Origin of the sequence: Martelella mediterranea DSM 17316 (assembly GCF_002043005.1) — a bacterium.
Classification (GTDB): Bacteria; Pseudomonadota; Alphaproteobacteria; order Rhizobiales; family Rhizobiaceae; genus Martelella; species Martelella mediterranea.
Map to the genome: position 1 here is coordinate 927,754 of NZ_CP020330.1, position 55,345 is coordinate 983,098.

56 protein-coding genes, 1 tRNA gene and 1 pseudogene (2 of these 58 running past the window's edge) are annotated in these 55,345 nt (G+C 63.0%); 32 read left to right on the plus strand and 26 right to left on the minus strand.

Going from position 1 to position 55,345, the window contains the following annotated elements; all coding sequences use genetic code 11:
• The 4 genes in view from Mame_RS04225 to Mame_RS04240 are tightly spaced (at most 2 nt apart) and all read right to left on the minus strand, a layout consistent with a single transcriptional unit that may run on beyond the window.
• Positions 1–215: the 5' end (the start) of a glycosyltransferase family 2 protein gene (locus tag Mame_RS04225; RefSeq protein ID WP_018065279.1), read on the minus strand. It extends 526 nt beyond the left edge of the window; the window shows 215 of its 741 coding nt (coding positions 1–215); its start codon is at positions 213–215; its stop codon lies beyond the left edge, outside the window.
• Positions 212–862, minus strand: coding sequence for an HAD family hydrolase (locus Mame_RS04230; RefSeq protein ID WP_018065278.1), 651 nt, complete (start codon positions 860–862; stop codon positions 212–214). Before Mame_RS04230 ends, Mame_RS04225 begins: the two co-directional genes overlap by 4 nt.
• Positions 863–864: 2 nt before the next feature.
• Positions 865–1,491 carry a PI-PLC domain-containing protein gene (locus Mame_RS04235; protein WP_018065277.1) on the minus strand — a complete coding sequence of 209 codons (627 nt, stop codon included), beginning with the start codon at positions 1,489–1,491 and terminating at the stop codon, positions 865–867.
• Positions 1,491–2,234, minus strand: a complete 744-nt coding sequence (locus tag Mame_RS04240; protein ID WP_026173556.1) for a glycosyltransferase family 2 protein — start codon at positions 2,232–2,234, stop codon at positions 1,491–1,493. Before Mame_RS04240 ends, Mame_RS04235 begins: the two co-directional genes overlap by 1 nt.
• Positions 2,235–2,568: 334 nt before the next feature.
• On the opposite strand from Mame_RS04240, the gene Mame_RS04245 reads away from it, so the two are divergent.
• The 10 genes from Mame_RS04245 to Mame_RS04290 all read left to right on the plus strand — a co-directional run bounded on the left by Mame_RS04245 (position 2,569) and on the right by Mame_RS04290 (position 14,546).
• Positions 2,569–3,570: a Gfo/Idh/MocA family protein gene (locus Mame_RS04245; protein WP_018065275.1), complete on the plus strand. Its 1,002-nt coding sequence runs from the start codon at positions 2,569–2,571 to the stop codon at positions 3,568–3,570.
• Positions 3,571–3,572: 2 nt separating this feature from the next.
• On the plus strand, positions 3,573–5,147 hold the full coding sequence (locus tag Mame_RS04250) for an acyl CoA:acetate/3-ketoacid CoA transferase (protein WP_018065274.1): 1,575 nt from the start codon (positions 3,573–3,575) through the stop codon (positions 5,145–5,147).
• 241 nt (positions 5,148–5,388) lie between these two features.
• Positions 5,389–6,156, plus strand: a complete 768-nt coding sequence (locus Mame_RS04255; protein ID WP_018065273.1) for an enoyl-CoA hydratase/isomerase family protein — start codon at positions 5,389–5,391, stop codon at positions 6,154–6,156.
• A 2-nt stretch (positions 6,157–6,158) separates the two neighbouring features.
• Positions 6,159–7,676 carry an aldehyde dehydrogenase family protein gene (locus tag Mame_RS04260; protein ID WP_018065272.1) on the plus strand — a complete coding sequence of 506 codons (1,518 nt, stop codon included), beginning with the start codon at positions 6,159–6,161 and terminating at the stop codon, positions 7,674–7,676.
• Between the two features lie 99 nt (positions 7,677–7,775).
• Positions 7,776–9,032 (plus strand): ABC transporter substrate-binding protein, encoded by a 1,257-nt coding sequence (locus Mame_RS04265; protein WP_018065271.1) that lies wholly within the window; start codon positions 7,776–7,778, stop codon positions 9,030–9,032.
• 382 nt (positions 9,033–9,414) lie between these two features.
• The gene (locus tag Mame_RS04270) at positions 9,415–10,317 is read left to right on the plus strand and encodes a carbohydrate ABC transporter permease (protein ID WP_026173555.1); all 903 of its coding nucleotides are present in this window, start codon (positions 9,415–9,417) and stop codon (positions 10,315–10,317) included.
• Complete coding sequence (locus tag Mame_RS04275; RefSeq protein WP_018065269.1) at positions 10,314–11,195, plus strand: carbohydrate ABC transporter permease; 882 nt, start codon at positions 10,314–10,316, stop codon at positions 11,193–11,195. The genes Mame_RS04270 and Mame_RS04275 overlap by 4 nt, the downstream gene beginning before the upstream one ends.
• A 5-nt stretch (positions 11,196–11,200) precedes the next feature.
• Positions 11,201–12,310, plus strand: a complete 1,110-nt coding sequence (locus Mame_RS04280) for an ABC transporter ATP-binding protein (RefSeq protein ID WP_018065268.1) — start codon at positions 11,201–11,203, stop codon at positions 12,308–12,310.
• A 2-nt stretch (positions 12,311–12,312) separates the two neighbouring features.
• Positions 12,313–13,797, plus strand: a complete 1,485-nt coding sequence (locus Mame_RS04285; protein WP_018065267.1) for a GMC oxidoreductase — start codon at positions 12,313–12,315, stop codon at positions 13,795–13,797.
• Positions 13,794–14,546, plus strand: a complete 753-nt coding sequence (locus Mame_RS04290) for a 3-ketoacyl-ACP reductase (protein ID WP_018065266.1) — start codon at positions 13,794–13,796, stop codon at positions 14,544–14,546. Before Mame_RS04285 ends, Mame_RS04290 begins: the two co-directional genes overlap by 4 nt.
• 77 nt (positions 14,547–14,623) lie before the next feature.
• On the opposite strand, the gene Mame_RS04295 is transcribed toward Mame_RS04290, so the two are convergent.
• Positions 14,624–14,710 (minus strand) — tRNA-Leu (locus Mame_RS04295).
• A gap of 102 nt (positions 14,711–14,812) precedes the next feature.
• The gene (locus Mame_RS04300; protein WP_018065265.1) at positions 14,813–15,115 is read right to left on the minus strand and encodes an Rdx family protein; all 303 of its coding nucleotides are present in this window, start codon (positions 15,113–15,115) and stop codon (positions 14,813–14,815) included.
• A gap of 262 nt (positions 15,116–15,377) precedes the next feature.
• Between Mame_RS04300 and omp10 the strand changes: the two genes are divergently transcribed.
• The 5 genes and pseudogenes from omp10 to Mame_RS04325 all read left to right on the plus strand — a co-directional run bounded on the left by omp10 (position 15,378) and on the right by Mame_RS04325 (position 20,626).
• Positions 15,378–15,914: an outer membrane lipoprotein Omp10 gene (gene omp10 / locus Mame_RS04305; protein ID WP_018065264.1), complete on the plus strand. Its 537-nt coding sequence runs from the start codon at positions 15,378–15,380 to the stop codon at positions 15,912–15,914.
• Positions 15,915–16,088: 174 nt separating this feature from the next.
• Positions 16,089–17,699, plus strand: a pseudogene (locus Mame_RS04310) (bifunctional metallophosphatase/5'-nucleotidase); the annotation flags it as partial.
• Positions 17,700–18,076: 377 nt separating this feature from the next.
• On the plus strand, positions 18,077–19,114 hold the full coding sequence (gene hemH / locus Mame_RS04315; protein WP_018065262.1) for a ferrochelatase: 1,038 nt from the start codon (positions 18,077–18,079) through the stop codon (positions 19,112–19,114).
• A gap of 37 nt (positions 19,115–19,151) precedes the next feature.
• On the plus strand, positions 19,152–20,159 hold the full coding sequence (locus Mame_RS04320; protein ID WP_018065261.1) for an SPFH domain-containing protein: 1,008 nt from the start codon (positions 19,152–19,154) through the stop codon (positions 20,157–20,159).
• 5 nt (positions 20,160–20,164) lie between these two features.
• Positions 20,165–20,626, plus strand: a complete 462-nt coding sequence (locus Mame_RS04325; protein ID WP_018065260.1) for an NfeD family protein — start codon at positions 20,165–20,167, stop codon at positions 20,624–20,626.
• A gap of 131 nt (positions 20,627–20,757) precedes the next feature.
• Here the strand turns inward: Mame_RS04325 and Mame_RS27230 are convergent, their stop codons facing one another.
• The 4 genes from Mame_RS27230 to Mame_RS04340 form a co-directional block, all read right to left on the minus strand.
• A complete protein-coding gene (locus tag Mame_RS27230) occupies positions 20,758–20,961 on the minus strand; it encodes a hypothetical protein (RefSeq protein ID WP_033410695.1) in 204 nt (67 codons plus the stop codon).
• Between the two features lie 15 nt (positions 20,962–20,976).
• Positions 20,977–21,693: an IS110 family transposase gene (locus Mame_RS04330; RefSeq protein WP_236953506.1), complete on the minus strand. Its 717-nt coding sequence runs from the start codon at positions 21,691–21,693 to the stop codon at positions 20,977–20,979.
• Positions 21,694–22,074: 381 nt separating this feature from the next.
• A complete protein-coding gene (locus Mame_RS04335) occupies positions 22,075–22,521 on the minus strand; it encodes a Crp/Fnr family transcriptional regulator (RefSeq protein WP_018067448.1) in 447 nt (148 codons plus the stop codon).
• Positions 22,522–22,554: 33 nt separating this feature from the next.
• Positions 22,555–23,238: a response regulator transcription factor gene (locus Mame_RS04340; protein ID WP_018067449.1), complete on the minus strand. Its 684-nt coding sequence runs from the start codon at positions 23,236–23,238 to the stop codon at positions 22,555–22,557.
• A 76-nt stretch (positions 23,239–23,314) separates the two neighbouring features.
• Here Mame_RS04340 and Mame_RS04345 point away from each other — a divergent pair, with 76 nt between their 5' ends.
• Positions 23,315–23,896, plus strand: coding sequence for a L,D-transpeptidase family protein (locus tag Mame_RS04345; RefSeq protein WP_018067450.1), 582 nt, complete (start codon positions 23,315–23,317; stop codon positions 23,894–23,896).
• Positions 23,897–23,902: 6 nt separating this feature from the next.
• Here Mame_RS04345 and Mame_RS04350 read toward each other — a convergent pair whose 3' ends face one another.
• On the minus strand, positions 23,903–24,910 hold the full coding sequence (locus tag Mame_RS04350; RefSeq protein WP_018067451.1) for a 2-hydroxyacid dehydrogenase: 1,008 nt from the start codon (positions 24,908–24,910) through the stop codon (positions 23,903–23,905).
• A gap of 190 nt (positions 24,911–25,100) precedes the next feature.
• Between Mame_RS04350 and Mame_RS04355 the strand changes: the two genes are divergently transcribed.
• Positions 25,101–25,634 (plus strand): SH3 domain-containing protein, encoded by a 534-nt coding sequence (locus Mame_RS04355; RefSeq protein WP_018067452.1) that lies wholly within the window; start codon positions 25,101–25,103, stop codon positions 25,632–25,634.
• 25 nt (positions 25,635–25,659) lie between these two features.
• Here the strand turns inward: Mame_RS04355 and ubiG are convergent, their stop codons facing one another.
• From ubiG to infC, 7 genes are all read right to left on the minus strand, one after another.
• Positions 25,660–26,412 (minus strand): bifunctional 2-polyprenyl-6-hydroxyphenol methylase/3-demethylubiquinol 3-O-methyltransferase UbiG, encoded by a 753-nt coding sequence (ubiG, locus tag Mame_RS04360; protein WP_018067453.1) that lies wholly within the window; start codon positions 26,410–26,412, stop codon positions 25,660–25,662.
• A gap of 114 nt (positions 26,413–26,526) precedes the next feature.
• Complete coding sequence (gene pheT / locus Mame_RS04365) at positions 26,527–28,968, minus strand: phenylalanine--tRNA ligase subunit beta (protein WP_018067454.1); 2,442 nt, start codon at positions 28,966–28,968, stop codon at positions 26,527–26,529.
• Between the two features lie 72 nt (positions 28,969–29,040).
• Complete coding sequence (locus tag Mame_RS04370; RefSeq protein ID WP_018067455.1) at positions 29,041–29,463, minus strand: ASCH domain-containing protein; 423 nt, start codon at positions 29,461–29,463, stop codon at positions 29,041–29,043.
• Positions 29,460–30,542: a phenylalanine--tRNA ligase subunit alpha gene (gene pheS / locus Mame_RS04375; protein ID WP_026173940.1), complete on the minus strand. Its 1,083-nt coding sequence runs from the start codon at positions 30,540–30,542 to the stop codon at positions 29,460–29,462. The genes Mame_RS04370 and pheS overlap by 4 nt, the downstream gene beginning before the upstream one ends.
• A gap of 128 nt (positions 30,543–30,670) precedes the next feature.
• On the minus strand, positions 30,671–31,075 hold the full coding sequence (rplT, locus tag Mame_RS04380) for a 50S ribosomal protein L20 (protein WP_018067457.1): 405 nt from the start codon (positions 31,073–31,075) through the stop codon (positions 30,671–30,673).
• Positions 31,076–31,119: 44 nt separating this feature from the next.
• The gene (gene rpmI / locus Mame_RS04385) at positions 31,120–31,320 is read right to left on the minus strand and encodes a 50S ribosomal protein L35 (protein ID WP_018067458.1); all 201 of its coding nucleotides are present in this window, start codon (positions 31,318–31,320) and stop codon (positions 31,120–31,122) included.
• A 209-nt stretch (positions 31,321–31,529) separates the two neighbouring features.
• Positions 31,530–32,066: a translation initiation factor IF-3 gene (gene infC, locus Mame_RS04390; RefSeq protein ID WP_079920986.1), complete on the minus strand. Its 537-nt coding sequence runs from the start codon at positions 32,064–32,066 to the stop codon at positions 31,530–31,532.
• Between the two features lie 178 nt (positions 32,067–32,244).
• Here infC and Mame_RS04395 point away from each other — a divergent pair, with 178 nt between their 5' ends.
• The 4 genes from Mame_RS04395 (at position 32,245) to mbfA (ending at position 35,596) form a co-directional block, all read left to right on the plus strand.
• Positions 32,245–33,081, plus strand: coding sequence for an alpha/beta hydrolase (locus tag Mame_RS04395; RefSeq protein ID WP_018067460.1), 837 nt, complete (start codon positions 32,245–32,247; stop codon positions 33,079–33,081).
• A 148-nt stretch (positions 33,082–33,229) separates the two neighbouring features.
• Positions 33,230–33,790, plus strand: a complete 561-nt coding sequence (locus tag Mame_RS04400) for a transglutaminase-like cysteine peptidase (protein WP_018067461.1) — start codon at positions 33,230–33,232, stop codon at positions 33,788–33,790.
• A 45-nt stretch (positions 33,791–33,835) separates the two neighbouring features.
• On the plus strand, positions 33,836–34,546 hold the full coding sequence (locus tag Mame_RS04405; RefSeq protein ID WP_018067462.1) for an NAD-dependent deacylase: 711 nt from the start codon (positions 33,836–33,838) through the stop codon (positions 34,544–34,546).
• Positions 34,547–34,612: 66 nt separating this feature from the next.
• Entirely contained in the window at positions 34,613–35,596 is a 984-nt protein-coding gene (gene mbfA / locus Mame_RS04410; RefSeq protein WP_018067463.1) for an iron exporter MbfA, read from the plus strand.
• A 39-nt stretch (positions 35,597–35,635) separates the two neighbouring features.
• On the opposite strand, the gene rocF is transcribed toward mbfA, so the two are convergent.
• Positions 35,636–36,559 (minus strand): arginase, encoded by a 924-nt coding sequence (gene rocF, locus Mame_RS04415; protein WP_018067464.1) that lies wholly within the window; start codon positions 36,557–36,559, stop codon positions 35,636–35,638.
• A gap of 186 nt (positions 36,560–36,745) precedes the next feature.
• On the opposite strand from rocF, the gene Mame_RS04420 reads away from it, so the two are divergent.
• Complete coding sequence (locus Mame_RS04420) at positions 36,746–39,706, plus strand: diguanylate cyclase (RefSeq protein ID WP_018067465.1); 2,961 nt, start codon at positions 36,746–36,748, stop codon at positions 39,704–39,706.
• 29 nt (positions 39,707–39,735) lie between these two features.
• Here Mame_RS04420 and Mame_RS04425 read toward each other — a convergent pair whose 3' ends face one another.
• Positions 39,736–40,644, minus strand: a complete 909-nt coding sequence (locus tag Mame_RS04425) for a polyprenyl synthetase family protein (RefSeq protein ID WP_018067466.1) — start codon at positions 40,642–40,644, stop codon at positions 39,736–39,738.
• A gap of 136 nt (positions 40,645–40,780) precedes the next feature.
• Here Mame_RS04425 and Mame_RS04430 point away from each other — a divergent pair, with 136 nt between their 5' ends.
• The 3 genes from Mame_RS04430 (at position 40,781) to rpmF (ending at position 42,576) form a co-directional block, all read left to right on the plus strand.
• Positions 40,781–41,506 carry a biosynthetic peptidoglycan transglycosylase gene (locus tag Mame_RS04430; protein WP_018067467.1) on the plus strand — a complete coding sequence of 242 codons (726 nt, stop codon included), beginning with the start codon at positions 40,781–40,783 and terminating at the stop codon, positions 41,504–41,506.
• Positions 41,507–41,575: 69 nt separating this feature from the next.
• Complete coding sequence (locus Mame_RS04435) at positions 41,576–42,223, plus strand: glutathione S-transferase family protein (protein ID WP_018067468.1); 648 nt, start codon at positions 41,576–41,578, stop codon at positions 42,221–42,223.
• Between the two features lie 167 nt (positions 42,224–42,390).
• Positions 42,391–42,576, plus strand: coding sequence for a 50S ribosomal protein L32 (gene rpmF / locus Mame_RS04440; RefSeq protein WP_026173944.1), 186 nt, complete (start codon positions 42,391–42,393; stop codon positions 42,574–42,576).
• A 102-nt stretch (positions 42,577–42,678) separates the two neighbouring features.
• On the opposite strand, the gene phaR is transcribed toward rpmF, so the two are convergent.
• Positions 42,679–43,230, minus strand: coding sequence for a polyhydroxyalkanoate synthesis repressor PhaR (gene phaR, locus Mame_RS04445; protein WP_018067470.1), 552 nt, complete (start codon positions 43,228–43,230; stop codon positions 42,679–42,681).
• A gap of 199 nt (positions 43,231–43,429) precedes the next feature.
• On the opposite strand from phaR, the gene Mame_RS04450 reads away from it, so the two are divergent.
• Positions 43,430–44,611, plus strand: coding sequence for an acetyl-CoA C-acetyltransferase (locus Mame_RS04450; protein WP_026173945.1), 1,182 nt, complete (start codon positions 43,430–43,432; stop codon positions 44,609–44,611).
• A 143-nt stretch (positions 44,612–44,754) separates the two neighbouring features.
• Here Mame_RS04450 and Mame_RS04455 read toward each other — a convergent pair whose 3' ends face one another.
• The 3 genes from Mame_RS04455 to Mame_RS04465 all read right to left on the minus strand — a co-directional run bounded on the left by Mame_RS04455 (position 44,755) and on the right by Mame_RS04465 (position 45,879).
• Entirely contained in the window at positions 44,755–44,940 is a 186-nt protein-coding gene (locus Mame_RS04455) for a hypothetical protein (RefSeq protein ID WP_018067472.1), read from the minus strand.
• 32 nt (positions 44,941–44,972) lie between these two features.
• Positions 44,973–45,128, minus strand: coding sequence for a DUF3309 family protein (locus Mame_RS04460; protein ID WP_018067473.1), 156 nt, complete (start codon positions 45,126–45,128; stop codon positions 44,973–44,975).
• Between the two features lie 238 nt (positions 45,129–45,366).
• Complete coding sequence (locus Mame_RS04465; protein WP_018067474.1) at positions 45,367–45,879, minus strand: DUF6622 family protein; 513 nt, start codon at positions 45,877–45,879, stop codon at positions 45,367–45,369.
• A gap of 79 nt (positions 45,880–45,958) precedes the next feature.
• On the opposite strand from Mame_RS04465, the gene Mame_RS04470 reads away from it, so the two are divergent.
• From Mame_RS04470 to Mame_RS04495, 6 genes are all read left to right on the plus strand, one after another.
• Complete coding sequence (locus Mame_RS04470; RefSeq protein ID WP_018067475.1) at positions 45,959–46,768, plus strand: LytTR family DNA-binding domain-containing protein; 810 nt, start codon at positions 45,959–45,961, stop codon at positions 46,766–46,768.
• A 361-nt stretch (positions 46,769–47,129) separates the two neighbouring features.
• On the plus strand, positions 47,130–50,285 hold the full coding sequence (locus Mame_RS04475) for a helicase-related protein (protein ID WP_018067476.1): 3,156 nt from the start codon (positions 47,130–47,132) through the stop codon (positions 50,283–50,285).
• Between the two features lie 4 nt (positions 50,286–50,289).
• Positions 50,290–50,673 carry an RNA-binding S4 domain-containing protein gene (locus tag Mame_RS04480; protein WP_018067477.1) on the plus strand — a complete coding sequence of 128 codons (384 nt, stop codon included), beginning with the start codon at positions 50,290–50,292 and terminating at the stop codon, positions 50,671–50,673.
• Between the two features lie 178 nt (positions 50,674–50,851).
• The gene (fdxA, locus tag Mame_RS04485) at positions 50,852–51,190 is read left to right on the plus strand and encodes a ferredoxin FdxA (RefSeq protein ID WP_018067478.1); all 339 of its coding nucleotides are present in this window, start codon (positions 50,852–50,854) and stop codon (positions 51,188–51,190) included.
• Positions 51,191–51,635: 445 nt separating this feature from the next.
• On the plus strand, positions 51,636–52,208 hold the full coding sequence (locus tag Mame_RS04490; protein WP_018067479.1) for a CarD family transcriptional regulator: 573 nt from the start codon (positions 51,636–51,638) through the stop codon (positions 52,206–52,208).
• Positions 52,209–52,419: 211 nt separating this feature from the next.
• On the plus strand, positions 52,420–53,283 hold the full coding sequence (locus tag Mame_RS04495) for an RNA polymerase factor sigma-32 (protein ID WP_018067480.1): 864 nt from the start codon (positions 52,420–52,422) through the stop codon (positions 53,281–53,283).
• A 25-nt stretch (positions 53,284–53,308) separates the two neighbouring features.
• Here the strand turns inward: Mame_RS04495 and Mame_RS04500 are convergent, their stop codons facing one another.
• Both Mame_RS04500 and Mame_RS04505 read right to left on the minus strand, forming a co-directional pair.
• Positions 53,309–54,817, minus strand: coding sequence for a M48 family metalloprotease (locus tag Mame_RS04500; RefSeq protein WP_018067481.1), 1,509 nt, complete (start codon positions 54,815–54,817; stop codon positions 53,309–53,311).
• A 103-nt stretch (positions 54,818–54,920) separates the two neighbouring features.
• Positions 54,921–55,345, minus strand: partial view of a thiamine ABC transporter ATP-binding protein gene (locus Mame_RS04505; protein WP_018067482.1) — the 3' portion only. It continues 223 nt past the right edge of the window; 425 of the gene's 648 nt are visible here — the last part of the coding sequence; its start codon lies off the right edge, out of view — the gene reads right to left on this strand; it ends in the stop codon at positions 54,921–54,923.

Consider the following 55,345-nt stretch of genomic DNA (forward strand, 5'->3'; position numbering starts at 1 on the left):
CCATTATCGGTTGTCTGGCGGATGACGTCATCAACATTGAAATTGCGGATATCGGCGGATCTGACGCAGAAGATGATCTCGCGCGGCGCAAGCTTCTGGAGGCCGGCGATCTGGCGCTCCAGAACCAGTTCCTCGTTGAATTCCGTCATGTAAAGCGGATAGCGCTCGCTCTTGATGTCGAGGTTCTCGCCGCCCATCAGTACCACGATCTTCATGCCGCCGACCCCACTGACTTGGCTGCCTGGTCGATCTCGGCGATCCGCGCCTTGATCCGGGCGTAGTTGACCTCGTCCACTTCCTTCACCACCATCACATGCGCGCCGGAGGCGGTCGCGGCCTGAATGCCGTTGGGATTATCCTCGACGATCAGGCATTCCTTGGGGGAAAGCCCCATGCGCTCGATCGCCTTCAGATAGATTTCCGGGTCCGGCTTGCTCTTGGTGACGTCCTGGTTGGAGAGCTTGAAATCAAGATAGGGCGCAAGGCTCGCCTTTTCCATCATCAGCATCACGGTATCGCGGGTGGAATTGGAGGCGACGGCGAGGTGGTAGCCTTCCATCCTCAGCCGCGACAGCGCGTATTCATGGTCGAAGCGCGGCCGGCAGCGCTCATAGATGATTTCCATCGTGTAGCGCTGCTTCATTTCGTTGATAAAGCTGTGCAGATAGGGCGGCAGCTTCTTCTCCACGCTCAGGCGCTGCAGTTTGGTGCGCGTCGGCAGGCCGTCATAGACGGTGCGGTGCTCGTGGCGCTCGATGGTGAAGCCGAACAGACCGAGCGCCCGGTTGAGCGCGTCATAGTGCCATTCCTTAGCCTCGATCAGCACGCCGTCCATATCGAAAATGACTGCCTTGATCGCCATCTTCACTCTCCCGAAAAATAATCCCGCGCCGCCTCGGGCGCGTCGGTGCACAAATAGAGCCGGCTGCTATCGATGCATTTGGCCGATTTTATGATCGACCATTGCAGCGCGGTATCGCGCCGGTGCAGGTCGCTCGACACCACACAGACCCGTTTCCCCCGTCCGATCAGGTCATCGATAAGGCCCGGCCCGAACCAGTCGGAACGGAAACAGTCGAGCCAGACCCCGTCACATTCCTCCAGCAACGGCGCATTGGGCTGAAGATCGCTCAAACCCGTGAACGCGGTCAACCCATCCGCCACCTGCCGCACCAGATCGGGCAGCGACATGTCGAACACGAAATAATTGGTGTGACCATAGGTCGCCAGTATTTCCTTGACCTTGCCGCTCAACCCGTCCGCCTTGATGTTCAACGCCAGCATCAGATTGCGGCCGGCCATGACATCCAGAACGTCCGAAAGCCGCGGCTCGTTCCCTGTCGGCATGTCATGGGCGATGACAATCTCGCCGGCATGGTCGCGCAAATCCGTTTCGGTGCCGAAGCCGCGATCGAAGGAGCGGGCGAAGGCCGTCATGGCGTTCTTTTCCGCGGCGCTCTCCCAAAGCCCCCTGTGCGACAGAACTTCCATCAGCGCACCTTTTCCGAAACCGGGTGGGCCAGAAACAGATCGAGGTCTGAGGGTATGCCGAGGCCATACATGCCGTCGGCCTCGTTTCCGATCGAATAATGACCGATCCTGCGGCCCTGTCGGATCAGGTAATTATAGGCCGGACAGATGTAGAATTCGCCGTTGACGCGTTCGTCGTCGCCGATCATCGCCTTCGTCGCCGCCACCAGATCGCGTCCGGTCTTGAAGTTATAGACGCCGACGGTGGCGTCGTTCGAAATCACGCGCTTTTCGGCGGTCTCGACCACCCGCCCACCTTCCTCGCGCACGAATGACCATTTCGGGTCGTCCGCCTTCATCGTCATGATCATCCCGTCATAACCGCCGTCCTCCATGAAGCGGAGGTAGTCGTTGATGTCGATGTCGATATACTGGTCCGAATTGGCGGTCATTACCGGATCATCATTGTCGATCATATGTTCGGCAAGCATGACCGTCGAGGCCTGCCCTTCGGTGATATGATCAATGCCGATGATCTCGACGTTTCCGGCAAGCGCTTTCAGCTTTTCCTCAAGTCCGTAATCGCGGATATGGCTCGACTGGCAGATAAAGATGAAACGGTGATCGACGGCCGGCGTCAGATTTTCGACGACCACCTGGATCATCGGCTTGCCATGCACCGGAATAAGCGGCTTCGGGTCGCTATAGCCCGCATCGGCGAAACGGCTGCCGCGACCGGCCATCGGTATCACAATATTCAGCACTCAATCATCCCTGCCGGCTTGTTTGCCGCCTATGCCCCTGCCGCCACAAAAGCATGGTCCTGATCATAACAGATCAGCTCAATCCATGTTCTCAACAAAGCTTACCCGTAGTCGCACAATATGAACAGTGATTGCGTTACCGCGAGGTCGTGTGGCCCGAGAACATGGCTTCCCCAGGCTTTAGGTAGTCCATGCGAAAGGCGCGGGCAACCATGCATGGCCCGTTCGCCCGATTATCCCAAACTATACCAAATTTCCGGGCACGGATTGACGTGGCGCAACCGATGGCATAGAAATCGGAAAAATTGGAACGTGCCAAATCGGGAGGAAGAGCATGCAGTGGGGGCTTATCGGCGCCAGCACGATCGCGGCCGAGTATATGATCGGCGCGATCAGGGCGCATGAAGGCAACAGCGTGGACGCCGTCCTGTCGTCCAGCCGCGCTCGTGCCGATGCCTATGCCGCCGCCCACGACATCCCCAACGCCGACACGGAGCTTTCAGTCCTTCTGGCGCGTCCGGAGATCGATGCGGTCTACATCTCTACCACCAATGAAAAGCATCGCGACCAGGCACTGGCCGCCCTTGCCGCCGGCAAGCATGTTCTGTGCGAAAAGCCGCTGGCGATGAGCGTTGCGGACGCAAGGACGATGGTGGAAGCCGCACGAAAGGCCGGCGTCGTCTTCGCCACCAACCACCATCTGCGTTGTGCCGGCGCCCACCGCGCTGCCAAGGCGCTGATCGCCGAAGGCCGTATCGGTAAGGTGCTCTCGATGCGGGTCTTTCACGCGGTGATGCTGCCGGAGCACCTGCGCGGCTGGCGCATCGACAATCCGGCGGCCGGCGGCGGCGTGATCCCGGACATCACGGTGCATGACGCCGATACCGTGCGCTTCTATCTCGATGAAGACCCGCGGCGGGTCGTGGCCCAGGCGGTCAGCTCCGGTCTAGGGCAGGGCGTCGAGGACAGCGTGATGTCGGTCTGGACCATGCCGTCCGGCATCATGGTGCAGAGCCACGAGAGTTTCACGCATCCGTTTGCCGGCTCCGGCCTCGAAGTTCATGGCAGCAAGGGCTCGATCTTCGCCCGCAACGTCATGTCGCAGCGACCGACCGGAACCGTCACGCTGGTGACGGAGGCCGGCGAAACCGATGTGCCCTACGAAAGCGAAGGCCTCTACGAATACGCGATCACGGCCTTCAACCGCGCCGTTGCCGGCGAAGGCCGTCCGGCCGCGAACGGGATCGACGGCGTGAAGTCGCTCGCCGTCGCCATGGCCGTGCGCCAGTCGGCGCTTCAAGGCCGGGCCGTCGACGTCAATTACGAAGGATATTGAGCATGCCGGGCAAGATCGTCACCGCCGAGGCCGCCGTCAGCCACATCGCCGACAATGCCGTCGTCTCGGTCTCCTCGTCCTCCGGCCTCGGCTGCCCGGACAAGGTGCTGGAAGCGCTCGGCGCGCGTTTTGCGGCGACCGGCCATCCGCGCAAGCTCACCACCATCCACCCGATCGCCGCCGGCGACATGTACGGCATCAAGGGTATCGACCACATTGCGCAGGACGGGCTTCTCGACACCGTGATCGCCGGCTCCTATCCGAGCGGCGCTTCGTCGCTGCCGATGCCCGAAATCTGGAAGATGATCGTCGAAAACCGGATCGCCGCCTATAACGTGCCCTCCGGCATCCTGTTCGACATGCAGCGCGATGTCGCGGCAAAACGCCCCGGCGTGCTGACAAAGGTCGGCCTCGACACCTTCGTCGATCCCAAGCGGCAGGGCTGCGCCATGAATGACAGGGCAGGGGAGAGCCCGATCGTCGCCCGCGTCGACTTTGCCGGCGACACCTGGCTGCACTTCAAGAATTTCGCACCCGACGTAACCATCCTGCGCGCCACCACGGCCGATGAACACGGCAATCTCACCTATGAGCATGAGGGCGCCTATCTCGGCGGGCTCGACCAGGCGATTGCGGCGCGCAACAATCGCGGCATCGTGATCGCCCAGGTCAAGCGCGTGACGGCGGCCGGCACGCTGCGCCCGCATGATGTGCGGGTTCCGGGCCACCTCATCGATTTCATTGTGGTCGACCCCGGCCAGTACCAGACCACCGAAACCTTCTACGATCCGGCGATCTCCGGCGAAATCATCCATCCGCTGGAGGATTTCGAGCTTGCCGAACACGGCGTCGAAAAGGTCATTGCGCGCCGCGCCGCCATGGAACTCGGCGCGGGCGAGACCGCCAATCTCGGCTTCGGCATCTGCGCGCTGGTGCCGCGCATCCTGTTGGAGGAAGGCCATGCCGGCAAGGTGACCTGGGCGATCGAACAGGGCGCCGTCGGCGGCGTGCCGCTCACCGGCTTCGCCTTTGGCTGCGCCTCCAACGCCGACGCCTTCATGCCCTCTCCCAACCAATTCACCTATTTCCAGGGCGGCGGCTTCGATGTTTCCTTCCTGTCCTTCCTCGAGGTCGACCGCGAGGGCAATGTCAATGTCTCCAAGCTTGGCAAGAAGCCCTACCTGACTGCCGGTTGCGGCGGTTTCGTCGATATCACCGCCAATGCCCGCAAGATCGTGTTTGCCGGGCTTTTCGAAGCCGCGGCGACGCTTGTCCTCTCCGCCGACGGCCTGACAGTCGAAAAGCCCGGCAAATTCTCCAAGATGGTCGATGAGGTCGAGCACGTCACCTTCTCCGGCCGCCGCGCCCGCGAAACCGGCCAGGACGTACTCTACGTCACCGAACGCTGCGTGATGCGGATCACCGATGACGGTCTTGTCGCCACCGAAATCATGCCGGGCATCGAGCCAGAACGTGACATTGTCGCGGCCTCCGGCGGCCGGGTGCGGATTGCGGAGAATGCGACACTGATGCCGCTGTCGCTGCTTTCGGAAAAGCCGATGGGGCTGACGATATGAGAATTGCCGCGAAGAAAAAACGTGTAGGGGAACCAAAGTCGCGCCACCTCCAAACAATCTCCCCCCTTGAGGGGGAGATGCCCCGACAGGGGCAGAGAGGGGTGAACCCTTTCAACACATTCGGAGCAAACGGCTCATGCCGCTACCCCTCTCTGTCGCGTTCGCGACATCTCCCCCTCAAGGGGGGAGATTGGTGGGTGGGCTTGGCAGGCGCCGAAAAAACACGACCGGAGTCCACCCGATGAGCGCCCTTCACCTCATCCGCCACGACGCCATTGCCGAACTCAGGCTCGACAATCCGTCAAAGCTCAACGCCTTCACGCCGGACATGCTGGCCGCGCTCGACGCCCATCTCGACGTCATCGACGCCGACACCGAAATCCGCTTCGTGATCCTCACCGCCGAGGGTGACCGCGCATTTTGCGCAGGCGCGGATATTCAGGCCTGGGGCGATCTGCCGCCGGCCGAATTCGCCCGACACTGGGTGCGCGACGGCCATCGCCGGTTCGACCGGCTGGCGCGGCTGTCCAAGCCGACGATTGCCGCACTATCCGGCCATACGCTGGGCGGCGGGCTGGAGCTTGCGGCAGCCTGCGATATCCGGGTCATGACCCCCAATGCCACGATCGCGATGCCCGAGCCGAAGATCGGCATGGTGCCGGGATGGTCGGGCACGCAACGGGTGGCGCGACTGCTGCCGGAGCCGGTGATCAAGGAAATGGCGTTGTTCGGGCGAAAGCTCGATGCGACACGCGCGGTTGCGCTCGGCTTCGCAGCCGAAATAGCCGAAGACGCGCGCGCCGCCGCCTTCGATATCGCCGATGGCGCGCTTGCCTCCTCGGCCTATGCCACCGAAATCGCCAAATACATGCTCCATGCCGGCTTCGGTGAAGACACCGCCGCCATGATCGAAACGCTCGGCAGCGGCATGATCGCCGCCTCCGCCGACAAGGCCGAGGGCGTCGCCGCCTTCCGCGAAAAACGCAAACCCGCATTCAAGGGCAGATAGGCATGACCGATCTCACCATCATTCCCGCCGGCAAAAGCCTCCAGGAGCCCGTCTTTGAGGCCAGACACCTGATCAACGGCACGTGGCAGACCTCCGCCGATGGCGCAAGTTTCGAGCGTCAGTCGCCGGCCCATCTCGTAACCGTCACCCATGCCGCAAAGGGCGGCGTTGCCGAGACCGAGGCCGCGATCGCCAGCGCCCGAACCGCCTTCGACGACGGCCGCTGGTCGCGCCTTTCCGGCAAGTCCCGGGCCACTGTGCTGCTCAAGGTCGCCGATCTGATCGAGCGCGATCTGGAGCGGATCGCGATGCGCGACACGCTTGAAAGCGGCAAGCCGATTGCCCAGGCGCGTGACGAGATCGCGGGCGCCGCCGATCTCTGGCGCCACGCCGCAGCGCTTGCCCGCACGCTCACCGGCGACAGCCACAACACGCTCGGCGACGACATGCTGGGCGTGGTGCTGAAGGAGCCGGTCGGCGTGGCCGCGCTGATCACGCCGTGGAACTTCCCGTTCCTGATCGTGTCGCAGAAGCTGCCCTATGCGCTGGCCGCCGGCTGCACCGCCGTGATCAAGCCCTCCGAGATGACGCCGTCCTCGACCGTCATCCTCGGCGAATTGCTGATCGAGGCCGGCATACCCGACGGCGTCGTCAACATCGTGCTCGGCTATGGCGATCCGGTCGGCACGACCATGTGCGAAAGCGAGCACGTGGACATGGTCTCGTTCACAGGCTCCACCGGCGTCGGCAAGGCGATCGTGCGCGCCAGCGCTGGCACGCTGAAAAAGGTCTCGCTCGAACTCGGTGGCAAGAACCCGCAGGTCGTATTCCCCGATTGCGATCTCGACGATGCCGCCGACGCGATCGTGTTCGGCGTCTATTTCAACGCCGGCGAATGCTGCAATTCAGGCTCGCGCATCATCGTCCACGAGGATGTCGCCGAGGCGCTGACCGAGAAGGTCGTCGCGCTTTCGCGGAAGGTCGCCTTCGGCGATCCGCTCGACCCTAAGACTAAAGTAGGGGCTATCATTTCCGAGGCGCATTTTGCAAAGATCGATAGCTATGTTGAGGCCGCGCGCGAGGCCGGAGCGGAGATCCCGCTCGGCGGCGGAGCGCTTGAAATCCCGGGGTTGTCAGGCCGTTTCTATGGGCCTACAGTTGTAACAAATATCAGTTCAGGCATGGCAATCGCACGGGAGGAGGTCTTCGGACCGGTGCTGTCGGTCCTGACCTTTAAATCGATTGAGGAGGCAATCGAACTGGCCAATGACGCGAGCTACGGGCTGTCGGCCGGCGTCTGGAGCAGGGATGTTTCGACCTGCCTCGCCTTTGCCCGCCGCGTTCAGGCCGGCACCGTGTGGACCAATACCTGGATGGATGGATATTCCGAGTTGCCGTTCGGCGGCGTCAAGCAATCGGGCCTCGGCCGCGAGCTGGGTCGCTACGGGCTTGAGGAATACCTGGAGGTGAAAACCGTGACGATGCGCATCGGGCGCACGCGCGCGCCCTGGGTGGAATGAACTGTTCCCTTCCAAGGGGAACATGAGGAGGAAATGCCTGCCGGGCCCCGTGGAGCAATGCTCCCCCGGCGGGATTGTAAACGCAGACAGGAGGACACTATGCGTTTGAATTTTGCGAAAAGTGCAGCCGTTATCGCGATCGTCGCGGCCTCGGCTTCGGCGACTTCCGTGAAGGCAGAGGACGTGGAAGTTCTGCACTGGTGGACGTCCGGCGGTGAAGCCTCGGCGCTCAACGTGCTGAAGGAAAACCTGCAGGATCAGGGCATCGGCTGGCAGGATATGCCGGTTGCAGGCGGCGGCGGCGAACAGGCCATGACCGTGCTGCGCGCCCGGGTGACCGCCGGCAACCCGCCAGCGGCCGTGCAGATGCTTGGCTTCGACATCACCGATTGGGCACAGGAAGGCGCACTTGCCAACCTGAATGACATCGCGGCGGAGGAAAACTGGGACGAGGTGGTTCCGCAAGCGCTGCAGAAGTTCTCGAAATATGATGGCAACTGGGTCGCGGCACCCGTGAACGTCCACTCCACCAACTGGGTATGGGCCAACAAGAAGATTCTTGACGAACTCGGCATCGAACAGCCCCAGAACTGGGATGAGCTGGTTGCAGCCCTCGACAAGGTCAAGGCCTCCGGCAAGGTGGCGATCGCCCATGGCGGCCAGCCCTGGCAGGATGCCACCATCTTCGACGCCGTGGTGATGGCGACCGGCGGGCCAGAATTTTACCAGGCCTCGATGATCGATCTCGATCCGGAAGCCCTCGGCTCCGACACGATGAAGGAAGTCTTCGACCGCATGACCGTTCTGCGCGGCTATGTCGACGACAACTTCTCCGGCCGCGACTGGAACCTGGCCTCGGCCATGGTCATCAACGACGAAGCCGCCTTCCAGTTCATGGGCGACTGGGCCAAGGGCGAGTTTCTCAAGGCCGGCCTGACGCCGGGCGAGGATTTCCTGTGCTTCCGCTTCCCCGGCACGCAGGATCAGGTCACCTTCAACTCCGACCAGTTCGCCTTCTTCAACCAGGGCGACGAGCCGACGGCACAGCAGGTGGCGCTCGCCAAGGCGATCATGTCGCCGGAATTCCAGTCGGCCTTCAACGTCGTCAAGGGTTCGGTTCCGGCCCGCACGGATGTATCCGACGCCGATTTCGACGCCTGCGGCAAGCAGGGCATGAAGGATCTGGCGGCGGCTTCGTCGTCGGGCAACCTGTTCGGCTCCATGGCCCACGGCCACGCCAACCCGGCCTCGGTCAAGAACGCGATGTACGACGTGATCACCGCCCAGTTCAACGGCGAGTATGATTCCGAAACGGCAACGGACGAGCTGGTGACGGCGGTTCAGATCGCTCAGTAACGAAGAATGCCGAGGGTGCCTGAAGCGCCCTCGGCATTCTGCTGCATCGGCTGGTCCGCCCGGGTGCGCTTCCTCATTCGCAATAGTGTAAAAGCCTGAGCCTTGCCGCTTGCGCCAACTATTCTCTCCCGCCTCCGGGAGAGATGCCCCGAAAGGGGCAGTGAGGGTGAAGCAGCATTTCAAAACGTGAGGGCGTTCAAGGGGATACTCTCCCCCTCACTGTCGCTTTCGCGACATCTCTCCCCTCCGGGGCGAGAAGGTTTGGGGGCTTTGCGGCAACGAGACGGCAAAGCTTTTGAAGGAAGAGGCGCGCCAGCGCTTGCAAGGCAAACAACAAAACATCGGCGAACCCCGAGCGGTTTCGCCAATCCGGAGGGTTTGAATGGCTTCGTCCGCACAGAGAAGCGGGAGAGCGGGGGATTTTCTACGCGATGCCCTGCCGAAGATCGTGCTCAGTCCGTCGCTGGCGATGGTGCTGATCTTCGTCTACGGCTTCATCGCCTTCACCGTCTATCTCTCCTTTACCGACAGCCGCATCCTGCCGAGCTTCGATCTCGTCGGCTGGAAGAACTACATCAACCTGTTCCGGCTCCGCGCCTGGACGATCGCGATAAAGAATGTCGCGATCTTCGGCTCGCTCTATATCGTGTTCTGCTGCGCGATCGGGCTGATGCTGGCGATCTTCCTCGACCAGAAAATCCGGGCCGAGGGCTTCATCCGCTCGATCTACCTCTATCCGATGGCGCTGTCCTTCATCGTTACCGGCACGGCCTGGAAATGGTTTCTCGATCCAGGCATCGGCCTTGAGGCGGTGATGCATTCCTGGGGCTGGACCAGCTTCCAGTTCAACTGGATCAAGTCCAATCAGATGGCGATCTACACGATCGTGATCGCCGCCGTATGGCAGACCTCCGGCTTCGTCATGGCAATGTTTCTGGCGGGCCTGCGCGGCATTGACGGCGAGGTGCTGAAGGCCGCCCAGATCGACGGCGCGTCCAACTTCTCGCTCTACCGCCGCATCGTCATTCCGCAGCTTCGCCCCGCCTTCATGTCGGCCATCGTGGTGCTCGCCCATATGGCGATCAAATCCTACGACCTCGTGATCGCGCTGACCGGCGGCGGGCCGGGGAGGGCGACCGAACTGCCGGCGACCTTCATGTATTCCTACACCTTCACCCGCAACCAGATGGGCATCGGCGCCGCGTCCGCCGTGATCATGCTGATGTCGGTCGCGGCGATCATGGTGCCCTATCTCTGGTCGGAACTGAGGGAGAAGAAGCAATGAGCAGCAATGCTTCCACTCAAGTTGTCTCGACGGGCCGCACCGCACGGTTCTTCATATACACCGTGCTCCTGATCTTCTGCCTCTATTACCTGCTGCCGCTCTATGTGATGGTGGTCAACTCGCTCAAGCCGCTCCGCGAAATCCAGGCCGGCGGGATGATGAACCTGCCCGAGGCGCTGACCTTCGAGCCGTGGAAAAGCGCATGGTCGACGGCGCAGATCGGCGTGCAGGCCACGGGTCTCAAGCCCTATTTCTGGAACTCGATCCAGATGGTGGTGCCGGCCGTGGCGATCTCCACCGTGCTCGGCGCGCTCAACGGTTATGTGCTGACCAAATGGCAGTTCCGCGGCCACAACATCATCTTCGGCCTGCTGCTGTTTGCCTGCTTCATTCCGTTCCAGATCGTGCTGATCCCGATGGCGCGCATTCTCGGCATTATCGGGCTCGCGGGCTCGGTGCCGGGGCTGATCTTCGTGCATCTGGTCTACGGCATCGGCTTCTCGACGCTTTATTTCCGCAATTACTACGCCCAGTTCCCGAGCGAGCTGGTGCGCGCGGCGATGATCGACGGCGCGGGCTTCTTCACCATCTTCCGGCGCATCCTGCTGCCGTCCTCCGGGCCGATCGCGGTGGTCTGCATCATCTGGCAGTTCACAAATATCTGGAACGACTTCCTGTTCGGCGCCTCGTTCTCCGATTTCAACAGCCAGCCGATGACGGTGGCGCTCAACAATCTCGTCCAATCGTCGACCGGGGTGAAGGAATACAATGTCCATTTCGCCGGCGCGATCATGGCGGCGATGCCGACATTGCTCGTCTACATCGTCGCCGGACGCTATTTCGTACGCGGCCTGATGGCCGGCAGCGTTAAGGGTTAAGGCCAATGGGTTTTCTGAAAATTGACAAGGTCACCAAGAGCTTCGGTTCCCTGACCGTCCTGCACCAGACCGATATCGAGGTCGAGGAGGGCGAATTCCTCGTGCTCGTCGGCCCGTCGGGCTGCGGCAAGTCCACGCTATTGAACATGATCGCCGGCCTCGAGCCGGTCTCCTCCGGCGATATCGTGATCAACGGCCGCTCGATGAACGGCGTGCGCCCGGCCGACCGCAACATCGCCATGGTGTTCCAGTCCTACGCGCTCTATCCGAACATGAATGTCGGCGAGAACATTTCCTTCGGGCTCGAAATGCACGGCGTGCCGAAGGAAGAACGTGAAAAGGCGATCGACAGCGTCGCCGATCTCCTGCAGATCAAGCACCTTCTGAAGCGCAAGCCCGGCCAGCTTTCCGGCGGCCAGCGCCAGCGCGTGGCCATGGGCCGGGCGCTGGTGCGCGATCCGGACGTGTTCCTGTTCGACGAGCCGCTGTCGAACCTCGACGCCAAGCTGCGCGTCGACATGCGCACCGAGATCAAGAAGCTTCACCAGAAGCTCGGCACCACCATCGTCTACGTCACCCACGACCAGATCGAGGCGTTGACGCTGTCGACCCGGATCGCGGTGATGTTCGGCGGCCATGTCCAGCAGCTCGGCACGCCGAAGGAAATCTACGACAATCCGGCCAACATGTTCGTGGCGGGCTTCATGGGCTCGCCGTCGATGAACCTGTTTCCGGCGAAGGTTGCGGTCAAGGACGGCAAGGCGATCGCGAAGTTCCCGCTTGCCGATGGCAGCGATGCCGAATTGCCCTTCCCCGAGGGGGCGATGACCGATCATGACGGCCGCGACATCATCCTTGGCATCCGGCCGGAGGCGATCACCGACAAGCTCGGCGCTGACCGTTCGTCGAATGCCGTGCACACTATAAAGGCCAGGGTCGAGGTGACGGAGCCGGCCGGATCGGACACCTATGTCGTCGCCGAAATGGGCGGCAAGGAAGTCACCGCCCGGTTCCGCGCCGATGTCGAGGTCAAGCCGGGCGATACCTTCTCCTTCGCCGTCAACATGGACAAGGCGGTCGCCTTCGATCCGGAAACCGAACAGCGGCTAAAATAGCAATGCGTCGCACGCCTGATGTGGTCATTATCGGCTCCGGCATGGGCGGGGCGACGCTTGCCGCAAGCCTCGCGCCCACCGGGGCAGACATCCTGATCCTGGAACGCGGGCATCAGATTCCGGACGACGCGCCGGCCCGCGATCCCGACCGGATCTACAGAAACAGCGCCTTCCGCTCGGACGAGACCTGGCTGGACGAGACCGGCAAGCCGTTCTCGCCCGGCAATTATTACAATGTCGGCGGCAATACCAAGCTTTATGGCGCGGTGCTCTACCGCTATCGCCGGCAGGATTTCCAGGCGATGGAACATCTCGGCGGCATCTCTCCCGCATGGCCGTTTCCCTATGAGACGCTCGCGCCCTATTACGATGCCGCCGAGGCGCTCTATCAGGTGCGCGGCGATTTCACCGAGGACCCGACCGAGCCGCCCCATGCCGGGCCATACCCTTATCCCGCCGTACCGGACGAGCCGGCGCTCGCGGCCGTTCGCCGCCGGCTGGAGAAGGCGGGGCTGCACCCGGCGGCGCTGCCGCTCGGCGTCGATCTCGACCGCTGGCTTTCCCATGGCAATGACGGCTGGGACGGCTATCCCGATACCCGCTCCGGCAAGATGGACGCGGAGACTTGTGGCCTTGCAGCCGCATTGTCTCATAACAATGCGCGCATGGAGACCGGTGCCCGCGTGACCCATATGACGGCCGCCCCCGATCGCGGCCGGATCGCAAGCGTCACCTATGAACAGGCCGGCGAGACGGTCACGGTGACGCCGAAGATCGTGGCGCTGGCAGCCGGCGCGGTGCAGACCGCCGCGCTTCTTCTGAAATCCGGCCTTGCCAATTCCTCCGGCGCGGTCGGCCGCCACTTCATGAACCACAATGCCACGGCGATGATTGCTTACGACCCGCGTTTTCATAATGACGCGGTCTACCAGAAGACCTTCGCGATCAATGACTGGTATCTCGCCGACGGCGATAACGGCCCGCCGCTCGGCAATGTGCAATTGCTCGGCCGCGTGGTGCCGAAGATCCTGAAGGCGACCACGCCTTCCATGCCGATGGCGCTCGCAACCCATCTTTCGCGCCATTCGGTTGATTTCTACGCAATCTCCGAGGACCTGCCGGACCCGGAAAGCCGGGTGGTGCTGAACGGCAACGACATCCAGCTCCTGTGGCGGCGCTCCAATATGGAGGCGCACAACCGGCTGGTGAAGCGGATGAAGCAGGCGCTGCGGCGCGCCGGCTTTCCCGTCGTGCTCTCGCGCCTGTTCGATGGCCGCGTGCCCTCGCACCAGTGCGGCACGGCGCGGCTCGGCGATGATCCGGCGACCGCCGTGCTCGATCCCGATTGCCGCAGTTTCGACCATGACAACCTCTATGTCACCGATGCATCGGCGCTGCCGACCTCTGCCGCCGTCAACCCGTCGCTGACGGTTGCGGCGCTGGCGCTGAAGGCAGGCGACGCCATCAAACGGGAGCTTGCGTCATGAAAACCGCGCTGATCACCGGCGGCCAGCAGGGCATCGGCCTCGGCATCGCCAGGGCCTTGGCCGACGCGGGCTATGCCGTCGCGATCGCAGCCGAGGCCGATCCCGACAACCCGGTCGTCCAGGATGCGCTCGCGTTCCTTGGCCCCAAGGCCCGCTACTATCGCCACGACGTGCGCGACATCGCCGCGATCCCGACCCTTCTGGACCGGCTGGAGGACGATCTCGGTCCGCTCACCACCTTCGTCTCCAATGCCGGCGTCGGCGCGCCGATCCGCGGCGACATGCTGGACCTGTCGCCGGAAAACTTCGATTTCGTAATGGCGGTGAACCTGAAGGGCGCCTTCTTCCTCGCCCAGGAAGCGGCAAAGCGGATGCTCGGCCATGATGAGGGCTACCGCTCGATCATCTTCATCACCTCGGTCAGTGCCGAGATGGTCTCGATCGAGCGCGCCGAATACTGCATTTCCAAGGCAGCCGCCGCAATGGCAGCAAAACTGTTCGCGGCCCGGCTGGCCTCAGAGAATATCGGCGTGTTCGACATCCGCCCCGGCATCATCGAAACCGGCATGACGGCGGGCGTGAAGGACAAATACACCGCCCGCATCGAAGCCGGCCTCGTCCCTGCCGCCCGCTGGGGCACGCCCGACGACATCGCCAGCGCCGTGCTGCCGCTCGCCGAGGGCCGCCTCGCCTTCGCCACCGGTTCGGTGATCGCGGCCGATGGCGGGCTCTCGATTTCAAGACTGTGAGGCAAAACAAAAAAGCCCGGCGAACCGGGCTTTTTGCGGCGTTTCTGAACATCCACGGACGTTCCGAAACATGAAATTGGTGCCCAGAAGAGGACTCGAACCTCCACACCCTTGCGAGTACCAGCACCTGAAGCTGGCGCGTCTACCAATTCCGCCATCTGGGCAATGACGGCTCGTTTAAGAGGCGTGGCGGCATTAGTCAACGGGTATTTGACGTTTTCGCGACAAAAACTTCCGCGCCCCGGAAAGCGGATCGAGCATTGCCTTCAGTCTTGCGTTCCGGCGTCCCCAACCTTATCGACGTGACCGAGATCGCGCTCCGGATCGACGATATCACGGACCCGCTGCTTGAGCTCCTTCGGCCCGGGAAAGCCGCCGTCGCGCTTGCGCTCCCAGATCAGTTCATCATCGACCCAGATCTCGAAAATGCCGCCGGTGCGCGGCTCGAGCGTGACCGAACCGATTTCGAGCGAGAAGGTCGAGAGCAGTTCCTGCGCCATCCATGCCGAACGCATCAGCCAGTTGCACATGCTGCAATAGACAATTCTGATCTTCGGCTTTTCCGCCATGCGCCGCCTCCTTTTCGCGTTTGCCTCTCAATAGAACAGTTTCGGGTCCGGTGGATACCGGTTCATCGTCCGCGACAGCGGAAAACACAAGGACGTTTCGGCGCCTGCCGGGGTTGGTTTTGCGGCCATGACGCGAAAGTGGGCAGTGAGCCTTCCATGCAACGGTGCGGCGGGGATGGAACCAAGTCAGCCCTCTTGCAGTTGATTTTTGAAGCCAGATAAGCCTTTCTTGTACCCGAACCGATTGCGAAAGAGCGCGCCCGTGAAAACGATCCCGATCCTGACCCTCGTCTGCTGCACAGTGCTTGCCGCGTCCTGCACCACCACGCCCCAGTCCGGACGTCTGCCTTCGACGCCGTCCGCGCCGCAGGCTCCCGTTTCCGCCGTCGATGGCGAATGGCGCGACAAGGACGGGATCATATCGCGCTTTGCCGGCGGCCGGTTCGAGACGCTTTCGGCCGACAGCAACACCACGCTTGCCATCGGCACCTACACCGAGACCGGCAATCTGATCGAAATCGAGCTGACCTCGGTGCTGCGCCGGACCCAGTCCAGGGTCAACTGCGCGCTTGTTGCTCCCTATCTGATGAACTGCACGCCGAGCCAGGGCGCGAAATTCTCGCTCTACAAGCCGAGCATGGCCCCCGTCGGCTTCACCCTGCCCGACCTCTCCCAGCAGGTGGCGAGCGCTCAATCCTCCCAGACGATGCCGGCCAACACGATGACGCCGCCGGCATCGATGCCGGCCGCCACGCCATCGGTGAATTTCTCCGGCGCAGGAACCGGCGGCAGTTTCTGACAACGCGGTTTGGCGGCTCGCCTTTTCCCGGCCCGCGCGGCCGGGAGGCCTGCTTTTATGGCTTGTCCTGAAATCGGCACTTGACGCGACCGTTTAAAACGTCGTCACATTCCCATGTGAAGTTAAGTGCCGGGCGGCAAGTGCCGCGTTTTTATTCTGCACCAGGAGTTTGCCATGCATTCCCTTTCGAAAGCCGCCCTGTTCGCGGCAACCGCGCTGACCCTTTCAGCCGGCAGCGCCCTTGCCGATTTCGACCTCGAAATCCTGCACAACAATGATTTCCATTCTCGTTTCGAGTCGATCAACGGCTATGATTCCGCCTGCTCGGCCGAAGATGAGACCGACGGCAAGTGCTTCGGCGGCGCGGCGCGGCTTCTGACCGCGATCAACGAAACCCGCGATGCGCTTGAAGCCGAAGGCAAGAACGTGATTCTGCTCAACGCCGGTGACAATTTCCAGGGCTCGCTGTTCTACACCTTCTACAAGGGCGAGATGGAAGCCGAGTTCATGAATATGCTCGGCTATGACGCGATGACCGTCGGCAACCATGAATTCGACGACAGCGAGGACGGACTGAAGACCTTTCTCGATATCGTCGAGTTTCCGGTCGTCACCGCCAATGTGAAGACCAACGCCGATTCCTCCGTCAACGACATGATCGAACCCTCGATCGTGCTCGATATCGGCGGCGAGAAGGTCGGCATCATCGGCGCGGTCACCAACGACACGCCGGAAATCGCCAATCCCGGCAAGAACATCGACATCACCGTCGATGTCGATGCCATCAAGGAACAGGTAGCGGTGTTGACGGATCAGGGCGTCAACAAGATCATCGCGCTGACCCATGTCGGCTATCCCCGCGACCTCGCCGCGATCGCGGTGATACCGGGAATCGACGTGGTCGTCGGCGGCCATTCGCACACGCTTCTGTCGAATACCGACGAGAAGGCCGAAGGCCCCTATCCGACCATGGTCGACAATCCGGATGGCTACAAGGTGCCGGTGGTGCAGGCCAACCAGTATGGCAAATATCTCGGCGATCTCGAGGTCGTGTTCAACGATGACGGCGTCGTGACCTCGGCCAAGGGCGATCCGATCCTGCTCGACGCCAGCGTGACGCCGGACGCGGAGGTTCTTGCCTGGATTTCCGAAAAGGCGGTCCCGCTCGAGGAACTGAAGAACGAGGAAGTCGGCGAAGCCGGCGGCGAGATCGTCGGCGACCGAAATGTCTGCCGCGCCGAGGAGTGCTCGATGGGCAACCTCGTGGCCGATGCCATGCTCGCGCGCGTCGCCGACCAGGGTATCACGCTCGCGATCCAGAACGGCGGCGGCGTGCGCGCCTCGATCGACGCGGGAACGGTGACCATGGGCGAGGTGCTGACCGTGCTGCCGTTCCAGAACACGATCGCGACCTTCCAGCTCAAGGGCGCCGATGTGATCGCAGCGCTTGAAAACGGCCTGTCGCAGATCGAGGAAGGGGCCGGCCGCTACCCGCAAGTCTCCGGCATGAAATACACCTATGACTCCAGCAAGGAACCGGGCAGCCGCGTGGTCTCGGTCGAAGTCGCCGACGGCAATGGCGGCTTTGCGCCGATCGACGAGGCCGCCACCTACGGCATTGTCACCAACAATTATGTGCGCGGCGGCGGCGACGGCTATGCCGTGTTCGCCGAAAAGGGCATGAACGCCTATGACTTCGGCCCTAACCTGGAAGACGCCGTTGCCGAATATATCGGCATGAACAGCCCTTACGAGCCTTACACCGACGGCCGCATTACCGACGTGGCGAAGTAATAAAAGCGTCTCGGGAGCCGCTTGGGCTTCAGCAGCATTTTGCGGCTCCCGCCCTCTCTCGAGTCACCCTCGGGCTTGACCCGAGGGTCCAGGCAACGTTCTCCGTGGGGCCTGGATGCTCGTGTCAAGCACGAGCATGACCCCTGAAAGGCTGGCTGTCCGGGACGTGGCGCTGTGCGTCGTTCACGCTTATGAACTTTTGTAGAGCCCCTTCTGCGTCTGAAGCTCAATCACTCTTCGCATGCGCTGGCTGCCATGCTGGCGCAGCCAGCACCGCCCCGATCCAACTGCGACACCGTATAATCTGGCGAAGCCCCGTTTGCGTTGTTATATGACAACCGACAACGACAACAATGGAAAGACTGCCGATGTCAGAAATGCATGCCGCTTGGCCGGACAAACACCCCAGCGTCGCCTTCGGCAAGGTCGGCGTCCTGCTCGTCAATCTCGGCACGCCCGACGGCACCGACAAGGCTTCGATGCGGCGCTATCTTGAGGAGTTCCTGAAGGACAAGCGCGTGATCGAATGGCCGCGGGCGCTGTGGTATCCGATCCTCTACGGCATCGTTTTGAACCGCCGCCCGGCCAAGGTCGGCGAAGCCTACAAGCTGATCTGGAACAACGAGCTGGATGAGAGCTATCTGCGCACCTATACCCGCAGCCAGGCCGAAAAGCTCGCCGCGCAATACGCGGACACGCCGAACCTCGTGATCGACTGGGCGATGCGCTACGGCCAGCCGTCGATCCCCGCGCGCATCGAGGCGCTGAAGGCGGCCGGCTGCGAGCGTATCCTGATCTACCCGCTCTATCCGCAATATGCCGCCTCGACCACGGCGACGGTCAACGACAAGGCGTTCGAGGCGCTGCTCGAGATGCGCTGGCAACCGGCGCTGCGCACCGTGCCGCCCTATCACGACGACCCGGTCTATATCGACGCGCTGGCGAACTCGGTCGAGAACCACCTCGCGACGCTCGACTGGGAGCCGGAGCTGATCATCACCTCGTTTCACGGCATTCCGCAGTCCTATTTCAAGAAGGGCGATCCCTATCACTGCCAGTGCCAGAAGACCGCGCGTCTGCTGCGCGAGCGGCTGGGGCTTTCCAAGGACAGGCTGATGATCACCTTCCAGTCGCGCTTCGGGCCGGAGGAATGGCTGCAGCCCTATACTGACAAGACCGTCGAGGCGCTGCCGAAAAAGGGCATCAAGCGGATCGCCGTGATGAATCCCGGCTTTGTCTCCGACTGTCTGGAGACGCTGGAGGAAATCGGCGAGCAGGCCCGCGAAAGCTTCATGGAGCATGGCGGCGAGAAATTCACCCATATTCCCTGTCTTAACGACAGCGACGAGGGCATGCGGGTGATCGACCACGTGGTTGCGCGCGAGCTGTCGGGCTGGGTAAAGTAAATAACAGCCGGCGAAACCGGCCGAAGGAGGAAACGACATGGAAGCACTGACAGGATTTTCCATCACGATCATCATTCTGGCGGTGCTGATCCTTCTGACGCTGTTCGCCGGGATCAAGACCGTGCCGCAGGGCTACGGCTACACTGTCGAGCGCTTCGGCCGCTACACCCGCACGCTGACGCCGGGCCTCAACCTGATCGTCCCGTTCATCGACCGGATCGGCAAGCGCATCAACATCATGGAACAGGTGCTGGATGTGCCCGAGCAGGAGGTCATCACCCGCGACAATGCCAGCGTCGAGGCCGATGCCGTCTGCTTCTACCAGATCCTCAATCCGGCCTCCGCCGCCTATCAGGTCGCCCATCTGGAGATGGCGGTCCTCAATCTGACCATGACCAATATCCGCTCGGTCATGGGCTCGATGGATCTCGACGAACTGCTGTCCAACCGCGATTCCATCAATGAGCGCCTGCTCCGCGTCGTCGATCTGGCGGTCGAGCCGTGGGGCGTGAAGGTCACGCGCATTGAGATCAAGGATATCCGCCCGCCGGCCGATCTGGTCGAGGCGATGGGCCGGCAGATGAAGGCCGAACGCGAAAAGCGCGCGCAGATCCTCGACGCCGAGGGACACCGCGCCGCCCAGATTCTCCGCGCGGAGGGCTCCAAGCAATCCGCCATTCTGGAAGCCGAGGGCGAACGCGAGGCCGCCTACCGCGAGGCCGAGGCCCGAGAGCGTCTGGCCGAGGCGGAGGCCAACGCCACCCGCTCGGTCTCCACCGCGATCGCCGAGGGCGACGTCACCGCGATCAACTACTTCGTGGCGCAGAAATATACCGAAGCGATGGCAGCCATCGGCACGTCGACGAATTCCAAGATCGTGCTGATGCCGATGGAGGCTTCCTCCCTCATCGGCTCGCTGGGCGGCATCGGCCAGATCGCCAAGGAAGTCTTCGGCGGCGATGACGGCGGCAAGGCGGCAGCAACGCCGCCGGCCCCCCGCTCGACCCCATCGGTGCGTCCGCCGCGCTCCAGCAAGGAAAGCTGACGGCGATGGAGCTGCTCGTCTTCTTCGCCGAGTCCGGTCCCTGGGGCTGGTTCATCGTCGGCCTCTTGCTGCTGGTGGCCGAACTGATCGTGCCGGGCGTGTTCCTGATCTGGGTTGGCATCGCGGCCCTGATCCTCGGCCTGTTGTCGCTGCCCTTCCAGGGCTTCGGCTTCTGGGTGTGGCAGTTGCAGCTTGTGCTGTTTGCCGTGCTCGCCTTCGTCAGCATCCTCGTCGGGCGGCGGGTGCTGTCGCGCCGGGACACGACCTCCGACCAGCCATTGTTGAACCAGCGCGCGGCGAGCCTCATCGGCCGCACCGCGATCGTCAGCGAGGCGATCACCAACGGCCGCGGCCGCATCAAGCTGGACGACACGACATGGACGGCGGAGGGGCCGGACGCGGCCCAGGGCGCCACGGTGCGCATCACCGGCAATGACGGCGGCAAGCTGGTCGTGGAACCGGTGTAGGCCTCAGAACGAAACGCTGGAGCGCTCCACAGAAAGTGGATACCGGTTTTCCGTCCAGACGCGCGTAAAAACAAAAAGATAGAGCACCAAGCTCGGCCATCATGTGTCGTCGGCCCTTCGTTCTTGTGTCATCAACTCTGTTGGATGACTTTCTCTGTGAACCTTGCATTGAGGGTCACGACGATTTTTCGCATGACTGCTGCGATCGCGACGATTGGCTTTTTGCCGGCTTCGACAAGGCGCTTGTAGAAGGCGGCGAACTCGCCCCTTCCGCGGGCGGCCTGCATGGCCGGCATGAACAGGATGGTGCGCATGACGGGTCTGCCGCCGCGCATTCTCCGGTAACCGATCTAGTTGCCGCTCTCGTTTGGGTGCGGCGCCAGGCCGGCCAGCGCCGCCGCCTTCTTTCGATCCAGCGTCCCGAGTTCGGGCATTGTGGCGATCAGGGCGGCGGCGGTTGTCTCCGCGATGCCGGTCATCGCCATTGCGATGCTGGCCCTGGCTGCAAAGGCTTCGCTGCGCATGAGCATGCGGATTTCCTTGTCGAGCAGCGCGATCTGGCGATTGATGGCAGCGAGCATGGCCTTGAAGGTGACGGCAAGTTCACGTCCGCCCGGCGCCATGGCGCGGTTTTGCTCGGCGACCCTGATGGCGACCAGATCGGCGCGGCGGCGCACAAGGGCCTTGAGCCTTGCCTCTTCAGGGTTTTCAGCCTGCCACAGGGACAGGCTTGCCCAGCGTTCCATGCCATAGGCGACCATTTCCCGGGCATCGATCGCATCGCTCTTGCCGACCCGTCCACGCGAACGAATGAAGGCCTTGAGCCTGCGCGTATCGGCCCGGTGAACGGCAAGGCCGCGCCGCAGGCACTCTTCGATCAGGACGGTTTCATACCCGCCGGTGGGTTCGCAGATGACCAGATCTGCCTCGCAGTTTCGCAGGAAGCGACGAATATCCCTGCTGCGATTGGCGATGACGGTGGCCGGACCGCCGCAGGAAACGGCGATCGTGTCCTTTGCAACGTCGCAACCAAGACAGATGTGCGGAGGGTGATGCAAAACGACCATGGCGATGCTATCCTTTCAAGGCATGCTTGGGATTGTTTGCGGGCGTGGCAATCAGCGGCCCAATCAACTCTTCAAGCGGTTGCTCGGTGCAACAGTGACCTTGATGACAGCGGGTATTCCACCCAATGCTCGGACGGTCGGCTGTTGCAGCAGCTGCGGGCAAGCCAACGGCCCGCAGCTGCATCACAACAATAGCGCAGATCCGACAAACAATGCTCGGACTTGATCCGAGCATCCAGGCGGTTAAGTCGCTGAATTTGCAAAGATCTATAACGAAGCCTTTGCCGGGCGGCCTGGATCCTCGGGTCAAGCCCGAGGATGACCCGGAATAAGGGAGACGTTTGTCATCAAACTGAGCATTTCCGGTTTTCACCGGAAACTCTAAAAGTCCGAAAGCCGAGTCTTCACCGCGCCGAGCGCGCTGACCATGTCGGCGAAGCTCTGGCGCAGGCGGTTTTCCATTTCGCGACCGATATCGGGATATTCCTCGATCAGGCGCAGGAACTGTTCGCGCCGGATCAACAGGAGTTCCGAAGGCGCACTGGCGCGGGCGGCAAAACGGTGGGGTACTGGGCTGATGAGTGCTGCCTCGGTCAGCAGGCTGCCGGGCCCTGCAATGCCTGCGGAACGCCCGCCGGCCTCAAGATCGAGATGGCCGCTTTCGAGCATATAGGCGCCTGCGCTGTCCTGATCCTCATCAAACAGCCTGTCGCCTGCATCAAGTGAAAGCCGTGCGATGGTGAAAGCGATGAGGCGAAGCTGCTCGGCCGAAAGGCCGGAAAAAAGTTCCGCGCGGCGCAGCGTCGCGATGTCGTCAGACAGTGCCATCTCGTCCCCCTTCCCCGAACCGGCAAAGCCGCGTCAGGGCACCAGCTTGTAGCCGCCGTTTTCGGTCACCAGGATACGCGCGTTCGACGGATCTTCCTCGATCTTCTGGCGCAGGCGGTAGACATGGGTTTCGAGCGTGTGCGTCGTCACCCCGGAATTATAGCCCCAGACCTCTTCCAGCAGCATGTCGCGGGTTACCACCTTCTGGCCGGCGCGGTAAAGATAGCGGATGATCGAGGCCTCCTTTTCGGTGAGCCTGATCTTTTGGCCGTCTGCGGTGTGAAACAGCTTCTGGCCCGGCTTGAACACATAGGGCCCGACATTGAAGGTCGCGTCCTCGCTCTGCTCGTGCTGGCGAAGCTGGGCGCGGATGCGCGCCAGAAGCACGGCGAAGCGGAATGGCTTGGTGACATAGTCGTTGGCGCCCGCCTCGAGCCCCAAGATAGTGTCGCTGTCGGTGTCGTGGCCGGTCAGCATGATGATTGGCGCCTTGTAGCCGTTCTTGCGCGCGATCTTCACCGCCTCGCGGCCATCCATATCCGGCAGGCCGACATCCATGATCAGGAGATCGATCTGTTCCTCGCGCAGCATCTTCAGCGATTTGGCCGCGCAATCGGCGGAGCGGAGAATGAATTCGTCGTAGAGCCCGAGCTGTTCCACCAGCGTCTCGTGCAAATCCGCATCGTCATCGACGAGAAGTATCGTCCGCTCTGTCATTCGCACCTGCCCTCTGCCTCGCATCCCCGAAGACCATTGCGATACGCCATGGCCGGGCGTATTGCTATGAAACTATATGATTTCACGCACAAAGCAAAAAAAAGTGAAGAAAACCAGCCGTTCCGCGACGAAAACACGGGGCGTGATCGCGGTGCGCCGCGCGCCGGGCCCCGCCCACCGCGCGATCCTCGCCTTCGGCCCGCTCCGCTTTCAGGCGGCGATCGGCCGGAACGGCATGACGGTCTTCAAGCGCGAGGGCGACGGCAGGACGCCGATCGCCGCGATGGCGCTGCTATACGGCTACCGCGATGCCCGGCATCGGCAGCGCTGGCCGCATTCAGGACTTGATATCAGGGCAACGAAAGCCGAGGACGGCTGGTGCGATGCGCCAACGTCGCCAAACTACAACCGCCCCGTCCGCCTGCCTTTCGCTGCGAGCCACGAACGCCTGCAACGCGACGACGGCATTTACGACCTCGTGATCGTGATGGACTGGAACATGCGCTCGCGCGCGCGCAATCGCGGCTCTGCCGTGTTCTTCCACCTTGCCCGCCCGGATTTCTCGCCAACCGCCGGCTGCGTGGCAATCGCACCGGCGGCAATGCGCGTTCTGCTGCCCCATCTGCGGGCAGGCATGCGGCTCAAGGTTGTCGGCTGAAGCGGCTCAGATCCGCCCCGGCAGCACACGGTTGGGCGGGCGGTGGCCGTCGAAGAAGGTGCGGATATTGATGATAACCTTGTCGCCCATGTCGATCCGGCTTTCGAGCGTGGCCGAGCCCATATGCGGCAGAAGCACGGCCTTGCCCGCCTTGGCCAACTCGAGAAGCCGCGGATTGATCGCGGGCTCGTTCTCGAACACATCGAGCCCGGCGCCGGCGATGCGGTCATCCTCCAGGCAGCGGATCATCGCCGCCTCGTCGATGACGTCGCCGCGCGCGGTGTTGACGATGTAGGCTTCCGGCCTCAAGAGCGCCAGCCGGCGGGCCGAGATCAGGTGATAGGTCGCCGGCGTCGACGGGCAGTTCACCGACACGATATCGACCCTTGCAAGCATCTGGTCGAGGCTGTCCCAATAGGTCGCCTCCAGCTCCGCCTCGGTTTCCGGATTGACGCGGTTGCGGTTGTGGTAGTTCACCGAAAGCCCGAAGGCCTTGGCGCGGCGCGCGACCGCCGTGCCGATCCGGCCCATGCCGACAATGCCGAGCCGCTTGCCCCAGATACGCCGTCCGAGCATCCATGTCGGGCTCCAGCCCTGCCAGCTATCCGGCGCGCTGCCGGCCAGAAGCCTGGCCCCCTCGGCAAGCCTGCGCGGCACCGCCAGCACCAGCGCCATGGTCATGTCGGCGGTGTCCTCGGTCAGCACGTTGGGCGTGTTGGTGACGGTGATGCCCTTGCGGGCGGCGGCATCGACATCGACATTGTCGATGCCGTTGGAAAAGCTCGCGATCAGCTTCAGCTTCGGACCGGCCTTCTCGATCAGTTGGGCGTCGATCGTATCGGTCAGCGTCGGCACCAGCACATCTGCGCGGGCCATGGCCTCGGCGAGCCTTTCGCGCGAAAAGGGCCGGTCGTCATGGTTCAGCTCGACGCTGAACAGCTCCCCCATCCGCGCCTCCACCGAAGCGGGCAGCTTGCGGGTGACGACGACGACGGGCTTTCTGGGGTTATTCATCGGTTAACAGCTCATTAATCATGTCGGGCGATAATGCACATAATGAGGGCGCTTTTCCACCTGAAGCGGTTCTTCCCGTGATGAAAACCGCTTCGGACACGTAAATCCCTCGCTGAAAGGGCAGGCGCGTGGCCGTAAACCCGCGCAAACAAACAACCAAGGCCGGGAAAACGGCATTCGAAGAGGTCATATGCGTCGTCTGGCAAGATTGCTGATCTGCACATTGCTTGTCTTCGCCATGCTGGAGCCGGCGATGGCGCAGACCGAGCGCAAGGGCGCTTCGGGCGGTCCGCTGCCGCGTTTTGCCATGATCAAGCCGGATCGCGCCCGCATGCGCGTCGGCCCCGGCTTCAACTACGCCACCAAATGGATCTACAAGCGTCCCGGCCTTCCCGTCGAAATCACCGAGGAATACAGCGTCTGGCGGCAGGTGCGCGATGCCGACGGCACCGAGGGCTGGATGCATGTCTCCGTGCTTTCCTCGCAGCGCAACGCCATGATCGCGCCCTGGCTGCGCAGCGCCAACGCGGACGACAAGAACTTTCTGGCGCTGAAGGCCGGTAAGGACGATTCGGCGCGCGATGTCGCAAGCGTGGAACCCGGCGTGATCGTGAATCTTGAAGAATGCGACGGCACCTGGTGCGAGCTCTCGGTCAAGGGCGTCAAGGGCTACATGCACCAGAAGGATATCTGGGGCGTCTATCCGAACGAAGTGTTCAACTGACGCGGCGCAAACCCGTCTGGCCCGGTCAGGCCTCCGGCTTTACCGCCAACACCATGTAGTTGACATCGGTATCCTTCGAGCGGTTCCAGCTATCGGTCAGCGGGCTGTAGAACACACCCTGACGCTCCACCGGCGTCATGCCGGACGCCTTCAGCGGGGTCTCGATTTCCTCCGGGCGCACCAGCTTTTCATACTGGTGGGTGCCCGGCGGCAGCCAGCGCAGCACCCGCTCGGCGGCGAAGATCGCCAGCGCGCCGGCCTTCAGCGTGCGGTTGATGGTGGCGACGAACATCATGCCGCCGGGTTTCACCAGCGAAGCGCAGGTCGTGAGGAAGAAATCGACATCGGCGACATGCTCGACCACTTCCATGTTGAGCACGATATCGAAGCTCTCGCCATCCTCGGCAAGCTGCTCCGCCGTGACGGCGCGGTAATCCACCGGCACGCCGCTTTCGGCGGCATGGGTCCTGGCGATGCCGATATTCTTTTCCGCAGGGTCAATGCCGACGACGCTAGCGCCCATGCGCGCCATCGGCTCCGACAGCAGCCCCCCGCCGCAGCCGACATCGAGCACGCGCAGCCCCTCAAGCGGGCGGGCCAACTTCTCGTCGCGGCCGAAATGGGCGCAGGCCTTCTCGCGTACATAGCTGATGCGCACGGGGTTGAACTTGTGCAGCGGCTTGAATTTTCCGCGCGGGTCCCACCACTCGGCGGACATCTTCGAGAACCACTCGACCTGTGCGTCATCGATCGTCGTCTTGCCGGCAGCCTCGGTCATCGGTCTCTCCAGGGTTGTTTCCCAAGGTTATAGGGGCGAGGGGGCGATGCGGCAAGGCGCTGGCGGAAGACAGATGCGCGCACCTGCCTCCCGCACGGGGCAGATTTCGCCCGCCTACGCCCGGATCACGCCGCCGGTCGATTTGCCGACATTGGCGACGATCTTTTTCGTCAGCGCCTCGAAATCCTCATCCGTCAGCGTGCGCTCGGCCGGCTGGATCGCGACCTCGATGGCCACCGACTTCTTGCCCTCGCCCAGCGACGCGCCCTCGAAGATGTCGAAGACGGTAACGCCGGTGATCAGCTTGCGGTCGGCGCCGGCCGCCGCGCGCTCGATGGCGCCCGCCTCCACCGTGCGGTCGACCACGAAGGCGAAGTCGCGGGTGACTGTCTGGAACGGCGACAGCGTCAGCGCCGGCTTGGTGCGGGTCGCCTTCTTCTTCGGCTCCGGCATGGCGTCGATGAAAATCTCGAAGCCGGCCAGCCTGCCGGAAACATCCAGCGCTTCCAGCGCCTTCGGATGGAATTCGCCGAAATGGCCGAGCACGATTTTCGGGCCCATCCTGATGGTGCCGGAACGGCCGGGATGGTACCAGTCCGGCCCGCCGGCGACGATCTGGACATTGCCCATCGGTACGCCGCAGGCCTCGATCACGGCCAGCGCATCGGCCTTGGCATCGAACACGCCGACCGCGCGACCGGCGCCCGTTTCGGCGTTCGACCACATCCGGCCGGAGCCGGAAAGCGTTGCCGTGCCGCGGCGGATGCCGCCGGCAACCCGGCGCTGGCCCTCCGGCCTGTCATTCTCATAGGTCGCGGCCACCTCGAACAGGGCGACATCGCCATGGCCGATCGCGGCATTGCGCCGGGCGGCCGTCAGCAGGCCCGGCAGCAGCGAGGGGCGCATGTCGGACATATCGGCGGCGATCGGGTTCGACAGCTTCAGCGAAGGCGCGCCGCCGCCGAAAAGCCTCGCCTGATCTTCCGGAATGAAGGACCAGGTGACCGCCTCCAGCATGCCGCGCGCGGCGAGCTCGCGCCGTGCGGCGCGCGAGCGGATCTGCAGCGTGGTCAGGATCTTCTCGTTGACAGCGCCAGCGGATGGCAACGGCTCCGGCCTGATCTTGTCGACGCCATGGATGCGCATGACCTCTTCCACCAGATCGGCCTTGCCCTCGATATCCGGCCGCCATGACGGCACCTTGACGAACACGCGCTCGCCCGCGCCATCGACGGTGAAACCAAGGCGAGTCAGGATATCGCTGCTCTCGCGCGGCGAGACATCGAGCCCGGTGAGGCGCTTGACCTCGGAGAACGGATAGTCGATCACCTTCGCCGTGTAGCCGTCATAGCCCTCGACCTTCTTCTCCGCGGCTGTGCCGCCGCACAGCTCCAGCACAAGTTCGGTGGTGCGCTCCAGCCCCGGCACCATATATTCCGGATCGACGCCGCGCTCGAAGCGGTAGCGGGCGTCGGTGATGATGCCGAGGTCGCGGCCCGTGCGGGCGATGTTCATCGGATCCCACAGCGCCGATTCGATCAGCACGTCAGTGGTGTTCTCGTCGCAGCCGGAATGCTCGCCGCCCATGATGCCGCCGATCGACTCGACGCCATTGTCATCGGCGATGACGACATTGTCATGATTCAATTCATATTCGCGCTCATCAAGCGCCAGCAGGGTTTCGTCTTCCTTCGCCCGACGCACCACGAGCCCGCCCTTGACCTTGGCGGCGTCGAAGACATGCATCGGCCGACCCTGATCGAAGGTCATGTAGTTGGTGATATCGACCAGCGCGTTGATCGGACGGAGGCCGATCGCGATCAGGCGCTGCTGCATCCATTTCGGGCTCGGCCCGTTCCTGACGCCGCGCACCAGACGCAGCGCGAAGCCGGGGCAGAGATGCCTGTCTTCCGCCGAAAAATCGAGCGTCAGGCCGACCGGGGTTTCACCCTCGGTCTTGAAAGAGGGCTCGGGCCGCGTCTTCAGCGTGCCGAGGCCGGAAGCGGCGAGATCGCGGGCGATGCCGAAAATGCTGGTGCAATCCGGGCGGTTCGGCGTCAGATTGATCTCGATGACCGGATCATCGAGCCCGGCATATTCGGCGAAGGAGGCGCCGATCGGCGCATCGTCGGGCAGGTCGATGATGCCGTCGTGATTGTCCGACATGTCGAGCTCTTTTTCCGAGCACATCATGCCCTGGCTCTCGACGCCGCGGATCTTGCCAACCGACAGCGTGACATCGATGCCCGGCACATAGGTCCCCGGCAACGCCAGCGCGCCGATGAGGCCGGTGCGCGCGTTCGGCGCGCCGCAGACGATCTGCAGCGGCTTGCCGCCATTGACCGCCGGCCCGCCATCAACCGTCAGCACCCGCAATCGGTCGGCATCGGGATGCTGCTTGGCCTCGATGACCTTGGCGATGGTGAACGGCCGGTAGGCCGCCTTATCATCGACCTCTTCAACCTCAAGCCCGATCGTCGTCAGCCGCTCGCAGATCTCCGCAAGCGAGGCCTCGGTCTCCAGATGGTCCTTCAACCAGGACAGTGTGAATTTCATGTCTCTCGTCTCGCCATTTCATTCGACTGCCAACCGGAGCGATAAGTCCATTGCCGTCGATTTCAGTTTCTATCAACCGTTTCTGTATTCACCCAACGTCTCCACCAGCCGGAACCGCTCGCAGATCAGCTCCATGTCCGGCTCGAAGCCGCCATTGCGGGCGAAATAGGCTTCGTGGCCTTCGCGCCAGTATTCGAGCGACAGGTCGCCCTCGCCTTCGTCGCGCGCGAACGCCTCGTCGACCTCGTCAAACCGGCGAACCGTCACCTCGGTCGTCTCGATCACGGCAGCGGGCTTGCCGGCGCCGTCGAGCACCACGTCGCGGCGTCCGACCTCGGGCATCGGCTCCTGTGCGTCCTTCACGTCCCTGAGCGCGGTGCAGGTCGCCGTTTTCTTGCCGGCAAGCACCAGCGCCAGAAGCTCGTCCTTCAGCGTCGGCGTATCGCCGAACGCGAACTGGACGGCATCCCTGTAGCGTTCCGGAAGCGCGGTCATGACGACAGGCCGCCGAACAGCGTCGGGATATCGAGCGGGCGGAAGCCGTAATGGCTCGTCCAGCGCTCGTCTGCGGCGAAGAAGTCGCGGAGATCCGGCATGCCGTATTTCAGCATGGCGATGCGGTCGAGACCCATGCCCCAGGCAAAGCCCTGGTAGACGTCCGGGTCGAGGCCGCAATGGCGCAGCACATTCGGGTGCACCATGCCGCAGCCGAGGATTTCCATCCAGTCGGTGCCGGTTCCGAACTTCACCTGGTCGCCGGAGCGGTCGCACTGGATATCGACCTCGAAGGAGGGTTCGGTGAACGGGAAGAAGGACGGGCGGAAGCGCATGGTCACGCTGTCGACCTCGAAGAACGCCTTGCAGAACTCTTCCAGCGTCCAGCGCAGATGGCCGACATGGGTGGTCTTGTCGATGACCAGCCCCTCGAGCTGATGGAACATCGGCGAATGGGTGGCGTCACTGTCCTGCCGATAGGTCTTGCCGGGAATGACGACGCGGATCGGCGGCTCCTGGCTCTCCATCGTGCGGATCTGCACCGGCGAGGTGTGGGTCCTGAGCACCTTGCGCTTGCCCTCCTCATCCGGATTGAAGAAGAAGGTGTCGTGCATCTCGCGGGCGGGATGGCCTTCCGGGAAATTCAGCGCGGTGAAATTGTAATAGTCGGTCTCGATCTCCGGCCCCTCGGCAATCGAAAAGCCCATATCGCCGAAAATGGCGGTGATTTCGTCGATCACCTGGCTGACGGGATGGATGCGGCCGGAAAGCGAGGGCGAGGGGCGCACCGGCAGGGTCACGTCCACCGTCTCGGCGGCAAGCCGGGCGGCGATCGCGGCATCCTTCAGTTCGGCCTTGCGGGCGGCAATCGCATCGGAGACCTCGGTCTTCAACTCGTTGATGGCAGCACCCCGGGTCTTACGCTCCTCCGGGTCCATCTTGCCGAGCGTCTTCAGAAGCTCGGACACGGAGCCCTTCTTGCCGATGGCGTTGACGCGCACCGCCTCGATCTGCGCCTCATCGGCGGCATCGGCGATCTCGCCCATCAGCTTCGTCTTCAGATCCTCAAGATCGGACATGTTCTCGTCTTCCTGCTGCCGCCTGGACCCATAGCGGTCCAGAATTGTGATCGTCTGAATGCGAAAAACCCGCACTGGTCCTGCCAGCGCGGGTTTCCCAAATGTCGTATAGGTCGGGAAGCGCTGGCTTAAGCTACAGCGCTTTCAAACTCGTTGGCGGTACCTTCCTTCTTGAGGTACTCCAGGCCCTTCTTCGCAGCCGCTACCAGGCTTGCAAATGCTTCGGGCTCGTGGATCGCCATGTCGGACAGAACCTTGCGGTCGACTTCGATACCGGCCTTGTTCAGACCGTCGATGAAGCGGCCATAGGTCAGGCCATGTTCACGCACGGCGGCGTTGATGCGCTGGACCCACAGAGCGCGGAAATTGCGCTTGTTTACCTTGCGGTCGCGGTAGGCGTACTGCATGGACTTGTCGACAGCGGCCTTGGCCGTGCGGATGGTGTTCTTGCGACGGCCATAGAAGCCCTTGGCTTTCTTGATGACCTTCTTGTGCTTGGCGTGGGCGGTAACGCCACGTTTTACGCGAGCCATATCATGATCTCCTTAAATCTATCTGTTGAGCGAGTTGACGGGCGTTACTTGCTGTAAGGCATGAACTGCTTGACGATCTTGGCGTCTGCATCCGCCAGAACCATCGTGCCGCGCGCATCACGGATAAACTTGTTGGAACGCTTGATCATTCCATGGCGCTTGCCGGCAGCTGCCGACTTCACCTTGCCGGTCGCGGTAACCTTGAACCGCTTCTTGACCGACGATTTCGTCTTCATCTTGGGCATTTTGCTACTCCGTTTTATTGATTGCGCCGGGAGACGAACCCCGGCTTCGCATTTGGAGCGGACACGGCATGCCCTGCCGGCCCGCTCGGACGGCGCGTGTATACGCGCTTTGCCCTTGTAGTGCAACCTCTCCGTCGCGACAAAAAGACAACGACCGTCGCGGGCGGTTTTCCCGGACGGTCTGTCATTTATCGTCGACAGCGAAAAGCTTATTTCGGCGCGAGCACCATCAGCATCTGACGGCCTTCGAGCTTCGGCTCGGCTTCCACCTTGGCGATTTCGGCGGTGTCCTGCTTGACCTGGGACAGAAGCTTCATGCCGAGTTCCTGGTGGGCCATTTCGCGGCCGCGGAAGCGAAGGGTAACCTTCACCTTGTCGCCTTCCTCGAAGAACTTGTTCATCGCCTTCATCTTCACCTGATAGTCATGGGTGTCGATGTTGGGACGCATCTTGATTTCTTTGACTTCGACGATCTTCTGCTTCTTGCGGGCCTCGGCGGCGCGCTTCTGGTTGGCATATTTCAGCTTGCCCAGATCGAGAATCTTGCAAACGGGCGGCGTGGAGTTGGGGGCGATCTCGACGAGATCAAGCCCGGCTTCCTCAGCCATTCTCAACGCATCTTCAGTCAGTACGACGCCCTGGTTCTCCCCGTCCTCGGTAATCAACTGGACTTCGCGAATGCGGATGTCACGGTTGGCGCGGGGACCTTCTTTGGTCGGGGGAGCGGCTCTATGGGGTCTGCGAATGGTCGTTGTCTCCTCAAATTGTTGAAATTCGGCTGCATCAGCGCCAATTGCACAAAAACTTGCACGTGATGGACACAAATGGTTGTTACAGCCGATGAGTCAATAACACAGCCGAAAAAGAAAATCACCTGCCGATCGCCAAAAGCGCGCGATTGCGGGCGTTTTACGGGGCGGCGCCATGTCCAAGACGAGCCTGGAGAGCAAGATGAACGACGAGAGCCAGCTGACCTACACCGAAATCGACCATGGCGACGGCCCGCTCAAGATCGCCATGCGCCTCCGCAAGGGAAGGGACGATGCGCCGATGCTGGTCTGGTTCTCCGGCTACGGCTCGGACATGCTGGGCTCCAAGGCCGAGGCGCTCGACGCCTATGCCGGTGAAAACGGGCTTGCCATGCTGCGCTTCGACTATACCGGCCATGGCGAAAGCGAAGGCGCGTTCAAGGACGGCACGATCTCACGTTGGCTTGCCGACGCGCTCAAGGCCATCGCCCATGCCGCTCCCGAACGGGTCATCATCATCGGCTCGTCCATGGGCGGCTGGCTGGCGCTTCGCGCGGTGCAGGAGCTGAAGGCCAAAGCCGGCGCGCCCGCGATCGAGGGGCTTCTGCTGCTCGCGCCCGCGCCCGACTTCACCAGCGAACTGATCGAGCCGGACCTGACGGACGCCCAGTGCAAGGCGCTTGCCGAGAACGGCTATTTCGCCGAGCAATCGATCTACGGCCCGGAGCCGACCATCTATACCGCCGCCCTTCTCGATGACGGCCGGCGCAATATGGTGCTCACCGGCATTATCGAGACCGGCTGCCCGGTGCACATCATCCAGGGCAAGCAGGACCCGGACGTGCCCTATAAGCACGCGCTGAAGCTGATGTCGCATTTGCCGGCCGACGATGTCGTGCTGACGCTGGTGCAGGATGGCGACCACCGGCTTTCGCGACCGGAGGACATTGCCCGCATGCTGACCGCGCTTTCCGGCCTTCTGGAGACCGCCTCCGAACATCGCGCCGGTTAACCATTTCTTAAGATCTCGGTCCCCGCACCCCTCACGCTGATTGACTCACCGCCCTATTTCTCCTTAACTCTTTGTTAAGAATTCAAGGGCGGATGGGTATAGCGTGCCTCGTTTGGATAGACTGATCATCTCGGCTTTCTGCGCCATTATGGGCCTCGGCTTCGCGACGCCCGCGCTTGCCGCATCGGCCATGCCGGTGGGCGGGGTCACGTCCCAGCCGATCGGCCATTTCGAGTTCTGCGAGCAGCACCGCCGCGATTGCGCGCCCCACACCGCCAGCAAGATCGCCGCGCGGCTGACCAATTTCGGCTGGAAGACGGTGGTTGCCGTCAACAGCGCGGTCAATGCCGAAATCGAGCCGATGACCGACGAGGAGCTTTATGGCCGCGAGGAAGTCTGGGCCTATCCCGATAGCGGCGCCGGCGACTGCGAGGATTTCGTGCTGGAGAAGCGCCGCCGCCTGATGAAGGCCGGCATTGCCGCCTCCGACCTCTTGATCACCGTGGTGCGCAAGCCCAATGGCGAGGGCCATGCGGTGCTGACGCTGCGCACCAATGACGGCGATTTCATCCTCGACAATCTGAACGACGATGTGCTGGCCTGGTCGGATACGCCTTACACCTTCCTCAAGCGTCAGGCGTCCTTCGACAGCGGTCGCTGGGTCAAGGTCGAAACCGGAACCGATCTGCCGGTCGCCTCGTTGCGTTGACATCAGCCTCAGGCCAGGCGCCTGGGCCCGAGACAGGCGTGACACATGAAGATTGACACATCCTCCCCGATCGTTGTGCTGACCGGCGCCGGCATTTCTGCGGAATCGGGCCTTGCGACATTCCGCGATCAGGGCGGGCTCTGGGAGGGGCACAGCATCGAGGATGTCGCGACCCCTGAGGGTTTCCATAAAAACCCTGACCTGGTGTTCGATTTCTACAATATGCGCCGCCGCGAGGCCGCGAAGGCCAAGCCGAACGCCGCTCACAATGCGCTTGCCGCACTGGAAAACGCCTGGGACGGCGATTTCCTGCTGATCACCCAGAATGTCGACGACCTGCACGAACGGGCCGGCTCCAAGAGGATGTTGCACATGCATGGCCGGCTCGATTCCGCGCTGTGCTATGAATGCGGCAGCCACCAGCACTGGGAGGGCGATCTCGACCGGGACTGCTTCTGTTCAAGCTGCAGCCGCCCCTCGCTGCGCCCCGATATCGTCTGGTTCGGCGAAATGCCCTATGATATGGACGCGATCGAGGTCGCTTTGGAAAAGGCGGCCCTGTTCGTGGCGATCGGCACGTCCGGCACGGTCTATCCCGCCGCCGGCTTCGTGGCGGGGGCTGCGGCCGCCGGCGCGCATACGGTCGAGATCAATCTCGAAGCAACCGGCAACAGCCTGTTCGGCGAATGCCGGACCGGTTCGGCCTCGACGGCCGTTCCAGACTTTGTCGCGACGCTTCTCGGCAAGAAACCCTGATTACCCGTTTGACCTTTGACGAATTCGGATTTAGAATTATTCTAAACTATAACCGGAATCAGTCCCATGGTCCTGCCCCTTTTTGGTCGCGCCAAGCGCGACTTCTCCTCCCTGCGCGAAGCTGAGATACTGGCGCTTGCGATTTCCTCCGAGGAGGACGATGCGCGCATCTACAAGGCCTATGCCGCTCACCTGCGCGGCGAGTACCCCGACAGCGCGCGGATTTTCGATGACATGGCCGAGGTTGAGGACAGTCACCGGCGCATGCTGATCGACATGTTCAAGCGCCGCTTCGGCGATGACATACCGCTGGTCCGGCGCGAGCATGTGCGCGGCTTCATCGAGCGCCGCCCCGACTGGCTGATGAAGACGCTGTCGCTGGACAAGATCCGCCGCCAGTCGGTGCTGATGGAGGAACAGGCCCAGCGCTTCTACCGCGCCGCCATGAACGAGGTTTCCGACGCCGATACCCGCAAGCTGCTCGGCGATCTCGCCATGGCCGAGGAGGCGCATGAGGAGCTCGCCGAGACGCTGACCGAGAAACACGCGCCGGAAGGCGTGCGCGACGAGGAGGCCGCCAAGGAGCACCGCCAGTTCCTGCTGACCTGGGTGCAGCCGGGCCTTGCCGGGCTGATGGACGGCTCGGTCTCGACGCTGGCGCCGATCTTCGCCGCCGCCTTCGCCACGCAGGATACCTGGCAGACCTTCCTGATCGGCCTGTCGGCCGCCGTCGGCGCCGGCATTTCCATGGGCTTCACCGAGGCGGCCCATGACGACGGCAAGCTTTCGGGCCGCGGCTCGCCGATCAAGCGCGGCATCGCCTCCGGCGTGATGACCATGCTCGGCGGGCTCGGCCACGCGCTGCCCTATCTGATTCCGGACTTCTGGACCGCGACGATCATCGCCATTGTCGTCGTGTTCTTCGAGCTCTGGGCGATCGCCTTCATCCAGAACAAATATATGGAAACTCCGTTCATGCGCGCCGCCTTCCAGGTCGTGCTGGGCGGCGGCCTGGTGCTGGCGGCCGGCATGATCATCGGCAGCGGCTGAGGGGGGCCGCCCGGCTTGGCCTTTGTGTTGCGGGCGGCTTCAGCCGTAGCTGCGGGTCGGGCGGTCCATGACGCGCCTGCCGAACAGGCTGGCGGTCAGGTCCGTCATCAGGATCGCCGCCTTGCCGCGCTCATCGAGGAACGGGTTGAGCTCGACCAGATCGAGGCTGGTCACGAGCCCGCTGTCATGCAGTATTTCCATCACCAGATGCGCCTCGCGGAAGGTTGCCCCGCCCGGCACGGTGGTGCCGACCCCCGGCGCGACCGTCGGGTCGAGGAAATCGACGTCGAAGCTCACATGCAGCATGCCGTTTTCGGCCTCGACCTTTTCCAGGAATGCCGTCAGCAACCCGGCAATGCCGTTTTCGTCGATGGCGCGCATGTCATGCACCGTAACGCCCGCGCCGCGGATCGTCGCGCGTTCGGCCGGATCGACGCTGCGGATGCCGATCATGCAGACATTTTTCGGATCGACCGGAGCGGCGAGCGGCGGAAACACGCCTTCGAAACCCGGCTGGCCGGTGAAATAGGCGGCCGGCGTGCCGTGCAGATTGCCGCTGTCGGTGGTCTCGAGCGTGTGGAAATCCGTGTGTGCGTCGAGCCACAGCACGAAAAGCGGTCGGCCCTCTTCCTGCGCCCGCCGCGCAACGCCGGCAACGCTTGCCGCCGCCATCACGTGATCGCCGCCCATGAAGATCGGCAGGCCATCCGCGGAAATTTCGAACGCCTTGTCGACCAGCGCGTCGAGCCAGGACACGGTCTCGCTCAAGGCCTTGAGCTTGGCGTTGGGATGGGAGACGGCGCGTTCGGCGGCGGGCGTCAGATCGCCGAGATCGCGCACGGTATGGCCGAGCCCCCTCAGCGCCTCGGCCAGGCCCGCGGCTCTCAACCCGTTGGGCCCCATATTGCAGCCCTTGCGCCCCGAGCCGCACTCGACCGGCACGCCCAGCAAGATACAGTCCATGTCATTCTCCACAGCCCTGCCGAAGAATCGGGCATCCGGCGCATGCAAACACGAATGATCGTAAAAGAGAACCGTCACAACGCCATGAATTACAGGAGCCATGCGTCAGCAGGAATATCGATCCGGGCCGGTTCTGTGCTATTTGATGTCGAAAGGAAACGGCGAGGCATGAATTGAGAAGGCAGCATGGATGAAATCTGTTTGAGCGACGCCCGGCAATCGGCCGGCCGTTTTTTCCAGAAGATGACCAAGCCGGTCTTCGCCTTCATCCTGCTGATCACCTCCCTTGCCGCCAGTCCGCTTGCGGCCGAACCGGTCGACCTGACCGATGAGGAGCGGGCCTATATCGCCGCTTACCGCGTGGCGACCATCGGGCTCGTGGCCGACAACGAGCCGTATTCCTTCTACCTCAATGGCAAGATCATGGGCTGGTCGGTGGACGTGCTGGACGCGATCTCCGCAATGACCGGTCTCGATTTCGCGGTCCGGCTGGGTTCGTGGCCGGAAATCTACGGCCAGTTCCGCCAGGGCGGGCTGGACGTGATCGCCGACATCTCCTTCACCGAGGAGCGGGACCCGTTCATTCTCTTCACCGAACCCTACCACCTGCGTCGCACGATATTGTTCGAAAATGTCGACCGCCCGCTCGGCGATCTCGCCGACACGGAGGCGCTGAAAGCGCGGCGGATCGGCGTGATCCGCGACATCTACTATGCCAACGCGCTCAAGGATGCCGGATTCCAGCTCCAGGAATATGCGACCTATCGCGACCTGATGGCGGCGGTCGCCTTCGGCTGGGTGGACGGCGCGCTCGCCGCGGAGTTGACCGGGAATTTCTTCATCCGCGAGAATGGTTTCACCAATGTGGCGGCCGCCGGCGCGCTGCCGTTGACAGCGGTGTCACTGGAAGACTTCCGCCTCGGCGTTCTCGATCAGGCCGGCGATGCCGCGCTTCTGTCGTCGATCCTGCAGAAGGCCGTGCTGGCGTTGCCGCCCGAAACCCTGGACGAGATCACCGACCGCTGGCTGAGCTACCGCACGGGGCGCACCAGCAATGGCGGCCTGCTGCGGCTGCTGCCGGAGGAACAGGCCTTCATCGAGGAAGCGCCGACGCTCTCGATCGGCTTCATCATCGATTACCAGCCCTTCAGCTATCTCGAGAACGGTCGCGGCCAGGGTCTTGCCGTCGATCTTGCCCAGTATATCAGCGCCAGCACGGGCCTCTCGTTCGAGCCGGTCTATGACAACTGGGCGAAATTGCTGCAGCGCTTCAAATCCGGCGACCTCGATATTATCACCAATATCTCCCACACCGAGGAACGCAGCGAATTCACGCTGTTTTCCGACGAATACCACCGCATCCCCAATGCGGTATTCGTGCGCTCCGGCTTCGGCCCCTATCGCGACATCGCCGATCTCGACGGCAAGCGGATCGGGATCGGCCGCGACATCTATTACGCCGATGCGGTTTCGGCGCGGTTTGACGACGTGCGCCAGTTCGATGGCCAGGAAGCGCTGATCCACGCGCTGGCCGACGGCGAGATCGACGCCGCCATCGCTTCGCTGAGCAATGGCAATTCCATCATCCGCCGCGACGGGTTGATCAATATCCAGATCGGCGGCGAGTTCCTGATGGACGGGGTCGAGCGCGAGGACCTGCGCTTCGGCGTCTCGCCGAAATATCCCTATCTCGAAAGCATCATCGACCGTTCGCTCGCCTCGATCCCGCTCGCGCGCTGGCAGGAGATGGAAAACCGCTGGCTCGGTCCGCCGCTGGCCGGGATCGATCGCCGCCGCGCCGTGCTCGATGAAGACGAACGCGATTATCTGCATGACAGAGGGCCGCTCAGGGTCTGCGTCGATCCGCGATCGCCGCCTTATACCATGATCGAACGCGACGGCGATTTCACCGGAGCGATTGCCGATATCCTTGCGCTTCTGGGTGAGAACGGCGAGTTTTCCTGGCAGATTCAGCCGGTGCCGCTCACCTCCGACAGCGAGCGTGAGGCCGCCCTTGCCGGCTGCGACGTGCTGCCATTCGTCGCCAATGCCGATTTCGCCGGAAGCGACTACGATCTGACGCCCTCCTATCTCGAAATGGCGCTTGCCGTCGCAAGTCGGCTGCAGGCGCCGTTCGTGGAAAGCATGCGCGACCTTGAAGGACAGCGTGTCGGGGTGGTGTCGCGCCACGCGCCGCTGACGATGCTGAAGGCGCGCTATCCCGATGTCGCGATCGTGGCGCTGGACGGTGAAGGCGCCGGGCTCGATGCCGTGCTGGGCGGCGAACTGGACGCGGTCGTCGGCCCGCTCGACACGCTCGTCTATCTGATCGCCGCCAGGAACACCAACGACATCAAGATCTCCGGCCGAATCTCCGAGAACGTCCAGGTGGTCGCAGCCACGACGGCGGCCGAGCCCATGCTCGGCGATATTTTCGAAAAGCTGATCGCCACGCTCGATCCCGTCGAGGTCGACCGGATTCTCAACCGCCAGAAGCTGGCGCCGTTCAAGCGCGCGATCGACTACCGGCTGTTGTTCGCCACCGCGGCGCTGATCGCCGTCGTGTTCCTCGTTTTCCTGTACTGGGTCCGCAAGTTGCGACTGCTCAACAGGGCGCTGAACACGGCCAATGACCTGCTGCAACAGTCCTCCATCACCGATGGGTTGACCGGGCTCTACAACCGAACCCATTTCATCGCGCGCGCCGAAGTCGCCTTTGAACAATGCCGGCGCGACGGCGAGCGCTTTACTCTCACCATGCTCGACGTCGACCATTTCAAGCCGATCAACGACCGGATGGGCCACGTCTTCGGCGATGCCTGTCTGGAACATCTCGCCGCGGTCTTCCGGTCCCACTTCCAGAGAGCGGACGACATGGTCGCGCGTTACGGCGGAGAGGAGTTCATCGCCTATCACATCGCGGGCGGACCGGAGGAAATCCGCGCTTTCCTCGAGGATTTGCGCGCCAAAGTGGAGGCGAGCCCGGTGCGCCATCACGATTACGTCCAGCCGCTGACGGTGAGTATAGGATTTTATTCCGCCGTTCCCGGTGAACACGACACGCTCGATCGCTTCATCGCCGAAGCCGACCAGCGGCTCTACGACGCCAAGGAGGCCGGGCGCAACCGCGTCATCGGCAACGACTGAGCGCGACCTTCATCCGACACGCGCAGACCTCAGTTCTCGCGCGAGGCCACGAAGCGGGCTGCGGCGATCAGCGTTGCCGCCCGCGCACCGAAGGGGCTAAGCAGGGCCTCGGCCTCCGCGACCAGTTCCGTCAGCCGGCGCTCGGCCCAGGCCGGGCCGTGGAGCGACACCAGCGTGCCCTTGCCGCGCCCGGCATCCTTGCCGGTCGCCTTGCCCATGGTTTCGGCATCGGCTCTGAGATCGAGGAGATCGTCGGCAAGCTGGAAGGCGAGGCCGATCACCGCGCCGAACCGGGCAAGCCGGGCGCGCGCGTCCGCCCCGGCGCCGGCAATGATCGCACCGGCCTCCGCTCCAAACCGGATCAGCGCGCCGGTCTTCATCGCCTGTAGCGTCACGATGCCGGCCTCGTCCGGCGGGGTCTTCTCCGCCGCCAGATCAAGCGCCTGACCGCCCGCCATGCCGCCAATGCCCGCCGCCCGCGACAGCGCGCTGACAAGCGCAAGGCGGGCTACGGGATCGAGCCCGGTCGCATCGTCGGCGATGATATCGAAGGCGAGCGTCAGCAGGCTGTCGCCGGCGAGAATCGCGGCGGCCTCGTCAAAGGCCGTGTGCACGGTCGGTCGTCCCCGGCGCAGATCGTCGTCATCCATGGCCGGCAGGTCGTCATGGATCAGCGAATAGCAGTGGATGCATTCCAGCGCAGCCGCCACCCTGAGCGCCGCATCCGCCGGCCCGCCGAGAAGCCGCGTTGTCTCGATCACCAGAAACGGGCGGAAACGCTTGCCGCCGTTCAGCACGCCGTGGCGGATCGCCGCCATCAGCGTTTCCGGCCGCGCCGTTTCGCCTTCAAGCGGTTCGGGGCCGAGCAGTCGGTCGAGGCAGGCTTCGACGTCCTTGCGGGCGCTTTCGAGGCGGGTGGTGAATTCGGTCTCTGACATGGGGCCATGTCTTGGCATGAGGGCGCGCGGCGTTCAAGCGGTTTCGCGCGCGCTCTCATGCAGGGACGGCAACGGCTTTTCTTGGCGTCGGCATCACGCTATGGAAGGGGCGGATTTCACGAAAGCTGATATATCGATGCGCGACGACGACATGCCGGAAGACGATGAGGATGAGGCTCCCCGCCGGTCGCTGTTTCGCCGCCTGATCCGCTATGGCGTGATCGCAATCATCGTGATCGTGCTTTTGCCGTATCTGCTGCTGCCGCTCTACCGGCCGTCCTTCGTCCATCCGGTTTCGGTGCCGATGATGGCCCGGCTTTTTACCGGCTACGACCGGCAATGGGTGCCGTTCGACGAGATCGCGCCGGTGCTGGTGCAATCGGTGATGATGTCGGAGGACGGGCAGTTCTGCAATCACGACGGCATCGACTGGGGCGAGTACAAGGCCGTGGTCGAGGATGCGCTGGCGGGCAAGGCCGTGCGCGGGGCGAGCACGATACCGATGCAGACGGTGAAAAACCTCTATCTCTGGAACAGCCGCTCCTATCTGCGCAAGGCGCTGGAACTGCCGCTGGCGATCTCCGCCGACATCGTCTGGCCGAAGAAGCGGATCATGGAAATCTATCTCAACATCGCGCAATGGGGGCCGGAAACCTTCGGTATCGAGGCGGCGGCGCGCGAACAGTTCGGAGTGTCCGCCGCGGACCTGACGGCGCGGCAGGCCGCACTGCTCGCCGTCTCGCTGCCCGATCCGGTGGGCCGGCAGGCCGCGGCCCCAAGCCGACATATGCAGAACCTCGCCGCCAGGGTGGAGCGGCTGGCCGGGCGCTCGGGCGCCTATATCACCTGCCTTTATGACTGACATTCGACATTGTTGTTGGCGCGGGGCGGGGAAATGCGGTTAACTCCCGCGCAAACGGAAGGGTGAAGCATGAGCGATCTGACGCTTTATATCGGCAACAAGAAATATTCCTCATGGTCGCTCAGGCCCTGGCTGGCGATGGAGGCCGCCGGCATTCCGTTCAAGGAAGTACTGATCCCGTTCGATTTTCCCGCCGGCAATCCGCGCTTCCGCGAGGTCTCGCCCGTGGGTCAGGTGCCGGTATTGCATCACGGCAAATTCCGGGTCTGGGAATCGCTCGCGATCATCGAATATGTCGCCGAGCTTTACCCCGAGGCCCAGCTCTGGCCCGCAGACAGGATCGAACGGGCGGCGGCGCGGGCGGTCTCGGCGGAAATGCATGCGGGCTTCCGGGCGCTGCGCGGGGCTTGCCCGATGAATTTCGGCCGCAAGCCCGCCCCACTTGCCGTCGATGACGCCGTCCGGGCCGATGTCCGGCGCATCGAGACGCTGTGGGCCGACGCGCTGGAGGCCTCCGGCGGGCCGTTCCTGTTCGGCAGCTTTTCGGCGGCCGATGCGATGTATGCACCGGTCGTCAACCGCTTCGAGGTCTATGAACTCACCGACAATCCGACGTCGCTCGCCTATATGACCGCGATCAGAAGCGTGCCGGCTTTCCAGCGCTGGCGCGACGGTGCGCTGGCCGAAAGCTGGGTGGTTCCGGAAGACGAAGTCTGAGCCCGGTCTCCGCCCGGCTTCCCAATGAGTCAAAAAAATGCCAAGGGGACTGGTCAAACTCCGGATTGCCCTGTATAAGCGCGCCAAATTTCAAGAATTCCAAGGGCGATCTTGCGGTGGTTTCACCCGCCGATGATTGCGCCTTGCGCCCCAAGTGGAGTAGTCCAATGGCTGTACCGAAAAGAAAAACGACCCCGTCCAAGCGCGGTATGCGCCGTGCTGCCGACGCTCTCAAGGCTCCGACCTATGTCGAAGACAAGAATTCCGGCGAACTGCGCCGTCCGCACCATATCGATCTGAAGACCGGCATGTATCGCGGCCGCCAGGTTCTGACGCCGAAGGAAAGCGCCTGATCCATCAGGCAGCGTTTCCGCTGAAATTGAAAAAGCCGTCCCAAAGGGACGGCTTTTTTGTTGCGGCGCATTTCATGGCCGGGCGTTTCCGCCCGGCGTCGCTCACATATTGTCGATACGGTCCTGCAGCACCCGCAACTGACGCCTGAGATCGTCGAGATCGCCGGCGGCCGCAGTGTGCATGCCGTCAAGGTCGTCCTCTTCTGCCGCGGCGCGGTAGCTGGTGGCGCCGAGGCCGGCCTGACGCGCGGCCTCTTCCTTGCGGTAGTACTCCCGCTTCAGCGGATTGGCGTAGAGTGCCTTGTCCATCTGTTCGCGCATATGGGTCTGCTGCTCGGAAAACGCCTTCATGGCGTTGTCGAGAAAGCCCGGCAGCATGGCCTGCATCTGGTCGCCGTAATAGCCGATGATCTCGCGCAGGAATGAAACCGGCAGGATCGCCTGATCGGACTTCGCCTCCTGTTCGAAGATGATCTGGGTCAGCACGGTATGGGTGATGTCGTCGCCGGCCCTGGCGTCCTTCACGGTGAAATCCTCTCCTCTTTTCACCATGTCGGCCAGGTCTTCCAGCGTGACGTAGCTGCTGGTGCCGGTATTGTAGAGCCGGCGGTTCGCATATTTCTTGATGATTGTTGGTCCGTCGCTTACGGGCATTGTGCCTCCTCCCGCGATCTGTTTCCTCTTCCCGCCTTGATGTAACCTCAAAACCGGGCCCGGTACAATGATTTTGTCGCAATGCAGCGACGCCGGCGGCGGGGCCTTTCCCGCGCGGCAAAGCGGCGGCGGCGGCCCGTTTGACTTCGCAAACCGGCTTCTGCACATTGCCGCTATCGTGAAACGGGGAGAGAGAAACATGTCCGGTTCGGCCATTGTTATTGCAGGCGCGGCGCGCACGCCGATCGGCGTTCTGGGCGGCGCGCTTTCCAGCGTGCCCGCCCATGAGCTGGGGGCCGTGGCGATCGCCGAAGCGCTTACCCGGTCGGGCGTTTCGCCGGCGGACGTCGACGAGGCGATCCTCGGCCAGGTGCTGACGGCAGGCGCCGGCCAGAACCCCGCCCGACAGGCGGCGATGGCCGCCGGCATGCCGGCCGAGAAAACCGCCTTCGTCATCAACCAGCTCTGCGGGTCGGGGCTCAGGGCGGTCGCGCTCGGCATGCAGCAGATCCTTGCCGGCGATGCCGAAATCGTGGTGGCGGGCGGACAGGAATCGATGTCGCTGTCGCCGCATTGCGCCCATCTTCGCAGCGCAACGCGGATGGGCGACGCCGCCATGGTCGACACCATGCTGAAGGACGGGCTGGTCGACGCCTTCTATGGCTATCACATGGGCGTGACGGCGGAAAACATCGCCGAGCGCTGGGGCCTGACCAGGGCGGTGCAGGACGATTATGCCGCCCGCTCGCAAAACCGCGCCGAGGCCGCCCGCGCCGCCGGCCACTTCGCCGAAGAGATCGTGCCGGTCACGGTTGCCGCCCGCAAATCCGAGGTGGTGGTCGATCAGGATGAAGGCATCCGCGAGGGCATGACCCCGCACGCGCTCGAACGCCTGCGCCCGGCCTTCATGGATGGCGGTAGCGTGACCGCCGGCAATGCCTCCGGCATCAATGACGGCGCGGCGGCGCTGGTGCTGATGGACGCGGCAAACGCTGAACGGCGCGGCATCGAGCCACTGGCGCGGATCGTGTCCTGGGCGACCGCCGGCGTCGATCCGCAGGTCATGGGCACGGGCCCGATCCCGGCATCGCAAAAGGCGCTGGCCAGGGCCGGCTGGCAGGTCGGCGATCTCGATCTGATCGAGGCCAACGAGGCGTTCGCGGCGCAGGCCTGCGCGGTGGTGCGCGAACTGGCGCTCGATCCGGAAAAGGTCAATGTCAATGGCGGGGCGATCGCGCTCGGCCATCCGATCGGCGCGTCCGGCGCGCGGGTGTTGACGACCCTGCTTTACGAAATGCGCCGGCGCGATGCGAAAAAGGGCCTCGCCACGCTCTGCATCGGCGGCGGCATGGGCGTTGCGATGTGCGTGGAACGCGCCTGAGCGGAAAAGAAAAGGCGTCGCAAAAAGCGACGCCTGGATCGACGAGCGGGGGGATGCTTCGAGCCGATCTTGACGCGACAGCCCGAGGCGCGCGCCGCTTTAGATGGCCCCGGCATGAATGACGCTGCCGGGGCGACCCTGGATTACCTTGCGGTTGCAGCGCCGACGCCAGCGCCGATAAGGCCGCCGGCAACAGCACCGGTCGTATTGCCCGTCACGGCGGCGCCGGTCGCCACGCCCAGGCCACCACCGATTGTGGCGTTGCGCTGCTGCGTGCTGCATGCTGCAAGCGGAAGAAGGATTGCGATGGCGAGAACGGTCTTTTTCATGCGGTCATGTCTCCAATTATCTTTGGTCTTTGTCAGATATAGCCTGCCAGAAGCAGGATTATGACGATCAGCAGCACGAGGCCGAGACCGCCGGACGGCCCGTAGCCCCAGTTGGTCGAATAACCCCAACGCGGCAGCGCGCCGATCAACAGCAATATCAGAATAATGAGAAGAATGGTGCCCAGCATGTGATTGCCCTCTCCGTTCAGATGTTCGCAGCCTAAACGCGGCCGGGCAAAATTTTGTTCCCGGCCCATCTTCCGAAGGCGGCGCGGAAAAGGTTAACGGCGGCGCGCGTCCCCCGCGCCAACCGCTTGAAATATATGGTTAACAAATCCTTCCCGCACCATATCTAGCGGTGAACAAAACCGGAAGATCGACCGGTAAGCGATTCGTCGCTGATTCGTTCCGGCTTTGACCTGAAAGTTAACGGGGAGCGCTTTCACCGGCGCCGGCGAGCCTTTTTACCTTGAGCAGATAGGCTACGGCGCGAGCGGTGGAAAAGCCTGTCGCAATGCCGATCACGGCGTTGACCGCGAGCATGAACGGCACGTTGTTGGCAAGCGCGGGGTTCACGGCGAGGCCGGCATTCTGCGCATAAAGCGCGGCAAACAGCGCCAGGACCATCGCCAGCGTGTGCCATTCGCCCTCGACATGGGCGCTATCCCCGCCGGCATAGGAAAGCCGATCCTGCGGCCGCAGCATGACCGTCAGCAACGCGCCGACAACCAGGCCGCCGACGAGCCCGACAAACACCGCATGGGTGTAGTCAAGCGTAGCCAGCCGGTGACCGGCGAGAAACAGAAACAGAAGCGGCAGGATCACGAAGGCGCGTAGATGAACATCGCGCGGATAAAGCCGCTTCACGCCGCGATAGACGAGCAGCGCCAGGATGAGCCAGACATAGAGGGGCGTGCCGGTGATGATGTCGATAAACATGTCCGCTGTTCCTTTCATCTTGGAGAAACGATAACCTCGGCCGCTGCCATAACATTCCGAGCCATCGGGAAAACAGGGAATGAACGAACTGCGCGAAAACTTCGCGAATGACAGCGGCCTGCAATTCACGCTTCGCCAGATGCAGCGCGATCTTGCCAATTGGCGGGTGCATGGCCTGCTTCTTATCCTCGTCGCCGTGCTCGCCTGGTCCGGCCCCTTCGATACGCAATCGGCGTTTTCGCTCGCCGGGCGCTTCGCCTTCTGGGCGGCAACCACGTTTCTGACCTATTGGGCGGCGCATTTCTTTGCAAAGTGGACGCGGTTTCACTTGAGAGCCCGCCGGACACCGCGCCATTTCGCGCTTGTGGCCGTTATTCTTGTCGCGGGCCTTGCCGCCACCATCGCCGTGCTGCCGGTCACGATCGCGGTCGAAGGCATTGCGGCGCTCGCGCCCTCTGCGATTGCCGCGACCGCGACCCATGCCTTCATCATCGCCACCGCCGCGGTTGCGGCAATGGAGCTTCTTGCGCGCGACAAGCCGGCGCAAGCGGAGACGCCGCAAAGGCCCGAACCGCCGCGGCTGCTAACGCGCCTGCCGGTTGAAAAGCGCGGACCGCTGGTCTCGCTCAGCGTCAGCGATCATTATGTCGAGGTCACCACCGTCTCGGGCCGCCACATGCTGCTGATCCGGCTGAAGGACGCGATCGAGGAGACCGCGCCGGTAGCGGGCCTGCAAATCCACCGCTCCCACTGGGTTGCGCTCGACGCCGTCTCCGCCGTCCAACGCGAGAACGGCAAGGTGTTTGTCGAGACCACCGCCGGCGACCGCCTGCCCGTCAGCCGTTCCTGTGTCGACGACCTGCGCCAGGCGGGCCTGCTGGCACGTTGAGGCAAATGGTTAACGCGATGGCCGAATCCGGCCTTTCGCTATGATCCCGCAAGAAATCCGAATCCAGATGTGGATCGCGCACGAAGCGTTTCCGCAACATCTAGCCGTGAACAAACCGGGAAAACAGCAGAGTCAGCGATTCGTCTGTGATTCGTTCGCATCTGTTCCAAAACTTAACGAAAGGGCGTTTTCGCGGCTGAAATCGCGCGGCCCTCTTGCTTGTCGGCGATGGGCGGGCCATCTATAGGCGAGCGACCGCTGCGGGCCGATGGAGCCGGCCCGCGCGGATATGAAAGACCGTCGGGGGCGAGGATTTGGCCCTGACCACATCATTCGGGACCGGACATTGAATTCTGAAGCAATGATCTTGAGCGGGCGCGGCGTGACCGCGATGCTCGGTCCGACCAATACCGGCAAGACCCATTTCGCGATCGAGCGCATGGTGGCGCATTCCTCGGGCGTCATCGGCCTACCGCTGCGCCTTCTGGCGCGCGAGGTCTATACCCGTATCGTCGAGCGCGTCGGCGTCAACAATGTCGCGCTGATCACCGGCGAGGAGAAGATCGCCCCGCCCAAGGCGCGTTTCAGCGTCTGCACCGTGGAAGCCATGCCGCGCGAGGCCGATGTCGCCTTCGTCGCCATCGACGAGGTGCAGCTCGCCAGCGACATGGAGCGCGGCCACATCTTCACCGATCGTATCCTGCATCTGCGCGGACGCGAGGAGACGCTGCTTCTCGGCTCGGCGACGATGCGGCCGATCCTGCAGAAACTGCTTCCCGGCATTTCCGTGGTAGAGCGGCCCCGGCTGTCGCAGCTTTTCTATGCCGGCCAGAAACGGATCACTCGCCTGCCGCGGCGTTCCGCCGTCGTCGCCTTTTCCACGGAGGAGGTCTATGCGATCGCCGAGCTGATCCGCCGCCAGCGCGGCGGCGCGGCGGTGGTGCTGGGCGCGCTTTCGCCCCGCACCCGCAATGCCCAGGTGGAGCTCTACCAGAACGGCGACGTCGAATATCTGGTGGCGACCGACGCGATCGGGATGGGCCTCAACCTCGATGTCGACCACGTTGCCTTTGCCCAGGACCGCAAGTTCGACGGCCATCAGTACCGCAATCTCAATCCCGGCGAACTCGGCCAGATTGCAGGCCGCGCCGGCCGCCACATGCGCGACGGCACGTTCGGCGTCACCAGCCGGGTCGCACCGTTCGACGATGAGCTGGTGGAACGGCTGCAATCGCACCAGTTCGATCCCGTCCGCGTGCTGCAATGGCGCTCCAAGGCGCTCGATTTCACGTCGCTCGACAGCCTGAAGGCGAGCCTTGACGACGTGCCGCGCGTGCCGGGCCTGACGCGGGCGCTGCCGGCCGTCGACCAGCGCGCGCTCGAATTTCTGGCGCGCAATCCCGACGTTGCCGGCAAGGCCGACCGCCGCGCCCGCATCGAGCTTCTGTGGGAAGCCTGCGCGCTGCCGGATTATCGCCGGATCACCCCCGCCCAGCATGCCGAGCTGATCGCCTCGCTCTATCTGGACCTGGTCCAGCACGGCACGGTGGACGAGGATTTTCTGGCAAAGCAGGTAAAACACGCCGACCGGATCGATGGCGAAATCGATACGCTGTCGGCGCGGATTGCCCAGATCAGAACATGGACTTATGTTTCGAACCGGCCCGGATGGCTTGCCGATCCGACACACTGGCAGGAAAAGACACGGAAAATCGAGGATCGGCTGTCAGATGCGCTGCATGAGAGGTTGACGAAACGCTTCGTTGACCGCAGGACATCTGTGCTGATGAAGCGCCTGAGAGAGAATGCGATGCTTGAAGCTGAAGTGAGCGTGAATGGTGATGTCTTTGTGGAAGGACATCATGTGGGGGAACTGGCGGGCTTCCGTTTCAAAGCCGTGTCCGGGGCCGAGGGTCCCGATGCCAAGGCGATTGAAGCGGCGGCGCTGAAGGCGCTCGCGCTGGAGTTCGAGGCGCGGGCCGCGCGGCTGCACGCCTCCGGCAATGGCGACCTGGCGCTTGATGCGTCGGGCACCGTGCGCTGGCTCGGCGATCCGGTGGCGCGTCTGGTTGCCTCCGACAACGTGTTGCGCCCGCGCGTGATCGTGCTGGCCGACGAGCAGTTGACCGGTCCGGCGCGCGATCATGTCGCCGCCCGTATTGAGCGCTACGTCAATCACCAGATCCAGACCGTGCTGAAGCCGCTCGATGATCTCGCCAGTGCCGAGGATCTCGAAGGCATCGCCCGCGGCCTCGCCTTCCAGCTCGTCGAAGCCTACGGCGTGCTGTTCCGCCGCGATGTCGCCAATGAAGTCAAGTCGCTGGATCAGGATGCGCGCGCTTCGCTCCGCCGCTACGGCGTGCGTTTCGGCGCCTATCACGTGTTCATGCCCGCGCTTCTGAAACCCGCTCCGGCGGAGATGATCACGCTTTTGTGGGGCCTGAAGAATGACGGGCTTGAGAAGCCCGGCTATGGCGATCTGATCTCGGTGCTGGCCGCCGGCCGCACCTCGGTCGTCACCGACCCGACGTTCGAACGCGAATTCTACAAGCTCGCCGGTTTCCGCTTCCTCGGAAAGCGCGCCGTGCGCATCGACATTCTCGAGCGTCTCGCCGATCTCATCCGCCCGCTGACGCAGTGGAAGCCGGAAGGCGGCTCGGCCCGGCCGGAAGGCGCGTTCGACGGCCGCCGTTTCGTCACCACGCCGGCGATGATGTCGATCCTCGGCGCCACCGCCGACGACATGGAGGAAATCCTCAAGGGTCTCGGTTATCGCGCCGACATCGCTTCGGAGGAAGAGGTCGCCACGCTTGCCGAAATCCAGGCCGCGCGCGACGCCGAAAAGGCCGCCCGCCAGGCCCCGAGCGGCGTGACGGTGGAAACCGTCGCCAAGAAGGCCGTCGCTGAGAAGTCTGCCGAAGCCGAAAAGCCCGCGACCGAGGCCACCGAAACCTCGACCGTCGCCCAGGAAACGGCCACGTCCGAGACCTCCGCAAGCGATGAAGCGCCGGCAGCCGAGACGGAAGCCACCGACGCGCAAACGGCTGAAGCGCCGGTGACCGAGGCCGCAAAGCCCGTTACGGACGAAGCCTCCGCGCCTGCCGCCGAAAAGCCGGAAGATACGGCTCAGGACGCTGGCCAGCCGACCGGCGAGACCGCAGGCGAAGACAAATCGGAAGAAGAAGCCAAGCCGGTTCTTCTCTGGCGTCAGGCCGGTCGTAACGAACGCAACGCCCGCCCCCAGCAGGGCCGCGGCCAGCAGCGCGGCGAAGGCCGCGGGCGCGGGCAGCAGGGCGGCCGCAAGGGCGGCGAAGCCGGCGAGAACCGCGGCGATGGAGAGCGTTTCGGCAAGAACGACCGGGGAGGAAAGGGCGGCAAGGGCGGCAAGGGGCCGCGCCGCGATCGCAACGACGATCATGCCAACCAGCGTCCGCCGCGCCGCGAGAAGGAAAAGCCGATCGATCCCGATTCGCCGTTTGCCAAGCTCGCCGCGCTGAAGGCGCAGATGAAGCGCTAGAGCCATGGACGAGGCCGCGATACGACAGCGCATCGACAAATGGCTGTTCTTCGCGCGCATCGTCAAATCGCGCTCGCTGGCGCAGAAACTGGTGCGCGACGGCCATGTCCGGCTCAACGGGTCGCGGGTGATCCGCCCGAGCGTCGATGTCGGCGATGGCGACAAGCTCGTCGTCGCGCTGGAACGGCGCGATGTCCATGTGATCGTGCGCGCGGCCGGCACAAGGCGGGGACCGTTTGCCGAAGCGCAGACGCTCTACGAAGATATCAGCCCGCCGCCGGAAGCACGCGCCAAGCTCAACGCCTTCGAACAGGCCCAGCGGGTTCCGGGCTCCGGCCGTCCGACCAAGAAGGAGCGCCGCGACCTTTCGAAACTGCGCGGCGACTGAATTGTCGGCGAGGGTTTGGAAAGTTCTACCCGTCACGCCCCGGTTTCGAGCATGAAATGGTCTTGCCCGGCCGTTTGAAAGCCGGTACTTCCGGGCATAAGTTCATGGTTGCGAAGCCCGCGGCGAACCGGTTTTTGGTTTTACAGGGCGCGCGCCGGCCGTTTTTCTGGAGTCTTTCATGACCTATGTCGTGACCGATAATTGCATCAAGTGCAAATATACCGATTGTGTCGAAGTCTGTCCGGTGGACTGTTTTTACGAGGGCGAGAACTTCCTCGTCATCCACCCCGATGAATGCATCGATTGCGGCGTGTGCGAGCCGGAATGTCCCGCCGAGGCGATCAAGCCCGACACCGAGCCCGGCCTCGACAAGTGGTTGAAGCTGAACGCCGATTTTTCCGAATCCTGGCCCAATATCACCATCAAGAAAGAGCCGCTGCCCGAGGCGGAGGAGATGGATGGCGTCGAAAACAAGTTCGAGAAATTCTTCTCCGACAAGCCCGGCACGGGTGACTGAGCGACGCTCCGTCCGTCGGAAACTGACGCGCCCCGGTGATTGACGCATCGTCAACAAGCGCCGCTTTTTTCCGGCCGGGTCACAATTTTGGGCTTGGCGAAGCGCTCCAATTCGGTTACGTGTCGGCCATGGACCACCCTCCCGCCGGTGACGATGCGTCACGGGTGCACGGCTCATTGATTTCTGCTGCACAACATGCTATATAATTGGCACTGACCCATAAAACGGCAGCTTTGTCTTAAAAGCCGAAGAAAGAAATCAACCCAAACGTCGAATAATCGGAATTTTTTTGAAGGCCTTTGTCTTCAGATCAGGATTTCGTGTCGCTTTTCGTTGCCCGTTCGATGGAAACAGTGGGTGGCAACCTCCGTTGCCCCACCCTCCGGATCATGCATGTCCGGAACCGGCGCCCGCCGGATGCGTAACAGGGAGTTTTTGAAAGCCTATGACAGTACAACAGAAAAAACCTGCCGGCCGCCACGGTTTCAAGCCCGGCGAGTCGATCGTCTACCCTGCCCACGGCGTCGGCATGATCAGCGCGATCGAGGAGCAGGAAGTGGCCGGCATGAAGCTCGAGCTTTTCGTTATCGAATTCGACAAGGACAAGATGCGCCTGAAGGTGCCGGTGGCCAAGGCCATGAGCATCGGCATGCGCAAGCTGTCGGAGACCGATTTCGTCGAGCGCGCGCTGAAGGTTGTGCAGGGCAAGGCCCGCGTGAAGCGCACCATGTGGTCGCGCCGCGCGCAGGAATATGACGCCAAGATCAATTCCGGTGACCTGATCTCGATCGCCGAGGTGGTGCGCGATCTTTACCGCGCCGAGAACCAGCCCGAGCAGTCCTATTCCGAACGCCAGCTCTATGAGGCGGCGCTTGACCGCATGGCGCGCGAAATCGCCGCCGTCAACAAAATGTCGGACACCGAGTCTGTCCGTCTGATCGAAACCCACCTTGCCAAGGGTCCCAAGCGCGGCAAGGCGGCGGAAGACGAAGACGACGCCCGCGAGGAAGCGGCCTGATCAAGGCGCTTCCAGCAGCGTATCGAATGAAAAATCCGGTCTTTTAGGCCGGATTTTTTTATGATCCAGCCCTTTTTTATGAAAAAATGAATTCCATGTTGAACTAAATGGCCTTGCTCTGCGTTGATATTTTCGAGGAGCAAGGGGATGCGCCTGACGCCGTCCCGAAGCACTCGTTGGCCCAAACAACGCGCCTTCCGGGAGCCACGCCATGGATATCGACGTACAGGACCACCGCATTGCCAGCGCAGCAATGGCAGCGCCCTATCTCTCACGCGAACAGGAAACCGAGCTTGCCACCCGCTGGCGGGTGCAGGACGACAGCGATGCGCGCGATGATATCGCCATGGCGCATCTGCGGCTGGTGCTCTCGATGGCCGGCAAGTTTCGCGGCTTCGGCCTTCCCAAGGCCGATCTGGTGCAGGAGGGTTATGTCGGGCTTCTGGAAGCGGCCGCCCGGTTCGATCATCAGCGCGGCGTCAGGTTTTCGACTTACGCAAGCTGGTGGGTCCGGGCCTCGATGCAGGATTACGTGCTGCGCAACTGGTCGATCGTGCGCGGTGGCACCAGTTCCACCCAGAAAGCACTGTTCTTCAAGCTTCGTCGCCTGCGCGCCAAGATTGCCGCGCGCGACCGGAGCATGAGCTCACAGGCAATCTACGAGGAGATCGCCGCCAGTCTCGGCGTCTCGGTCTCGGACGTACAGGTCATGGACGCCCGGCTTTCCGGCAATGACGCCTCGCTTCAGGCCCCCGTCGGCAATGATGGCGAGGAGGGCGCGGAGCGGATCGACCTTCTGGTCTGCGACGCACCGCTGCCGGAAGAGCAGGTCTCCGGCATTATCGACGGCGAGCGGCTTCATCTCCGGCTGAAGCGCGCGCTGACAAAGCTGACCGCGCGGGAAAACCGCGTGATCCGCGCCCGCAAGCTTGCCGACGACAGCGCCACGCTCGCCGAACTCGGCGCCGAACTCGGCATTTCCAAGGAACGCGTGCGCCAGATCGAAACCCGGGCGCTTGAAAAGCTGAAGATGGCGATGACATCGGACGGTATTCAGGAACTCGCGCTCGCCTAAGCGGCAGGAACTGCTCCAGCGGCCCCTACTGCGAAACGATCTTCACCGTCTCGCCCGCTGAAAGCGTTGCCCCCGGCGGCAGCGCGTTCAGGACCTGGAACAGGGCGAGCTTGCGGTTTGTGCCCATCATTTTCGCGGCGAGGCTGGCGACCGTGTCGCCCGGCTGAACGGTGACGATGCGAATTCTCAAGGGCTTCAGATCGGCGGCCTCGGCAGGCGACAGCTTGCGGAACGAAGACCGCACGGAAAAGGCGGTATCCTCCAGCGCGCCGCTGCCGCGCGGCGCGGCGGTCAACAGGCGATAGATATCGCCGCCGTCGCGGATCACCGTGACGTCGAACACCCAGTCGCCGGCAACCGCCTTCGCGGTCGCGGCCGGCATGCCGTTGACGGTGGTCGACTGGACCGAACCTTCGACCAGACCCGTCACCCAGCCGCTTCTGATATATTCCTCGAGATCGCGCCGGCCATTGGCCTTCACGCCGTCGAAACGGATCGCGACATCGCCGGGTCCGGTGGCGACCACTGCATTGGCCTTGTCTGTCATCACAAAACCGGGTGGCACCTGGAAGGCGATCTGCAGCTTGGGATGATAGAAATCGCGGTTGCGGATATAGCCCTGCTCAGGATTGCTGCCATAAAGCAGTCCGTTGATTCCGTTCAGGAAATAATCGCGCCCGATCTCGCTTGGGCCGACATTGGCATAGAGCGCGGCCTGCTGGGCGGCGAGTTCGACGCGGCGCGGCGTGTTGGGATGGCTTGACAGGAAGTCGAGGCTCTCGCCCTCCGCGCCCGCCGATTCATATTGCGCATAAGCCGCCATGGAGCGCAGGAACCGCGAGGCGGCATAGGGGTCGTAGCCGGCTTCCGCCAGCATGCGGATGCCAATCGCGTCGGCCTCCAGCTCCTGCTGGCGCGAGAAGGCGGCAAGGCGCATCTTGCCGCGCGCGGCGATCTGGTCGACTTCAGGATTGCCCGGCAGAACCTCGGAAATCACCTCGTTGGAAATCGCTTCCGCTTCCTCCCGGCGCTGGCGTTCAATGCCGTGATTGGCGGTGACATGCGCCATTTCGTGCGACAGCACGGCGGCGATCTCGGAGGCATCGGTGGCAAGCGCCAGAAGCCCGCGGGTGACATAGAGATAGCCGCCCGGCAGCGCGAAGGCGTTGATGCTGGGCGAATTCAGGATGGTGATCCGGTAGGTCTGGCGCGGATTTTCCGAAACCGCCGTCAGCGCCCCGGCGACGCGCGCCACCAGTTTTTCCACCTGCGGGTCGCGGTACTGGCCGCCATAAGTCTCGAGAATGCGGGGATGCTCGCGCGCGCCCATCGCCGCATTCGGATCGTTGCGGGTCAGCGCGTCGACGGTCTGTTCGGCGCTTGCCGGTGTTTCCGGCAGGATGAAGAATGTGTCGTTGGTCTGGCACGAGGCAAGCCCCAGCGCCGCGATCAGTACGAACACGGATGGCCGCACTCCCGGCAGGAAGCGCCTGCGTCTGTCTTGCGTGAGGCCGCGGCCGACCTTGTTCACCATGCCTGTCGCGTCCGGATGAACGCGTCCCTGATCACTGCGGTCCGGCGAAAGCCGCCCGGCGCTTGTTTCACTCTATCATATTTGACGTTCCGCACGCCAAGGGTCAATAGCGCGCGGAAAGTTGCCCGTCCTCGACAACCAACCGGTGGTCGGCGATCGCCTCCACCTCGTCCGGCTCATGCGAGACGATAACGACGGTATTGCCGGATTCGCGGTGAAGTTCAAGCAGCAGCCTGCCCATCTCGCCGCGCATATCGGGATCGAGCGCCGCGAATGGCTCGTCGAGCAGCAGAACCGGCCGGTCGCGCACCAGCGCTCGGGCAAAGGCGGCGCGCTGGCGTTCGCCGCCGGACAAGGTCGCGGGCTTGCGCTTGTCATAGCCTTCGAGCCCGACCCGTTTCAACGCATCGCGCACTTTCTCCCGTCCGGCCTCGTCCAATTTAAGGGCAGGATCAAGGCCGAGGCCGACATTGGTGAAGATATCGAGATGGGCGAACAGGTTGTTTTCCTGAAACACCACCGTCACCG

What these genes read in the sequence shown, in the direction of transcription:
- phaR (WP_018067470.1), bottom strand. Translation starts at nt 43,230, where the DNA reads ATGCCCGTAAGCGACGGACCAACAATCATCAAGAAATATGCGAACCGC.
- Mame_RS04270 (WP_026173555.1), top strand. Translation starts at nt 9,415, where the DNA reads ATGGCTTCGTCCGCACAGAGAAGCGGGAGAGCGGGGGATTTTCTACGC.
- pheT (WP_018067454.1), bottom strand. Translation starts at nt 28,968, where the DNA reads ATGAAATTCACACTGTCCTGGTTGAAGGACCATCTGGAGACCGAGGCC.
- Mame_RS04255 (WP_018065273.1), top strand. Translation starts at nt 5,389, where the DNA reads ATGAGCGCCCTTCACCTCATCCGCCACGACGCCATTGCCGAACTCAGG.
- Mame_RS04325 (WP_018065260.1), top strand. Translation starts at nt 20,165, where the DNA reads ATGGAGCTGCTCGTCTTCTTCGCCGAGTCCGGTCCCTGGGGCTGGTTC.
- Mame_RS04265 (WP_018065271.1), top strand. Translation starts at nt 7,776, where the DNA reads ATGCGTTTGAATTTTGCGAAAAGTGCAGCCGTTATCGCGATCGTCGCG.
- ubiG (WP_018067453.1), bottom strand. Translation starts at nt 26,412, where the DNA reads ATGACCGAGGCTGCCGGCAAGACGACGATCGATGACGCACAGGTCGAG.
- Mame_RS04355 (WP_018067452.1), top strand. Translation starts at nt 25,101, where the DNA reads ATGCGTCGTCTGGCAAGATTGCTGATCTGCACATTGCTTGTCTTCGCC.
- Mame_RS04455 (WP_018067472.1), bottom strand. Translation starts at nt 44,940, where the DNA reads ATGAAAAAGACCGTTCTCGCCATCGCAATCCTTCTTCCGCTTGCAGCA.
- Mame_RS04300 (WP_018065265.1), bottom strand. Translation starts at nt 15,115, where the DNA reads ATGGCGGAAAAGCCGAAGATCAGAATTGTCTATTGCAGCATGTGCAAC.
- Mame_RS04475 (WP_018067476.1), top strand. Translation starts at nt 47,130, where the DNA reads ATGATCTTGAGCGGGCGCGGCGTGACCGCGATGCTCGGTCCGACCAAT.
- Mame_RS04400 (WP_018067461.1), top strand. Translation starts at nt 33,230, where the DNA reads ATGGGCCTCGGCTTCGCGACGCCCGCGCTTGCCGCATCGGCCATGCCG.
- Mame_RS04490 (WP_018067479.1), top strand. Translation starts at nt 51,636, where the DNA reads ATGACAGTACAACAGAAAAAACCTGCCGGCCGCCACGGTTTCAAGCCC.
- Mame_RS04430 (WP_018067467.1), top strand. Translation starts at nt 40,781, where the DNA reads ATGCGCGACGACGACATGCCGGAAGACGATGAGGATGAGGCTCCCCGC.
- Mame_RS04460 (WP_018067473.1), bottom strand. Translation starts at nt 45,128, where the DNA reads ATGCTGGGCACCATTCTTCTCATTATTCTGATATTGCTGTTGATCGGC.
- Mame_RS04280 (WP_018065268.1), top strand. Translation starts at nt 11,201, where the DNA reads ATGGGTTTTCTGAAAATTGACAAGGTCACCAAGAGCTTCGGTTCCCTG.
- Mame_RS04470 (WP_018067475.1), top strand. Translation starts at nt 45,959, where the DNA reads ATGAACGAACTGCGCGAAAACTTCGCGAATGACAGCGGCCTGCAATTC.
- rpmF (WP_026173944.1), top strand. Translation starts at nt 42,391, where the DNA reads ATGGCTGTACCGAAAAGAAAAACGACCCCGTCCAAGCGCGGTATGCGC.
- Mame_RS04250 (WP_018065274.1), top strand. Translation starts at nt 3,573, where the DNA reads ATGCCGGGCAAGATCGTCACCGCCGAGGCCGCCGTCAGCCACATCGCC.
- fdxA (WP_018067478.1), top strand. Translation starts at nt 50,852, where the DNA reads ATGACCTATGTCGTGACCGATAATTGCATCAAGTGCAAATATACCGAT.
- hemH (WP_018065262.1), top strand. Translation starts at nt 18,077, where the DNA reads ATGTCAGAAATGCATGCCGCTTGGCCGGACAAACACCCCAGCGTCGCC.
- Mame_RS04420 (WP_018067465.1), top strand. Translation starts at nt 36,746, where the DNA reads ATGGATGAAATCTGTTTGAGCGACGCCCGGCAATCGGCCGGCCGTTTT.
- Mame_RS04340 (WP_018067449.1), bottom strand. Translation starts at nt 23,238, where the DNA reads ATGACAGAGCGGACGATACTTCTCGTCGATGACGATGCGGATTTGCAC.
- Mame_RS04330 (WP_236953506.1), bottom strand. Translation starts at nt 21,693, where the DNA reads ATGGTCGTTTTGCATCACCCTCCGCACATCTGTCTTGGTTGCGACGTT.
- Mame_RS04435 (WP_018067468.1), top strand. Translation starts at nt 41,576, where the DNA reads ATGAGCGATCTGACGCTTTATATCGGCAACAAGAAATATTCCTCATGG.
- Mame_RS04345 (WP_018067450.1), top strand. Translation starts at nt 23,315, where the DNA reads ATGATTTCACGCACAAAGCAAAAAAAAGTGAAGAAAACCAGCCGTTCC.
- Mame_RS04260 (WP_018065272.1), top strand. Translation starts at nt 6,159, where the DNA reads ATGACCGATCTCACCATCATTCCCGCCGGCAAAAGCCTCCAGGAGCCC.
- Mame_RS04405 (WP_018067462.1), top strand. Translation starts at nt 33,836, where the DNA reads ATGAAGATTGACACATCCTCCCCGATCGTTGTGCTGACCGGCGCCGGC.
- Mame_RS04285 (WP_018065267.1), top strand. Translation starts at nt 12,313, where the DNA reads ATGCGTCGCACGCCTGATGTGGTCATTATCGGCTCCGGCATGGGCGGG.
- rplT (WP_018067457.1), bottom strand. Translation starts at nt 31,075, where the DNA reads ATGGCTCGCGTAAAACGTGGCGTTACCGCCCACGCCAAGCACAAGAAG.
- Mame_RS04495 (WP_018067480.1), top strand. Translation starts at nt 52,420, where the DNA reads ATGGATATCGACGTACAGGACCACCGCATTGCCAGCGCAGCAATGGCA.
- mbfA (WP_018067463.1), top strand. Translation starts at nt 34,613, where the DNA reads ATGGTCCTGCCCCTTTTTGGTCGCGCCAAGCGCGACTTCTCCTCCCTG.
- pheS (WP_026173940.1), bottom strand. Translation starts at nt 30,542, where the DNA reads ATGTCCGATCTTGAGGATCTGAAGACGAAGCTGATGGGCGAGATCGCC.
- Mame_RS04320 (WP_018065261.1), top strand. Translation starts at nt 19,152, where the DNA reads ATGGAAGCACTGACAGGATTTTCCATCACGATCATCATTCTGGCGGTG.
- Mame_RS04230 (WP_018065278.1), bottom strand. Translation starts at nt 862, where the DNA reads ATGGCGATCAAGGCAGTCATTTTCGATATGGACGGCGTGCTGATCGAG.
- Mame_RS04500 (WP_018067481.1), bottom strand. Translation starts at nt 54,817, where the DNA reads ATGGTGAACAAGGTCGGCCGCGGCCTCACGCAAGACAGACGCAGGCGC.
- Mame_RS04350 (WP_018067451.1), bottom strand. Translation starts at nt 24,910, where the DNA reads ATGAATAACCCCAGAAAGCCCGTCGTCGTCGTCACCCGCAAGCTGCCC.
- Mame_RS04290 (WP_018065266.1), top strand. Translation starts at nt 13,794, where the DNA reads ATGAAAACCGCGCTGATCACCGGCGGCCAGCAGGGCATCGGCCTCGGC.
- Mame_RS27230 (WP_033410695.1), bottom strand. Translation starts at nt 20,961, where the DNA reads ATGCGCGGCGGCAGACCCGTCATGCGCACCATCCTGTTCATGCCGGCC.
- Mame_RS04450 (WP_026173945.1), top strand. Translation starts at nt 43,430, where the DNA reads ATGTCCGGTTCGGCCATTGTTATTGCAGGCGCGGCGCGCACGCCGATC.
- Mame_RS04235 (WP_018065277.1), bottom strand. Translation starts at nt 1,491, where the DNA reads ATGGAAGTTCTGTCGCACAGGGGGCTTTGGGAGAGCGCCGCGGAAAAG.
- rpmI (WP_018067458.1), bottom strand. Translation starts at nt 31,320, where the DNA reads ATGCCCAAGATGAAGACGAAATCGTCGGTCAAGAAGCGGTTCAAGGTT.
- Mame_RS04425 (WP_018067466.1), bottom strand. Translation starts at nt 40,644, where the DNA reads ATGTCAGAGACCGAATTCACCACCCGCCTCGAAAGCGCCCGCAAGGAC.
- Mame_RS04335 (WP_018067448.1), bottom strand. Translation starts at nt 22,521, where the DNA reads ATGGCACTGTCTGACGACATCGCGACGCTGCGCCGCGCGGAACTTTTT.
- Mame_RS04465 (WP_018067474.1), bottom strand. Translation starts at nt 45,879, where the DNA reads ATGTTTATCGACATCATCACCGGCACGCCCCTCTATGTCTGGCTCATC.
- Mame_RS04395 (WP_018067460.1), top strand. Translation starts at nt 32,245, where the DNA reads ATGTCCAAGACGAGCCTGGAGAGCAAGATGAACGACGAGAGCCAGCTG.
- Mame_RS04245 (WP_018065275.1), top strand. Translation starts at nt 2,569, where the DNA reads ATGCAGTGGGGGCTTATCGGCGCCAGCACGATCGCGGCCGAGTATATG.
- Mame_RS04275 (WP_018065269.1), top strand. Translation starts at nt 10,314, where the DNA reads ATGAGCAGCAATGCTTCCACTCAAGTTGTCTCGACGGGCCGCACCGCA.
- Mame_RS04370 (WP_018067455.1), bottom strand. Translation starts at nt 29,463, where the DNA reads ATGACCGCGCTTCCGGAACGCTACAGGGATGCCGTCCAGTTCGCGTTC.
- rocF (WP_018067464.1), bottom strand. Translation starts at nt 36,559, where the DNA reads ATGGACTGTATCTTGCTGGGCGTGCCGGTCGAGTGCGGCTCGGGGCGC.
- Mame_RS04480 (WP_018067477.1), top strand. Translation starts at nt 50,290, where the DNA reads ATGGACGAGGCCGCGATACGACAGCGCATCGACAAATGGCTGTTCTTC.